General features: G+C 71.5%; 39 protein-coding genes and 1 riboswitch (1 of these 40 running past the window's edge). Of the genes, 16 read left to right on the forward strand and 23 right to left on the reverse strand.

Features of this window, described 5'->3' with window-relative positions; all coding sequences use genetic code 11:
- Positions 1 to 3607 carry the 3' portion of an Ig-like domain-containing protein gene (locus tag Pph01_RS31120; RefSeq protein ID WP_204076742.1) on the forward strand. Its footprint begins 374 nt before the window's first position, so only the last 3607 of its 3981 coding nucleotides appear in the window; its start codon lies off the left edge, out of view; it ends in the stop codon at positions 3605 to 3607.
- 56 nt (positions 3608 to 3663) lie between these two features.
- On the opposite strand, the gene Pph01_RS31125 is transcribed toward Pph01_RS31120, so the two are convergent.
- On the reverse strand, positions 3664 to 6339 hold the full coding sequence (locus Pph01_RS31125) for a LuxR C-terminal-related transcriptional regulator (protein ID WP_204076743.1): 2676 nt from the start codon (positions 6337 to 6339) through the stop codon (positions 3664 to 3666).
- 82 nt (positions 6340 to 6421) lie between these two features.
- Between Pph01_RS31125 and Pph01_RS31130 the strand changes: the two genes are divergently transcribed.
- Positions 6422 to 7501, forward strand: coding sequence for a phosphotransferase (locus Pph01_RS31130; protein WP_204076744.1), 1080 nt, complete (start codon positions 6422 to 6424; stop codon positions 7499 to 7501).
- A gap of 46 nt (positions 7502 to 7547) precedes the next feature.
- On the forward strand, positions 7548 to 8717 hold the full coding sequence (locus Pph01_RS31135; RefSeq protein ID WP_204076745.1) for an amidohydrolase family protein: 1170 nt from the start codon (positions 7548 to 7550) through the stop codon (positions 8715 to 8717).
- Between the two features lie 11 nt (positions 8718 to 8728).
- Here the strand turns inward: Pph01_RS31135 and Pph01_RS31140 are convergent, their stop codons facing one another.
- From Pph01_RS31140 to Pph01_RS31150, 3 genes are all read right to left on the reverse strand, one after another.
- Positions 8729 to 9718: a PP2C family protein-serine/threonine phosphatase gene (locus Pph01_RS31140; RefSeq protein WP_204076746.1), complete on the reverse strand. Its 990-nt coding sequence runs from the start codon at positions 9716 to 9718 to the stop codon at positions 8729 to 8731.
- 295 nt (positions 9719 to 10013) lie between these two features.
- Positions 10014 to 10151 carry a hypothetical protein gene (locus Pph01_RS31145; RefSeq protein ID WP_204076747.1) on the reverse strand — a complete coding sequence of 46 codons (138 nt, stop codon included), beginning with the start codon at positions 10149 to 10151 and terminating at the stop codon, positions 10014 to 10016.
- A 111-nt stretch (positions 10152 to 10262) separates the two neighbouring features.
- On the reverse strand, positions 10263 to 11141 hold the full coding sequence (locus Pph01_RS31150) for a methyltransferase domain-containing protein (RefSeq protein ID WP_204076748.1): 879 nt from the start codon (positions 11139 to 11141) through the stop codon (positions 10263 to 10265).
- A gap of 335 nt (positions 11142 to 11476) precedes the next feature.
- Here Pph01_RS31150 and Pph01_RS31155 point away from each other — a divergent pair, with 335 nt between their 5' ends.
- Positions 11477 to 12667, forward strand: a complete 1191-nt coding sequence (locus Pph01_RS31155; RefSeq protein WP_204076749.1) for an AI-2E family transporter — start codon at positions 11477 to 11479, stop codon at positions 12665 to 12667.
- 48 nt (positions 12668 to 12715) lie between these two features.
- Here the strand turns inward: Pph01_RS31155 and hemC are convergent, their stop codons facing one another.
- Positions 12716 to 13705 (reverse strand): hydroxymethylbilane synthase, encoded by a 990-nt coding sequence (gene hemC, locus Pph01_RS31160; protein ID WP_204076750.1) that lies wholly within the window; start codon positions 13703 to 13705, stop codon positions 12716 to 12718.
- 205 nt (positions 13706 to 13910) lie between these two features.
- Positions 13911 to 15926, reverse strand: coding sequence for a hypothetical protein (locus tag Pph01_RS31165; protein ID WP_204076751.1), 2016 nt, complete (start codon positions 15924 to 15926; stop codon positions 13911 to 13913).
- Positions 15927 to 16215: 289 nt separating this feature from the next.
- A riboswitch (cyclic di-AMP (ydaO/yuaA leader) is annotated at positions 16216 to 16363 on the forward strand.
- Between the two features lie 12 nt (positions 16364 to 16375).
- Here Pph01_RS31165 and Pph01_RS31170 point away from each other — a divergent pair.
- Positions 16376 to 17077, forward strand: a complete 702-nt coding sequence (locus Pph01_RS31170; RefSeq protein WP_204076752.1) for a glycoside hydrolase family 25 protein — start codon at positions 16376 to 16378, stop codon at positions 17075 to 17077.
- Positions 17078 to 17228: 151 nt separating this feature from the next.
- On the opposite strand, the gene Pph01_RS31175 is transcribed toward Pph01_RS31170, so the two are convergent.
- The 11 genes from Pph01_RS31175 to mdcA all read right to left on the reverse strand — a co-directional run bounded on the left by Pph01_RS31175 (position 17229) and on the right by mdcA (position 30628).
- Positions 17229 to 17894: a GntR family transcriptional regulator gene (locus tag Pph01_RS31175; protein WP_204076753.1), complete on the reverse strand. Its 666-nt coding sequence runs from the start codon at positions 17892 to 17894 to the stop codon at positions 17229 to 17231.
- Positions 17895 to 18071: 177 nt separating this feature from the next.
- On the reverse strand, positions 18072 to 19022 hold the full coding sequence (locus Pph01_RS31180; RefSeq protein ID WP_204076754.1) for an alpha/beta hydrolase: 951 nt from the start codon (positions 19020 to 19022) through the stop codon (positions 18072 to 18074).
- A 144-nt stretch (positions 19023 to 19166) separates the two neighbouring features.
- Positions 19167 to 20837 (reverse strand): flavin-containing monooxygenase, encoded by a 1671-nt coding sequence (locus tag Pph01_RS31185; RefSeq protein WP_275412891.1) that lies wholly within the window; start codon positions 20835 to 20837, stop codon positions 19167 to 19169.
- Positions 20838 to 21550: 713 nt separating this feature from the next.
- Positions 21551 to 24145 (reverse strand): beta-N-acetylhexosaminidase, encoded by a 2595-nt coding sequence (locus Pph01_RS31190; protein WP_204076755.1) that lies wholly within the window; start codon positions 24143 to 24145, stop codon positions 21551 to 21553.
- Between the two features lie 397 nt (positions 24146 to 24542).
- The gene (locus tag Pph01_RS31195; RefSeq protein ID WP_204076756.1) at positions 24543 to 25475 is read right to left on the reverse strand and encodes an ACP S-malonyltransferase; all 933 of its coding nucleotides are present in this window, start codon (positions 25473 to 25475) and stop codon (positions 24543 to 24545) included.
- Positions 25472 to 26104 (reverse strand): malonate decarboxylase holo-ACP synthase, encoded by a 633-nt coding sequence (locus Pph01_RS31200; RefSeq protein WP_204076757.1) that lies wholly within the window; start codon positions 26102 to 26104, stop codon positions 25472 to 25474. The genes Pph01_RS31195 and Pph01_RS31200 overlap by 4 nt, the downstream gene beginning before the upstream one ends.
- A complete protein-coding gene (gene mdcE / locus Pph01_RS31205; protein ID WP_204076758.1) occupies positions 26095 to 26901 on the reverse strand; it encodes a biotin-independent malonate decarboxylase subunit gamma in 807 nt (268 codons plus the stop codon). Before mdcE ends, Pph01_RS31200 begins: the two co-directional genes overlap by 10 nt.
- The gene (locus Pph01_RS31210; RefSeq protein WP_204076759.1) at positions 26898 to 27797 is read right to left on the reverse strand and encodes a biotin-independent malonate decarboxylase subunit beta; all 900 of its coding nucleotides are present in this window, start codon (positions 27795 to 27797) and stop codon (positions 26898 to 26900) included. The genes mdcE and Pph01_RS31210 overlap by 4 nt, the downstream gene beginning before the upstream one ends.
- The gene (locus tag Pph01_RS31215) at positions 27794 to 28087 is read right to left on the reverse strand and encodes a malonate decarboxylase subunit delta (protein WP_204076760.1); all 294 of its coding nucleotides are present in this window, start codon (positions 28085 to 28087) and stop codon (positions 27794 to 27796) included. The genes Pph01_RS31210 and Pph01_RS31215 overlap by 4 nt, the downstream gene beginning before the upstream one ends.
- The gene (locus Pph01_RS31220) at positions 28075 to 28995 is read right to left on the reverse strand and encodes a triphosphoribosyl-dephospho-CoA synthase (protein WP_204076761.1); all 921 of its coding nucleotides are present in this window, start codon (positions 28993 to 28995) and stop codon (positions 28075 to 28077) included. The genes Pph01_RS31215 and Pph01_RS31220 overlap by 13 nt, the downstream gene beginning before the upstream one ends.
- Positions 28964 to 30628 (reverse strand): malonate decarboxylase subunit alpha, encoded by a 1665-nt coding sequence (mdcA, locus tag Pph01_RS31225; RefSeq protein ID WP_204076762.1) that lies wholly within the window; start codon positions 30626 to 30628, stop codon positions 28964 to 28966. The genes Pph01_RS31220 and mdcA overlap by 32 nt, the downstream gene beginning before the upstream one ends.
- A gap of 281 nt (positions 30629 to 30909) precedes the next feature.
- Here mdcA and Pph01_RS31230 point away from each other — a divergent pair, with 281 nt between their 5' ends.
- Both Pph01_RS31230 and Pph01_RS31235 read left to right on the forward strand, forming a co-directional pair.
- Positions 30910 to 31791, forward strand: a complete 882-nt coding sequence (locus Pph01_RS31230; RefSeq protein WP_204076763.1) for a GNAT family N-acetyltransferase — start codon at positions 30910 to 30912, stop codon at positions 31789 to 31791.
- Between the two features lie 119 nt (positions 31792 to 31910).
- The gene (locus tag Pph01_RS31235; protein ID WP_239117147.1) at positions 31911 to 33929 is read left to right on the forward strand and encodes a WD40 repeat domain-containing serine/threonine protein kinase; all 2019 of its coding nucleotides are present in this window, start codon (positions 31911 to 31913) and stop codon (positions 33927 to 33929) included.
- Positions 33930 to 33974: 45 nt separating this feature from the next.
- Here Pph01_RS31235 and Pph01_RS31240 read toward each other — a convergent pair whose 3' ends face one another.
- Entirely contained in the window at positions 33975 to 34802 is an 828-nt protein-coding gene (locus tag Pph01_RS31240; RefSeq protein ID WP_204076764.1) for a helix-turn-helix transcriptional regulator, read from the reverse strand.
- Between the two features lie 219 nt (positions 34803 to 35021).
- On the opposite strand from Pph01_RS31240, the gene Pph01_RS31245 reads away from it, so the two are divergent.
- The 3 genes from Pph01_RS31245 (at position 35022) to Pph01_RS31255 (ending at position 37801) form a co-directional block, all read left to right on the forward strand.
- Complete coding sequence (locus tag Pph01_RS31245) at positions 35022 to 36566, forward strand: Na+/H+ antiporter (RefSeq protein WP_204076765.1); 1545 nt, start codon at positions 35022 to 35024, stop codon at positions 36564 to 36566.
- Positions 36567 to 36654: 88 nt separating this feature from the next.
- Positions 36655 to 37074, forward strand: coding sequence for a YchJ family protein (locus Pph01_RS31250; RefSeq protein WP_239117148.1), 420 nt, complete (start codon positions 36655 to 36657; stop codon positions 37072 to 37074).
- A gap of 88 nt (positions 37075 to 37162) precedes the next feature.
- Positions 37163 to 37801: an MBL fold metallo-hydrolase gene (locus Pph01_RS31255; RefSeq protein WP_204076766.1), complete on the forward strand. Its 639-nt coding sequence runs from the start codon at positions 37163 to 37165 to the stop codon at positions 37799 to 37801.
- Positions 37802 to 38021: 220 nt separating this feature from the next.
- Here the strand turns inward: Pph01_RS31255 and Pph01_RS31260 are convergent, their stop codons facing one another.
- Entirely contained in the window at positions 38022 to 38702 is a 681-nt protein-coding gene (locus Pph01_RS31260) for a pyridoxine/pyridoxamine 5'-phosphate oxidase (protein ID WP_204076767.1), read from the reverse strand.
- A 254-nt stretch (positions 38703 to 38956) separates the two neighbouring features.
- On the opposite strand from Pph01_RS31260, the gene Pph01_RS31265 reads away from it, so the two are divergent.
- On the forward strand, positions 38957 to 40231 hold the full coding sequence (locus Pph01_RS31265) for an APC family permease (protein WP_204076768.1): 1275 nt from the start codon (positions 38957 to 38959) through the stop codon (positions 40229 to 40231).
- A gap of 130 nt (positions 40232 to 40361) precedes the next feature.
- Positions 40362 to 40568: an EF-hand domain-containing protein gene (locus Pph01_RS31270; protein WP_204076769.1), complete on the forward strand. Its 207-nt coding sequence runs from the start codon at positions 40362 to 40364 to the stop codon at positions 40566 to 40568.
- Between the two features lie 100 nt (positions 40569 to 40668).
- On the opposite strand, the gene Pph01_RS31275 is transcribed toward Pph01_RS31270, so the two are convergent.
- The gene (locus tag Pph01_RS31275; protein ID WP_204076770.1) at positions 40669 to 42741 is read right to left on the reverse strand and encodes a phosphocholine-specific phospholipase C; all 2073 of its coding nucleotides are present in this window, start codon (positions 42739 to 42741) and stop codon (positions 40669 to 40671) included.
- 261 nt (positions 42742 to 43002) lie between these two features.
- On the opposite strand from Pph01_RS31275, the gene Pph01_RS31280 reads away from it, so the two are divergent.
- Both Pph01_RS31280 and fusA read left to right on the forward strand, forming a co-directional pair.
- The gene (locus Pph01_RS31280) at positions 43003 to 43587 is read left to right on the forward strand and encodes a GNAT family N-acetyltransferase (protein WP_239117149.1); all 585 of its coding nucleotides are present in this window, start codon (positions 43003 to 43005) and stop codon (positions 43585 to 43587) included.
- A 407-nt stretch (positions 43588 to 43994) separates the two neighbouring features.
- Positions 43995 to 46091 (forward strand): elongation factor G, encoded by a 2097-nt coding sequence (fusA, locus tag Pph01_RS31285; RefSeq protein ID WP_239117150.1) that lies wholly within the window; start codon positions 43995 to 43997, stop codon positions 46089 to 46091.
- A gap of 75 nt (positions 46092 to 46166) precedes the next feature.
- On the opposite strand, the gene Pph01_RS31290 is transcribed toward fusA, so the two are convergent.
- Positions 46167 to 46565, reverse strand: coding sequence for a hypothetical protein (locus tag Pph01_RS31290; RefSeq protein WP_204076771.1), 399 nt, complete (start codon positions 46563 to 46565; stop codon positions 46167 to 46169).
- A gap of 246 nt (positions 46566 to 46811) precedes the next feature.
- On the opposite strand from Pph01_RS31290, the gene Pph01_RS31295 reads away from it, so the two are divergent.
- Entirely contained in the window at positions 46812 to 47957 is a 1146-nt protein-coding gene (locus tag Pph01_RS31295) for a serine hydrolase domain-containing protein (protein WP_204076772.1), read from the forward strand.
- Here the strand turns inward: Pph01_RS31295 and Pph01_RS31300 are convergent.
- Positions 47954 to 48808, reverse strand: coding sequence for an alpha/beta fold hydrolase (locus Pph01_RS31300; protein ID WP_204076773.1), 855 nt, complete (start codon positions 48806 to 48808; stop codon positions 47954 to 47956). The two genes, Pph01_RS31295 and Pph01_RS31300, sit on opposite strands and share 4 nt — an antisense overlap.
- Before the next feature lie 277 nt (positions 48809 to 49085).
- Here Pph01_RS31300 and Pph01_RS31305 point away from each other — a divergent pair, with 277 nt between their 5' ends.
- The gene (locus Pph01_RS31305) at positions 49086 to 49289 is read left to right on the forward strand and encodes a cold-shock protein (RefSeq protein ID WP_203882851.1); all 204 of its coding nucleotides are present in this window, start codon (positions 49086 to 49088) and stop codon (positions 49287 to 49289) included.
- Between the two features lie 71 nt (positions 49290 to 49360).
- Here the strand turns inward: Pph01_RS31305 and Pph01_RS31310 are convergent, their stop codons facing one another.
- Positions 49361 to 50299, reverse strand: coding sequence for a potassium-transporting ATPase subunit C (locus tag Pph01_RS31310; RefSeq protein ID WP_239117151.1), 939 nt, complete (start codon positions 50297 to 50299; stop codon positions 49361 to 49363).
- Positions 50300 to 50390: the final 91 nt, after the last annotated feature.

The raw sequence follows: 50390 nt of genomic DNA on the forward strand, positions 1-50390 counted from the left end.
CGACTTCAGCGGGCGGCTGGACCTGACGGACGGCGTGCTGCGGGAGTCCGGCGGCGGCATGTCGCTGAAGGCGTGGGTGTCGGCGGAGAAGGACGAGCTGATCGTCGACGTCTCCGGCGCGAACCCCGACATCGCGCAGACGGCCACGATCAACCTGTGGCAGGGCCGCAAGCCGGCCGCCGCGGTGTCCGGCGCGATCGGCACGCTCGCCGAGACCTGGGTGGACGGAAATCCCTCGATCGGCAGCGGGAAGACGTTCGGCTCGCTGGCCGCCATCACCGCGGGCGGCCGGGACGTGACGGCCACCGTCGCGAGTCCCACGCAGGTGAAGGTCGCCTTCAAGCCGCACGCCGACGGCACGTTCCGCGTCGTCGTGGCGTCCCCCGGGTGGACCGGGGGCGACGCCGCCGAGACCGCGTCCACGGTGATCGGCGAGGACGCGACCGTGCGCGTGGAGAAGCTGATGCGCGCGCAGGACCGCTGGTGGAACCGCTTCTGGTCGCACACCGGCCTGGTCAGGATGGACTCGGCGGACGGCAGGGCCGCGTACATCGAGAACCTGCGCACGCTCTACCTCTACGAGGAAGCGGCCTCCATGAAGGAGGGCATCTACCCCGGCAGCCAGGCCGGCGAGGCGGACATGTTCGCCTGGAACAAGGACACCCAGACCTGGACGCCGTCGGCGTACTGGCTGTGGAACCTGCGCACGCAGATCGCGGCGAACATGAGCTCGGGCAACTACCACCTGAACAAGCCGATCTTCGACATGTACTCCGACGACCTGGCCGACATCGAGGCCTGGACCAAGCTCGCGATGGGCGGCCTGCCCGGCGCCTGTGTGTCGGAGACCATGCGCTTCAACGGCAACGGCATCGAGATCAACGGCAACGGCAGCTGCAGCCAGGCGAGCGCTCCCAACTGGAACGCGCTGAACATCACCAGCGGCCCCGAGGTCGCCATGTACATGTGGCAGCAGTACCAGGCCACCGGCGACCGCAAGATGCTGAAGAAGTACTGGCCGTTCATCAAGTCCACCGCGGTGTTCCTGCTCGCGTACCAGAAGGTGGGCGCGGACGGCCTGCTGCACGCCAACGCGAACGCGCACGAGACCCAGTGGTCGGTCAACGACCCGACCACCGACATCGCCGCCGACCTCGTGCTCTTCCCGATCATCGAGCAGGCCGCGAAGGAGCTCGGCACCGACAAGAAGGCCGACGCCGACCTGGTCCAGCAGGCCAGGAAGGCCCTGACGCAGATCCCGCCGTACCCGCGGACCGACCAGGCCACCCGTACGCAGCTGCTGAACCCGCACTACACCGCGGCCGAGACGGAGGCCGCCGACGCGACCGGCACCGACATGATCGCCATCTCCTACGAGCCCGCCGCGGCGCGCAGGAACGGCGAGAACATCGAGCTCGAGCCGCTCTGGCCGTGGAACACGGTGAGCGACCAGGACGCGAACCTGTTCGCCCTCGAGCAGCGCAGCTACGCCCACCGGCCCAACAAGGGCGGCAACGACTGGACGATGGACGCGATCCACGCGGCGAGGCTGCAGAACGCCGCCGAGGTGCGTGACAACCTGATCTCGATCACCCAGGGGCACCAGGTGTACCCGAACGGGTTCGCCGACCTCGGCAACACCGTCGGCTACCAGCCCTACATCGAGCAGGCTTCCGGCGTCGCGACCGCGGTGAACGAGGCGCTCGCGCAGGACTACGACGGCATCATCCGCTTCGCGCCCGCGTGGCCGTCCGACTGGGACGTCAGCGGCAGCGTCTACATCCGGGACAAGGGCAAGGTCGACGTCCAGGTGCAGGGCGGCCGCCTCGTCACCGCCGCGATCGAGGCCGGGGCCACCGGCACGCTGCGGGTCAAGAACCCGTGGCCGGGGCAGCAGGTCGAGGTCGTCGACGGCAAGCACGGCCGCAAGGTGGTGGCGTCCGGCAGCCAGGACATCCTGAACGTCCCGGTGAAGTCGGGCAAGACCTACCTCGTGCAGCAGGTCTCCGCGCCCACGACCGAGCTTCCGTACGCGGAGGTCACCGGCAGCGCGGCGACCGCGGCGAAGCACCTGGGCAAGGTGCAACTCGGCCTCGACGCGACCGCGCAGTCCGGCACCGCCACGGTCGGCACGGTCCTCGGCGGCGCCAACCGCGGGTACGGCCTGACCCAGGTCGACTACAGCGGCTCGGCCGGCGCCACCACGACGGCCGGGGACGTGAGCGGCCTGACGGCGCGCACCACCGGCGCCGGCGACGACGGCAGCGACATGTACTTCGATGTCGGCGACGACGTGGCCGCGACCGGCGCGTACGACGGCAAGGTGACGGTGTCCTACTTCGACACCGGCACGGGCGACGTCTCCGTGCAGGTGGACGCGGGACCCCAGGACCGCTACCACGTCGCCGGCGTCATCACGCTGACCGGCAGCGGCACCTGGAAGACCGCCGAGGTGCCCTTCACCGGCGCCTACTTCGGCGGGCTGCAGAACGCGGGAGCCGACCTGCGGCTGCACGCCGGCCACCCGATCACCGTGCACAGCGCGGGCGTGACCGTGACCGGGCCCTGGGTGCCGAACAGGCGCGCGTTCCCGCCGGCGCCGGCGATCACCACCCCGCGTGGCGGTGAGACGGTCAAGCTCGCCTCGTCCATCGCGGGCACCACGATCCCGAATGGTGCCGTGACCGTCCGCGAGGGGCAGACCGCGCTGTGCACCGGCACGGCGGACGGCAACGGCGCCTGGAGCTGCGCTCCGAGCGGCGGGCTGACGGCCACCCGGCACACCGTGACCGCGGCGGTCGCCGACACGACCGGGCTCGCCGGTGACTCCTCGGCGGCCGTCGCCTTCGAGGCCTCCGACCTCCCGCCCGGCACGGCCCTGGTCGGCTCGGTCGTCGGACCGACCAACTACGCGTACGGGATGAGCGAGGACGAGCGGCCCTCCGGCGGCTTCGACGGGCCGACGACCGCCTCGGTGATCGACGGTCTCACCGCGCGCACCAGCACGCAGAGCAACATCTACTTCGACATCGACGACTCGATCGCCCACGCCGGGTTCTACTCGGCGACGTTCACCATCTCCTACTACGACCAGGGCTCGGGCTCGTTCGCCGTGCACTACGACAACGGCAGCTCCGACCCGTACAAGTCGACGGCGAGCATCCCGCTGACCGGGACCAACACCTGGAAGACGGCGACGGTCAGCGCCTCCGACGCCTACTTCGGCGGCAAGCAGCACTCCGCCGCGGACTTCCGGCTCCGCAACGGGGGCGGCCAGGTGACGGTGCACAGCGTCGTCGTGAAGATCAGCGGCAACGGCGTGCCCAACGTCACCCACTTCGCCCCGCCGGTGAAGATCACCTCGCCGGAGCCGGGCGCGACCGTCACGGGCCCTGCGGCCGTCTCGGGAACGAGCGAGCCGGACGCGAAGGTGACCGTGACGGCGGAGGGGGCGCCGGTCTGCACGGCCACCGCCTCTGACGACGGCACCTGGACCTGCACAGCGTCCACCGCCCTGGCCGCAGGGCAGCACACGCTCACCGCGACGGCCGAGGACGTGACCCGCACGCCCGCGGCGGCGGCGACCGTGGCGGTCACCGTGCAGTAGCAGTACAAGGCCCGTCCGGCGACCGCGGCCGCGGTCGCCGGACGGCCACAGCGTCTTCAGGCCGATGCCCCCGGAGCCCCGGGGGCATCGGCCCTTGTCGTGTCTCCCCAGCGGGCGACCGGACCGTGGGCCGGCGAAGGGCCGGGGCCGGCCCCGCGGTTCATGACACGGAGGATCGCGCCCAGTTCCTCGCGCCGGTTGACGCCGATCCGCTCGTAGACGTGGACCAGAGTGTTGGCCACGGTCCGGATGGAGAGCGTGAGCCGTTCGGCGATGTCCCGGTTGCTCAGGCCGGACGCCGCCAGATGGGCGATCTCCCGCTGCCTGGCGGTCAGCTCGGGGACGGCCAGGCCGGCCAGTGCGGGAGTGCGGGCGCCGTCGCAACGACCCGCGAGCGCCCACGCCCGGGTCTCCGCGGCGCGCTCGGCCCTGACCACGCCCATGAGGCGATATCCCCGCGCCGCCTGAGCGGACGCCTCCGCCGCGTGCAGCAGCAGTCCCAGGCGCTCGAACGCCTCAGAGACCGCGTCGAGCTCCCGTGGGACGGGTCCGCCGTCGCCCATGGCCCGGGCGTGGCGGGCGAAGACCGGCGCCAGCGCGCCGCCGATCCGGCCGGCCAACCGGTCGAGCCGATCGGAGACGAGCTCGGCCGCCCCCAGCCTGACCAGGTCGTGCAGGGCGAACAACGCGTACGCGGGCAGGTCGCGCGCCGCCTCGGCGGTGCCGTGCGCCGCCGCCACCGCCCCCGTGACGTCGCCGCGTGCGGCCAGCACCCACGGTTCGGCGAGCCGGAAGGCGAACTCCGCCTGATGGCCGACCTTGAGGGCGAGCTCGTTGGAGAGGTCCATGGTCGCCTGGACGGCGGCCACGTCACCCGTCAGCGCGTAGGCGTGCGCCAGCTCCGCCAGGCACGGCCCGGCGTGCAGGGTCCGGCCCCGCAACCCTCCCAGCCCCTGCCTGCACCACCGGATCGCCTCGGCCGGCTGCCCGCGGAGCCTGCAGACCTGCGCCCGCAGGGCGCCCGCGCCGACGACGGCACGGCTCCAACCGCCGTGGTCCTCGCCGATCCGGTATCCGATCTCGGCGTACCGCCAGGCCGCCGCGAGATCCCCGGTCATCACCGCCGCGACGGCGCCCGGGACGACGAGGGCCATCGTGATCGTGGGCAGCGCCTCCGGAAGTCCGCCGATCGTCGCGAGAGTCCTGTCGACGAGCGCCAGGGCCTGCTCGCCCCGGCCCTCGTGGGGCAGGACGTTGGCCTCCATCGCCGCCAGTCCGATGGCCACCGCCGGGCTGGGCGGCCCCATCCGGAGGACCTGCTCGATCGTCCGCCTGGTCTGGGAGAACCTCCCCATGAAGTGCTCGATCGCGGTTCTGATGATCAGGGCGCCCTGGCGCGGCTCCGGTTCGGTCATCGCCGCGGCCGCGGACTCCAGGACCTCGCACGCCTCCTCCCCGCGGCCGTACCCCCACACGAGGTTGAGGGCGTGCACTCGCGCGAAGTCCGCGCGCGTCATGTCGTCCATCGGCTCGGCGGCGAGGCCGAGCAGCACCGCCTCGGTCTCGTCGTACCGGTCCGAGTAGGTGAGCACGCTCGCCAGCAGGACGCCCGCCGGGACCCCGCCCCCGGCCGCCAGCGCGGCGCGGCCGAGGCGGACGGCCAGTTCGAGGTCGCGGCGCGACCTCGCGGTGCGGCAGGCACGCATGAGCGGCGCGGGATCGTCCGCCGTCGCACTGTCCAGCCGCCAGACCGCGACCCGCAGCGCGTCCTCGCCGCTGTCCGATCCGGCCGCCTCGACCGCGTCCGCCAGGCGGCTCAGCACCTCGCGCGTGCGCAGCTCCCCGCATCCGGCCCGGATCACCTCGCCGTAGAGCGGGTGCGCGAGCCGTACGGACAGGTCCTCGGGGGACACCGTGACCAGCTGCCGGTCCTCCAGCCCGCGCACCGTCTCCATCGGGGCGAGCCCGGCAAGCAGCCCGGCCGCGAGGGGCTCGCCGTAGGCGACGAATTCCAGGGCCTCGCGTTCGGCGGGGGTGATCTCACCGATGCGGCCCTCCACCAGTTCGCGCAGCCGCGTCGTCACCGAGATCTCACCCTGCCAGCGCCACACGCCGTGCCGCTCGGCCAGCGCCGAGCTCGATTCACCGGCGAGCACGAGTTCACGCAGGAACAGCACGTTGCCGCCGCCGGCCCGCCACAACCGCCGGACCGTGGGGCCTTCCACCTCGCCGCCGAGCGCACCGGTCAGGACGCGTCCCGCCTCCTCGAGCTCGAGCGGACCGAGCTCGATCCGCTGGAGCAGGTCGTCCTTCCACAGCGCCGTCACGGCGTCGGGCGCGCGCTCACCGCTGCGTACGGTCGCCAGCACCCGGGCCCGCCCGCTGACCACCAGATGCAGCACCAGCGCGGCGGAGGCCGAATCGAGGAGGTGGGCGTCGTCCACCAGCAGCAGGGGCCTTCTCCCGGGGAGGGCGTCGGCCGCCCATCGGATCATGTTGCCCTCGGGCGGGTGCGGCGGCAGGAGATGCGCCATCGCGCCCAGGGGGATGCCGGACGCGGCGGCGGTGGCGAGGACCCGGACGAGATCGCCGGCCTCGCCCACGGCCTCGGCCGCCAGGCGGCTCTTGCCCACGCCCGCCGGCCCGGCGAGGACGGCGCCTCCGGTGCTCAGCGCCGACCGGATAGCGGCGAGCTGGGCCGCCCGGCCATGGAAAGGCCAGAGGGTTCGCACAGCGAGCATGGTAAGCCGGAGCCCGAATCTTGAGTAGGGCCGTACTCATGCGGAACGGGGCTCGTGCCGCGACAGTCGACGCATGACCACGCTCTCGCCGAATGTCGATCTGACCGATCTGGTACGCACCTGTCTCGACGAAAAGGACGCCGAGGTCGAGTCCGTCCACGTCGAGGTCATCGACCGTGTTTCCGGCACGCCCTCCACGGGAGGTCTGCGCCGGGTGTCGGGGACGACGGCCTGCGGTCCGCGCTGGTCGTTCTTCGTGAAGTCCATCCACGCGGCACGGCACTGGCCGGACATCGGAATCGTCCCCGAGGCCTACCGGGCGACGTTCGACGCCGAGTTCCCCTGGCGCGCGGAGGCCGACGTCTACGACTCCGGCCTGCCGCTCCCCGAAGGCCTGCGGCTGCCGCGCCTGTACTTCGTCGACGACCTGGGCGACGACCGGCTCGACCTGTGGATGGAGGACGTCCGGATCGCGCCCGGCGAATGGGATCTGACCCGCTACACGGCGGCGGCCCGAGCGCTGGGCGGACTGGCCGCGCTGCGGCCCGCGGACGGTCCCGGCACCACGCCCGGCTTCCGGACGTACGTGCGGAACAGAGTCGTCCAGGGGGCGCTGCCCGCCTTGCGCGAGCCTTCGCTCTGGCGGCACCCGCTCGTCGCGCCTTACGCCGACGGCCTGCTGCGGATGGACCTCGACATCCTGGGCCACCGGATCCCCGATCTGCTCGACGCGGCCGACCGGCTGCCGCACACCATGGCGCACGGTGACGCGAGCCCGGAGAACCTGCTCGTGCCCGCCGACGCTCCCGGAGAGTTCGTCGCCATCGACTGGGGCTGGCAGACGCCCGTCCCCGTCGGGTTCGACCTCGGGCAACTGCTCGTCGGCCGCGCCCACCAGGGAATGATCGAGCCCGGCGAACTGCCCGCCGTCCATCGGGCGATCCAGACCGGCTACGCGCAGGGCCTCGCGGACGGAGGCATGGCGGACGACCACCTGGCGGCCGGCCACGTCACCACCATGGTGCTCCGCAGCGCCTTCACCGCCATCCCCGTCGAACGGCTGGGCGACCCGGTCACGCCGCAGACGCACGAGCTCTTCCGCAAGAGGGTCGGACTGGCCCGGTTCCTCGCCGACCTCGGCCTCGCGCTGTGACCCGGTGCGGGTCGAGGACCGGCACACCACCCGAGGAGGACGGCCGATGCAGGCCATTCGAGCGGCTCGCCTGTTCGACGGCGACCAGACGGTTCTCACCGGCGATCCCACGGTGATCGTCGACGCGGGCCGCATCGTGTCCGTACGGCACGGCGCCGCCGTACCGGCCGAGGCGGATCTGGTCGATCTCGGCGACGCGACACTGCTGCCCGGGCTGATCGACGCCCATGTGCATCTCGCGTTCGACGCCGGCGCGGACCCGGTCGGCGGCCTCGCCGCCCGCGACGACGCCGAGGTGCTCGAGGGGATGAGGGCCGCGGCCCGCACCGCTCTGGCCGCGGGCGTCACCACCATCCGTGACCTGGGCGACCGCGGTTACCTCGCGCTGGTGTTGCGCGAGGAGTTCGCCCGAGCTCCGGCGGTAGGCCCGCACGTGCTGGCTGCGGGACCGCCCATCACCACGCCGCTCGGTCACTGCTGGTACCTCGGCGGCGAGGCCGAAGGGGTCGAAGGCGTACGGGCGGAGGTCCGCGCCCACGCCGAACGCGGGGTGGACGTCATCAAGATCATGGCGAGCGGCGGCGAACTCACGCCGGGCACGCGTTCCCACCGGTCCCAGTACGGGCTCGACGAGTTGCGGGCGGCGGTCGCCGAGGCCCACCGGCTGGGGCTGCCGATAACCGCGCACGCCCACGCGGGCCAGGCGATCGCCGACGCCGTGGAGGCCGGCGTCGACTCGATCGAGCACTGCACGTTCCTCACCGAGGACGGCGTCGAGCCCCTGCCCGAGGTGATCGAGGCGATCGCCCGCGCGGGCGTCGTGGTGTCCCTGACGCTCGGGACGCGGCCGGGAAGCACGCCGCCACCCCGCATCGCCGCCCGGATGGCCGCGATGATCGACCTGTTCGCGCTGCTCAGGAAGGCCGGGGTCCCCATCGTGTGCGGCACCGACGCCGGGATCGGCCCGCCGAAGCCGCACGACGTCCTGCCGCACGCGGTCGGCGCGCTGGTGAGCATGCTCGGCTGGTCTCCGGCGGAGGCGCTGCGCACGGTCACGTCGCTCGCGGCCGGGGTGTGCCGGCTCGAGCATCGCAAGGGGCGCCTCGCGCCCGGGATGGACGCCGACATCCTCGCGGTGGCCGGAGACCCGTTCGCCGACCCGGCGGCGCTGCTCGACGTGCGGGCGGTCTTCCGGCAGGGGCACCGGGTCCGGTGAACCGCCGGCGGCTATCGGCGCAGGAGCAGCATGGCCGCGTCGTCCTCGAGAGGGCCCCCGACGTGCTGCAGCAGATCGGCACGCAGGCACTCCAGAGCCGCCTGCGGATCCTCGGACCGCAGCAGGCCCGTCCGCTCGCCGAGCGGATAGAACGCGCCGCCGCCGTCCCGGGCCTCGATCACCCCGTCGGTGTAGAAGAGGATCTGGTCGCCGTCGGCGAAGGGGACCTCGTACGGCTTGGGCCTGGTCTGCTCGAACGTGGTCAGCCCGATCGGCACGGCTTCCTCGGGGGGCTCCGCCACGTGGACCGTGCCGTCGCGGCGCAGGACGAGAGGGGCGGGGTGACCCCAGTTGATGAGGGAGACCGTGTCGTGGCGGACCTCGGCGAGTATGGCGGTGACGAACTTCTCCCCGGACAGGTGACGGATGATGCTGGTCTCCATCTGGTCGGCGACGGCGGGTAACTCCTCCTTGTCGTAGGCGGCCTCCCGGAAGGCGCCGAGAACCCACGCCGCCGTCTCGACCGCGTCGAGCCCCTTGCCCTGTACGTCGCCGATCAGCAGCCGGACCCCCTGAGGCGTGGTGGCCACCTCGTACAGGTCGCCGCCGATCTGCGCCTCCGCGGCGGCGGAGGTGTAGGACAGGGCGATGCGCATGTTCCCGGCCTGGCGGGGGACCGGGCGGAGCAGCACGCGCTGGGCGGCCTCGGCGACGAGGCGGACGTTGGCGAGCTCCCGTTCACGCTCGATTCGCAGGCGGCTCGCGAGCATGCTCGCGCCGGTGATTGCGACGATCGTGGTGAGGATGACGTAGTTCTGCGTTCGGCCCAGCATGTGGTTGTAGGCGGCCAGCGGGACCGAGAGCGCGAGCGCGATCCCGCCGACCAGGGCGGTGCGCCGTACGCTTCCGGAGACCGAGGCGAACGTCGGGCCCAGGGTGAGCAGCGACAGGAAGCCGAGAGTGGGACCGTTGAGCAGATCGATGAACGCGACCGCCGCCATGACGGCGAACGGCAGCGACCTGAGTAGTTTCTGCGAATGCGTCTGCAGTGGCGCCAGAGCCCCTTTCCGCGTCGTCCGACCGGACCCCCTGGCGCCACTAAAGCACAGCGAACGGTGACGCAGCAGCCACTTCGGGTCATGACCGCCGCCTCAGTGGCCTGCATTTATATCGTCGGTGCCGCTCGATGCGACTTTGTCGGCATTAGTACCTTTCGACTCCTGGGCGCGGCCGAGGGACGTTCTCGCGGCGGAAGACCGGCATCATGCGCGGGGCCACGCCGGACTGGTCACGGCACTAGATTCTGACCGCCCCGGGCCGGCGGTCCTCGATCACGAACGAGGCGAACGTCGTCGCGGTCGCATCGGCCCGGCTGACCGTCGGGACCATCCGCAGGTAGGTCCGCCACTCATGCGCGTTCAGCTCGCAGGTCACGTAGCTGCGTCGGTCGCCGTCGAAGAACCTGATGTGCTTTGGGAACGGGCTACCCGATGGCGGCGTTCCACCGGCCGCGCCGGAGGTGGATCACCCCGTCCGGTGTGACGCTCACCAGCGCGCCGTACAGCGGCAGTGACCCGTGCTGGAGCGGAGCTCCCACGCGTCCTCGACGATGTCGAGCACCGGGAAGCGGCCGCGGGCGACCGTGTCGCCATCGGCGGTGGCCGCCGTCTCCACGAGGTCGGCCATGCCGGGCGGGTAGTCCGCGCCCGCCCGGGTCCGCATGAACATCGCCCAGTCGCGTTCGACCTGGCCTACCGCGCCGCCGTCGTCGGTCTTGGTCGCGGTGATGATGAGCGAGGTGTTCGAGATGGTCGTCGCGAGGCGGCCTCCGGTGTTGAGCGCGGCCAGCCACGACGCCGGAATCGGGCACACGGACACCGTGGCCACGATCCTGTCGAAGCGGCCCGGCAGGTCACCGGTCGCGTCGACGGTCACGACCCACGGCTTGAGGTCGAGTTCGGCGAGCCGGTCGCCGGCGGCCGCGACGAGATAGGGGTCGACGTCGACGGACGTGACCCTGTCGGCGCCGACTCGGGAGGCGAGGACGGCCGTGCCGTACCCGGTTCCGGTGCCGACATCCAGGACCGTGTCGTTGTCCCCGATGCGGGCGTGCCGGTACATCTGCAGCAGCAGGCCGGGCAGCGTCGACGACGACGTCGGAACCCCGCCCGGGTGGTCGTCCGGCTGCGCGTGGTCGGCGTGCAGGGAGGCGACCCGGGTGACGAGCGTTCGGTCCTGGTAGGCGGCCGACAGCCACGCCTGCGGGGCGGCAGGACCGTGGCGGAGCTCCCACTGGTCGTTGGCCCACGCCCACCAGGCGGGCACGAACAGGTGGCGGGGCGTGCTGGCGATGGCAGCCCGCCACCGCGAACCCCGGTGGGTGACGCGGTCGGCGAGCTGCTGCGCGTGAGGGTGCCAGTCCATCTTCACGAGTCTGAGGCAGCCGCACCCATACCGGGAGCCAAGCCCTCCGCGCGGTGGGCGGGCGGCGGCGGAACCACCCGCGCAACCTCGAACGCGACCTGAACGTCACGACCGCTGGCGTGCCGGCGGCGGTCTACGTCTACGAGACGGACGGCTCGACCAGGCTCCTGGCGGGTGCCTTCGATGTGTCCCTTGTTGGTAGCGCGGTATCGTGCCATTTCGCTTTTCGGGCATCTCCACGTGCGGTCGTGGACGCGAGATGCGGTCACCGCTTTCAGCGATCCCGGAGACTCTGCGATTATCACCGCAGGGGATCAGCAACAGGAGGAGCACGGATGTCTCTCATGCCGAGCGCGGAAGGCGGCGGAGCACTGCGTCGGGTGAGTGTCACGGCAGGTCGGCTGCTCCTGGTGCTCGCGCTCGTCGCGGTGATCCTCTGGCTGCTCTACGTGGTCCGCACGGTGGCCATTTCCGTGGTGTTCGCGGTGTTCATCTCCGCGCTGCTGCTCCCTCCGGCGCGCTGGCTCAGGGCGCGCGGCCTCAACCGCGCACTGTCGACCGCGACCGTGTTCTTCGGCGGCCTCGTGTTCGTGGCCGGTCTGGTCGCGCTGCTCGTGCCGCCCACGGTGAGCGGCCTGTCCGAGCTCAGCACGAGCGTCGACAAGGCCACCGCCAACCTGCAGTCCCTCGCCGCATCCTTCGGCCTGAACGAGGCCAAGCTCGCCGACCTCGTCACGCAGTTCCGCGAGTACATCAGCCATCAGGGCGGGCAGATCGCCTCCGGAGCCCTCGCCGGGGCGCGGACGGTCGGTGAGATCGTCGTCGGTGCGGTGCTGGCTTTCATCCTGGCCATCTACATGGTCCACGGGGCCGACCGGCTGGCCACCTGGATCACCGACCTGGCGCCGCGGCATCGGGCGCCCATCCTCACCACGGGCCGGGTGGTGTTCGACGTCGTCGGCCGTTATGTCCGCGGTGTGGCGATCGTGGGCTTCGTCGACGCGTTCTTCATCGGCAGCGCCCTGTGGATCCTGGGTGTGCCGATCGCGCTGCCGCTGGCCGTGCTCACCTTCGTCGGGGCCTTCCTCCCCGTCATCGGCGCGTTCCTGGCCGGGCTGCTCGCGGCGGTGGTCGCGTTCGTGGCCAAGGGCTGGCTGGTGGCCGTGATCGTGGTCGCGGTCACCATCCTGGTCCAGCAGCTCGAAGGGCACGTGCTGGCCCCCCAGATCTACGGGAGGGCGCTCGAGCTGCCCGGAGCGGTCATCCTCGTGGTCATCGCGGTGGGCGGCGTCGTCGCCGGCATCATCGGCGCGTTCCTCGCCGCGCCCGTCGCGTCCGTCATCGTGGCGCTCATCCGGGCCCGGCAGGGACAGGAGCCGGCCGTCGAAGGTCCACCGCAACCCCCCGCGGCTCCGCCCGGAACACCGGCGGGTCCGGCACAGCCGCCTGCCGGCCCGGATGAATCACCCGCCGGTCCGACGCCGCCGTCTGCGGCTCCGGGCCCGGCGCACCCTGCGACATCCTGACGCGGGGTGCCTGCGGGCACCCGTGCGACGCGGATGCGTCCACCGTGGTCACCTACGTGTGGCCGCGATGAGGCGCCCGGCGCCCTGGTTGAGGAGATCGGCCGCGACCCGCGATCCGAGCGTGGCCGGGTCGGCCGGGTCACCCACGGCGTGTGAGCGGACGAACTGGGAGCCGTCGCGGTCGAACACCATCCCGAACAGCGACATCCGCCCGTCCGGGGTCGTGGTGGCGTACCCGGCGATCGGGGAGTTGCAGTGGCCGCGCAGCAGGTGCAGCATCGACCGCTCCGCCAGGATGTGCCCCGCCGTCGCCGGGTGGTTGAGCTCGTCGAGCATCCGCATGACCGGGGCGTCGGCCGTGCGCGCCTGAACGCCGATGACGCCGGCCCCGACCGGCGGGACGATGCTGACCACACCCTCGCCGCGGGTGTGGAACTCCACGGGCAGGATCTCGGTGATCTGGTCGGCCAGGCCCAGGCGCCGGAGGCCGGCGCGGGCCAGGATGAGCGCCGCGAACGGGCCGTCCTTCTCTCGAAGCCTGTCCAGGCGGCTGTCCACGTTGCCGCGGATCGGCTGCGTGCGCAGGTCGGGCCGGTGGATGCACAGTTGCGCGCGCCGCCGCACCGAGCCGGTGCCGATGAGCGACCCGGCCGGGATGTCGGCCAGGGGGGTGCCGTCGCGGGACACGATGACGTCGTGGACGTCCTCGCGTTCGAGGTGGGCCCCGAACGCCGTGCCTTCGGGCAGCGGGACGTCGCCGGGGACGTCCTTGACACAGTGCACGGCGACGTCGACCTCCCCGCCGACGAGCGACCGGTCGATCTGCTTGGTGAACGCGGCCTTGCCACCGACCTCGGACAGGTCGCCGGACCACAGGTCGCTCGTCACCCGGATGGGCACGACCTCGGTTGTGACGCCGAACTCGCCGATCAGCGCGGCGACCCGCTCCGCCTGGGTCATGGCGAGCACGGACGTGCGCGTGCCGATCCGCAGGGGCGCACCGGCGAAACGCTCGGCGAGCGCGGCGTGGATGTTCATGAGGACATTGCTCCTGATGATGGGCGCTTTGTCGCGTTGCCGATCAGGCGGTGCGAGTGCGGTGACCATCATCGCGGCGGGTGAGCTCGCCTCCCCGGCCGGGGCGTCCGCCCGGCGGGCCGCACCGCGTCGCCGCAGGTCGTTCCGCGTACGGCCGCGACGACGATCCCCGCCCCGCCCAATGCGAGGCGGGGATCCCGTCGTGTCAGCCGGCGTGCCGCGCCGTGCAGGGGCGGCCGCCGCAGACGTCGACCACCACGCCGTACCTGAGGAAGTCCGCCTTCTGCCGGCGTGCCGTCGCGTCGGCACGCGGGTCCTCATGGGAGTCGGTGCCGTACTGCTCGCCCAGCGGAGGCGTGTTGGTCACCGGGGGAGCGGGCGTTCCGCTGTCCCAGACCACGATCGCCGACCCTCCGTACGGCCGGTCCGGGAGGGCCGGGATGCCCCAGTACGGCGTGACGTCGGGATTGCGGCCCGCCGCGATCGCGGGCCGGTGGATGCGGGCGCCGATCGTCCGCGCCTCGACCTCGGCCGTGACCGCCGACACCTGGTGGTCGCCGAACGCCACGTGCATCAGGACGCGGTGCCGCGGTGAGCCGGGGAGGGGGTCGTCGCCGAGATGCTGGGCGTATCCGTTGGTCTCGGCCCGGTCCCACAGGATCTGGATCAGCGCGAAGCAGAGCTGCTGGTCCAGCTTGTCGGGATAGTAGCCGTCCATGACCTGCTGGAACGGCTGGAAGTCCACGCTCCGGTTGAGCAGGGTGCTGTAGTTCATCCCGGAGACGCCGAGCACTCCCCGGCTCACGTCCGGCGACACGGCGACCAGCGCCCCGCCCGCGATGGCGCCCTGGCTGTTGCCGTCATACGCCAGGTCCGCGTGCCGGTCGATCAGCGAGCGTCCCCTGGCGTCCTGGAACGCGGGGTCGTCCGCCAGCCCGTTTTTGGTGATCATCATGCGGCCGAGGAACACGAAGTTCACCAGGCTCTGCTGGAGCCGGTCCGCGACGGTGTCGAAGCGGGAGAAGTCGGCGAACACCCCGCTGACGTTCGCGATGTCCTCGTCGGCCATGCCGATCCATTTGGTGGCGCAGAACAGGAAGTCGTGCTCTCCGGCCATGGCCCTGACATTGGAGGCCCTGACCTCCGTGGCCCTGCCGAGCAGGCCGTGGCCGTACAGGGAGGGGCGCGCCGGTTTGCTGAACGCGGCGCGCGGGATCTCGCACTGGAACTGGGCGCGCAGGTCGTCGCCGAACGGCTCCGGCCTGCCGTACGCGTCGCGGTTCAGCACGGAACCGGGCGGGCCGCCCGCCTGGTCGAGGAAGTTGGGGACGAGGAACTCGCCCGTGACCTCACGCGCGATGTTCGGGTCCTGCTGCGGGGTGAAGTCGGTGACGGTCGTGACCGTGAACTCGGGCGACCGGCCGTGCAACCGGCTGAGCGCCTGATCCCGCATTCGCAGCACAGGCCCGGCGAGACCCTGTTCGCTGGCGACGGTGAAGTCCCAGGCCAGGTAGAGGTTCTTGGTGCTCACGCCCGCGCGGGCGACGTCGTGGAGGGTGCGCCGGAGCGCGGCCTGCCGCCGGGCCAGCGGGTCCTTGGAGGGGAGCGTCCCGCCGGCGAGGCGGGTGAACGTCCCGGGGGCGGCGATCGTGGATCCGGAGGCGTCCCTGAGGTTCCTCAGGACGACGGCGTAGCGATGACCCTCCCGGAAGTTCTTCGCGGGGCGGATGATCAGCGCCTGCCGCGCCGGGTCGGTGGCGTTGGCGTCGAGTTCCGCCCAGTACGGCCACCGCTCACCCGTCCGGGTGTCGACGATGACGATCGGGGCGTCCCGCTTCAGCGACCTCGCGACGTCCGTCACCGGTGCGGCGCCGGTCGCGCCGAGGTCGAGGCCGGGGATGTGCGCGAGCAGCATCGAGCCGGGCGAGAAACCGTCCGAGAGGTTCCACGCGGCCGGGTCGATGCCCTTGCCCGCCGCGTTCTTGGGCGTCATCGCGCTGGACAGGTTCAGCCGGAGACCGGTCGGGGTGTGGGCGCTCGTCGTGAACCAGTCGTTCGGGAAGGGGAGCAGGCAGTCCGTTCCCGCGATCGGATCGCAACCGGAGCCGGGCGGAGGCTGCGACGGGGCGGACCCGGCCGACGCGGGGGACGTGGGAGCCGTGGCGGACGCGGACGGCGCGAGTGTGGCCGAGCCCGCGATCACCGATGTTGTCAGGGTCAAGATGGAGAGTGCTCGTCGTAAGCGCACATGCCCTCCCGGTCCGTGCTACTCCGTTGAAGGTGACACCTGCGCTGTGATCTTTCAGCGGAAATGATCAGATTGCAATGATCTGTCACAAACCGCCGGTCAGCCCTGCGGGCAATTCAGGCACTTTGTCCTATTTACACCCTTATGGTGCTGTGTGTACCTTTGGCCTCCACGGCACACGTATCGATGACCCCCGACGTCGGATTCGTTGCCGGTTCGTTGCCCAGACCGCGTGTCAACGGCGGGACCCCGTCCCGCCCGGAGCGCGCGGCCGCCGAATCCGCACCTCGCGGAACCGGGGACCCACCTCTCTGGGGTGAATCGGAGCGCTGACCCCCAGTCGGCCGTACCGTAGGGCACTTCCTGCCCGAACCCGTCAGCTAACCCGGTAGGCGGCATGGAAGCAAGGAGTCAACCCCTACATGTCCACCCACCGGATCTCCTCGACCACCCGTCCTCTCATCAACCGCCTGCGCGCCGTCGCGGGTGTCGCCGCGGCCGCGTCGGTCGCCCTCGCCGCCGTCGCCGTTCCGGCGCACGCCACTCCGCTCACCTACGGGCAAGACGTCTCCGGCTACGAGTCGGACCACGACTGGAACGCGAGCTCCGCGGAGTTCGGCATCGTCAAGGCCACCGAAGGCCTGGACTTCCTCGACTCCGCGTTCGACCGGCACTGGCAGGAGCTGGCCAAGAAGGGCATCGTGCGCGGCGCGTACCACTACGGCCACCCGGCCAACGACCCCGTCGCCGAGGCCGACCACTTCCTCTCCGTGGTGAACGCGCAGCCCGCCAAGCCCGGCGACCTGCTGGTGCTGGACCTCGAGACGACCGACGGCGAGTCCGTCGACGACGTCAACGCCTGGGCGAGGAAGTGGCTGGAGTACGTGAAGGCCAAGACCGGCGTCACGCCGATGTTCTACAGCGGCTGGGACTTCGCCGACACCTACGGCCACGGCCTGTCCGGTTACCCCCTGTGGGTGGCTTACTACGGCAGGGCCAAGGGTGACGTGACACCGCCGGCCGACTGGAAGACCTGGACCATTCACCAGTACACCGACACCCCCATCGACCAGAACGTCTCCGCCCTGACCCCACAGCAGCTGCGGGCCCTCGGCCGCCCCTGAGCGGCCCGCGGCGTCTCACGGCCGTCGCCCGATCCCCGGTGCCGATCGCAGGGGGTCGGGCGACGGTCGTTTCCGCCGCGCTCGACGCCCTTCCCTCCGGGCGAATCCGTGCACCTCGCGGCAGGCGTCGACCGCCTGCGGGCGGCCCGTGTCAGCGGCTCTCGCCGGGATCGTCGAACAGCATGGTCTCCACCCGCCGCCGGTAGTCGTGGTAGATCTGCCGGTACCGCTCGACGGCGCCGGCGCGGTCGCCCCGTTCGAGCAGCTCGAGGGTCTGGCGGTAGCCGTCCAGCCACACGGTCCACACGTCGCTCTCCGTGGTGAGGGCCAGCACTCGCAGAGTGCGGGCGACCACCAGGTCCACGTGGGTCTGCAGCTCCCTGTTGCCGCTCGCCATGATGACGACCGTGCTGAAGTCCGCCCCCGCGGCGGTGGCGGCCGTCAGGTTGCCCCGGCGCAGGTTGTCGGCGAACTCGTCGAGCTTGACGTGCAGGACCGCGAGGTGCTCGTCGGTGATGTTGTCCACGCCCCACTCGAAACCGGCGCAGGCCAGCACCATCATCACGTCGATCAGCTCGAGCGCGCTCTTCTGCGTCACCTGGGTGACCTGCCGCGTCCGGTTGGGGGAGATGTCGATCAGCCCCTCGGCGGCGAGCTGGGTGATCGCCTCCCGCACCGGGGTGATGCTGACGCCCAGCCGCGCCGCGATCTCCGCGTCCTTGATCAGCGCGCCCGGCTTCAGCAGGCCGGTGATGATCTCCTCGCGCAGTCGGCGGAGGACTGCTTCTTTCCGTGTGAGCGGTAGCGCAAAGGACATGGCGTTGCTCTCGGTCAGGGGGAGCTGACGCGGCCATACTACGATCTCCCGCCCGGGTCCCCCGTGGCGTCAGGCGGCATTCGTGGCCGGTCGCGGTCCGTTCCGGATCCGTGCCGGCACGGCGCGGCCGCCGTGGGCGGACTCCGGCCCGCCCACGGCGCAGACGCGCGCGCTCGCTCAGGCGAGGGCCCGCTTGAGACGGTCGATCCGCGCGGCCCAGATCCGGCGCGAAAGCGCGGCCTCGGGCGCGAACGTCTCCGAGGCGTGGTAGCTGCCCGGGCTCACGTGAAGCTCCGCCGGGACGCCCGCCTGCATGAGCCGCTGCGCGAACGCGATGTCCTCGTCCCGGAACAGGTCGACCGTGCCGACGTCGATGAAGGCCGGGGGCAGGCCCGACAGGTCCACGGCCCGCGCCGGGGCCGCGTACTGGTCGGCCTGCTTGCCGCCGAGGTACCAGGCCCAGGCTTCGATGTTGCCCGCCCGGTCCCAGATCCCGACGTCGGTGATCTCGTGACTGGACGGCGTCTCGTTCCGGTCGTCGATCATCGGGTAGATCGGCATCATGAACGTCAGTGCCGGGCCGCCGCGGTCCCGAGCCAGCAGCGCCGTGCCGATGGTCAGCCCGCCGCCGGCGCTGGCGCCGTAGATCGCCATTCGCCGCGGGTCGACACCCAGCTCGGCGGCGTTCTTCGCCATCCACACGAGGCCGGCGTAGCAGTCCTCGACCGGGGCGGGATGGGGGTGCTCGGGGGAGAGGCGGTACTCGACGGAGACCACGACGGCGCCGACCTGGTCGCAGATCATCGTCGCACTGGGGTCCTCGCCCTCGACGCTGCCGAGGATCATGCCTCCGCCGTGGATGTAGTAGATGCCGGGCAGCGGGCCGGAGGCGCCCACCGGCCGGTAGATCCGGACGGTGACGTCGGGCTCCCCGGCCGGACCGAGGACGGTCCGGTCCTCCTTGGCGACACCGGGGTTGTCGGGCACCTCGAGGGCGCCCAGCATGCCTTCGACGGCGGCTCGGCGCGTGACGATGTCGGGGATGGCGTTGAAGCCGCCGGGCATCAGCTCGAGCAGCGCGTCCAGGGGCACGCGGCTCTCGGGGTCGATCAGATCACGACGGGACATGGGCCCTCCAAAGGGTGGGGGAATCCGATGGGATGCGGCGTCGAACGGTCGCGGTGGACGGACGGGCGTGGGTTCTCGCCTGGTGTGGGTTCTCACCTGGTCGGACGGGGCGTGCCGTCTCACCCGGCGGGTGGATGCGGCGTCTCACCCGGCGGACGGGCTCCGCGGTCCCGGCCCGGCGGAGGAGAGGGAGAAGCCCTCGTAGCCCCGGGCGGCGACCTCGTCGCACTTCTTGCGGTACTCCCCGACGCCGCCGGCGTACGGCATGAACACCCGGGGCTTGCCCGGCACGTTCGCGCCCATGTACCAGGAGTTCGCCTTCGGGTAGAGGGTGAAGCTGCCGATGAGGTTCACGTGGTCCACCCAGGCGTCCTGGGCCTGCGGTTCGGGCTCGATGGTCGCGATGCCGTGACGGTCGAGGTGGCCGATCGCGTCCGCCACCCAGTCGACGTGCTGCTCGATCGAGACGACCATGTTCGACAACACCGACGGGCTGCCGGGTCCGGTGATCATGAACATGTTCGGGAACCCGGCGGAGCTGATCCCGAGGTAGGTGCGGGGGCCGGCGCTCCACGTCTCCTTGAGCGAGACTCCTCCCCGGCCCCTGATGTCCACGTTCGTCAGCGCCCCCGTCATCGCGTCGAACCCGGTCGCGTAGACGATCGCGTCGAACGCGTACTCCCCGGCGGAGGTGCGGACGCCTCCTTCCGTGATCTCCACGATGGGCGTGCGCCGCAGGTTGACCAGGTGCACGTTGTCCCGGTTGTACGTCTCGTAGTAGTCGGTGTCGAGGCAGGGGCGCTTGGTCCCGAAGGGGTATTCGGGGCAGAGGTCCTCGGCGGTCCGCGGGTCCTTGACGATCTGGTGGATCTTGCGGTGGACGAATCGTTTCGCCGTGTCGTTGGCCTCCAGGTCGACGGCGAGATCGGTGTACGCGGTCAGGAGGTTGACCAGGCTGCCGCTCTCCCACGCCGCCTCGAAGGCCGCGTCGCGCTCCTCGTCGGACACCTCGAGCGCGGACTTCGTCGCGGGCACGGTGGGGACGCCGAATCCCGACTCCCTCTGGGCCTTGCGGAAGGCCCGGTAGCCGGCCTTCATGCCGGCGATCTCGTCGGGACGCAGCCTGCGGTTACGGGCCGGGAGGCTGTAGGCCGGGGTGCGCTGGAAGACGGTGAGGTCGGCGGCCTGCCCGGCGATGACGGGGATCGACTGCACACCTGAGGATCCGGTGCCGATGACGCCGACCCGCATGCCGCCGAAGTCCACGTCCTCCTGCGGCCAGTGCGCGGTGTGGAAGGTGGCGCCGCGGAAACGGTCGAGGCCGGGGACCTCGGGCAGCTTCGAGAACGACAGGCAACCGGTCGCCATGACCAGGAAGCGGGCGGTGACGGCGTCCCCGCGGTCGGTGCGGACCAGCCAGGTCGCGTCGCGCTCGTCGTACGCGGCGGCCGTCACGCGCGTTCCGAAGAAGATGTCCCGGCGCAGGTCGAACCGGTCGGCGACATGCCGCGCGTACCGGAGGATCTCCGGCTGTGTGGGATAGCGCTCCTCCCACTCGTACTCCTGCTCGAGCTCCTCCGAGAACGAGAACGAGTACGCGAGGCTCTCCACGTCGACGCGGGCGCCTGGATAGCGGTTCCAGTACCAGGTGCCGCCGACGTCGGCGCCGGCCTCGAACACGACGGCGGACAGGTTCATCTCGCGGAGCCTGTGCAGCAGGTACATGCCCGAGAAGCCGGCGCCGACGACGGCGACGTCCACGGTGCCGGGCACGGCCCGCGGGCCGGACTGCGTTTCTTCGTCAGGTACGGACACTGGTCCTCCTGGGGGCGGTGGACACGATGTACGGGTGTGACGCCGGCCATGGCCGGCGTCCGGCCATGAGGGCGTGCGTCATCATCGGGCGGCGGGGAGGGCGACGTCCTCCCTCGCACGCTCGTCTGGACGGTGAGATGTGCCGGGCCTCGCCCGAGTGGTCACGACGGACCGGGCTTCACGGCCGGCGGGAGACGGAGCGGTGAAGAGGCCTTCCGGCCGGTAGCGCCGGGGCTACAGAGGTGTAGCGGCTTCGACGCACCGCTGGGTGCGGGGCGTGTCGTTGCCGGGGCGCGGGGCGGGTCGTCTCCGAGGACGACGGCGCGGGCCCTGACCGCGGCTCGCGGCATGCGCCCGGCGGTGGCATGGCCCCCGTGCCTCGCGGTCGGTCCGTGTGCCCGGTCCGGGGGCGTCTCGCGCGGCGGCCGCCCGCCACCGGCTGTGGTTCGTCTGAGGAATGCGGTCCCTGCCGTGCGTAGCGCCATCGCGTCACCTCGCGTGATCAGGGGACATCACGCACGTCCATGTGGAAGTGACCTCAAAAGTAAAATGCATCACGCAGCGCGTCAACGGCCTGGGATTCCCGGTTGTGAGGGCGAGGAAAGGCACGAGCCGGGTCTCCCTGAGGCTCCTCGCGGAGCACGGGAGACCCGGCCGTCTCTCACTGCAGGCGGGCGGCCACCCTCACACGCCCGGGCGGCCGCCTCGCCGGACTACAGGTCGGCGCACTGCCCCGCCTTCGGTCCGCCGGCGGTGTTGGATACGCCGTTGTCGCTCGGCGCCGGGGAGTTCCCGGTGCACGAGAGCGGCCCGCCGACGTGGTTGCCCGAGACGACGGGCGCCTTGTTGTTCTGCACGACGAGCGGGCCGTTCACCGTCGAGCCGTCGATGATCACCTGGCCCGTGGTGCCGGTCACCGTCACCGGGCCCGTGACAGTGGCCGGTGCGCAGTCCCCGTTGCCGTTGCCGAGCCAGACCCGCACCCCGCCGGTCAGAGTGGCCGGCCCGGACACCGTGGTGCCGCACAGCAGGACGTCGACCGCACCGGACGCCGTCAGCGGCCCGCGTACCTGGGAACCGGACGCGTACAGCCCGGCGCCGGAACGCACGGTCACGGGTCCGTTGACCGTGGCGCCGTCCAGGCAGGTGACCCCCGACGAGACGGTCAACGGGCCGTTGTGGGTCCCGGTGACCGTCGTCGTGCACGCGGGAACGCCGGTGGCGTTCACGGTGAAGCCGGTGGTCACGGTGGCGGTGCCGCTCGACACGGTCACCTTCGCCTCGTACACGCCGGACCCGGCGTACGTGTGGTCGCCGCTGATCGTGTAGAGGCCGTTGACGGTCTGGTTGGTGCCCTCCCTGCCGCTGAGCGTGCCGGCCGAGTTGGTGCCGTCGCCCCACTCGATCGTGGCGGTCAGGGCGCCGAGCGCCTTGCCGGGAGCGGCCAGGGTCGCCAGCGCCCCGGTGATCGTGTTCCGGTCGCTGAGCGAACGGTCCCCGGCCACCAGGTCGAGGCCCCAGGGCACGTTGGGCGTCGCGTAGAAGTTCTGGTTGCGCGCCTGCCAGCGTCCGCCCTGCACGGCGTCGCGGACCTTGAAGGAGGCCGTCGTGCGGTCGGGGTGGTCGGGGCCCGCCTTCGGGGACCAGCCGATCTCCGCGATGGCCGTGAGTCGGGGGAAGGCCATGAACTCGATCTGCGCGAGGTTCTTGACGGTCTCCGTCCACAGCGGCGCCTCGACGCCGATGATGTTGGCGTCCGTGACCGCGGGCAGCGTGTTGCCGCCCACCGTGCGCGCCGGGATGAGCGTGCTCGGCTCCCAGTTGTAGAAGACGTCGATGTCGCAGGTGCAGGCCCAGGTGGTCCCGAGCGGAGTGCCCGAGTTGTACTTCATGTCCAGGTAGGTCTTGTTGGCCGGGGACATGACGATCTTCATGCCCTTCTGGACCGCGGTGCGCCCCGAGTCGCCGCCCGACCCGTTCGGGGAGGTGCCCCAGTACTGCACGACGCCCTGCGGCATCTCCGGGTCGGTCCCGAAGGGCGCCTCGCCGATCTCGTTCCAGCCCATCGCGATCTTGCCCTGGGCCTTCACGATCTTGGATTCACGGGTGATGAAGTCCTGGTAGGCGGTGGCGGGCAGCAGCGCCGTCGAGACCTCGTCGCCGCCCATGTGGTAGTACGGCCCGGGGGTCAGGGCGGACAGCTGCTCGATGATGTCCGTGGTGATCTGCCAGGTGAGCGGGCTGTCCGGGCACAGGGCGCTGTAGTTCACCGCGTTGCTGAGGTTCCAGACCGGCGGCTTCTTGTTGCTGCAGTTGATGCTCGGGTCGTAGATCGCGCCGCCCTTGTACGCCTGCGCCTCGGCGGAGGCGTACGACATGATGATCGAGTTGTTGTGCCCGGGGCTGTCGATCTCCGGCACGACCGTGATGAACCGCGACGCGGCGTAGTTCACGACGTCGACGTAGTCCGCCTGGGTCCAGAAGCCGCCCGGGTCGGCGTTGGTGGTTCCGTCGGAGGCCCTGCTCGTGCCGCCGGAGTACTGGCTGCCGATGTCGGTGAGCTCGGGGCGGCCGTTGATGGCGATGCGGAAGCCCTGGTCGTCGCTGAGATGCAGGTGCAGCGTGTTCACCTTGTACGCCGCGATCTCGTCGATGTAGGTCTTGACCACGGAGACCGGCTCGAAGTGCCGTCCGATGTCGAGCATCGCGCCGCGGTAGCCGTAGCGGGGATAGTCGGAGATCTGGACGCCCGGGACCGTCCACGCGGCCGGCTGCGGCGTCCTGCTCTCGATCCAGACGGGGAACAACTGCCGGAGCGTCTGCACGCCGTTGAACAGGCCGTGCCCGTTGGCCGCGGTGACCGTGATCCCGCTGTGCGTGACGTCCAGCTTGTAGCCCTCGGCCGCGGGGACGCCCGGGTCGTCGACGACCAGCGAGATGTCGCCGGTCGCAGCGGAGCCCTGCGACACCGGCAGCGCGTAGCCCGTGGAGGGCCGGAGGACGGCGGCCAGTTGGTCGGCCACGCCGACGGCGGAGGGATCGTCGACCACGATGCGGGCACCGGATCCGAGAGTGAAGCTCTCCTCGGCCGAGGTGGCCATCGAAACCGGGAGAGGAACGATCTGGGGTGAGGCCGGCGAGGTCGAGGCCGTGTCGGCGTTTGCCGCACTGGTCGCGATGACGCCGGTGAGCGATGTGGCGAGGAGCGCACCGATGGTCAAAGCGGAGAGCGCGCGGGCTCGGGGCCGTGGACTCGCGCCACGGTTCCTCCCCTGCTCGCGCTTCGCCGGCAGGAACGAGAACTTCACGTCACTCCTTAGATCGGGGGTACCGCATACCTCCAGCGCGGGCCGCGTTCGGGCATTGGTTGGACATGTCCGGCGGATCCGCTCGACGCTGCAGCGTCCGTGCAGCTTCCTGAGTGATGGGGGAGTGTCACGCGGCCAGGAGACCGGCCGTCCCGGCGATCCTTCTGCTCATCTCGACTACCGCCTTGCTTGTGGGGGGTGACTGGTCTATACCGGTTGGCGGTCTTGGGCGGCGGATAGATCCCTTTATGTAGGGATCTCAGGGTGTCAGGGTAAACAGATGGCAAAGTTTTGGTCCATACCGCCGTATATCGGATTCGCAACAACGGCGGCTCTCGGCGCCGCCGGTCTATACCGGGTGACGGCCGCCGGTGGTGCGGGAAGGGTCGGTTCCCGGCTACGGCCTCTGCGCCCGGACGCGCCGGGTGAGCTCCGCCGCGTCGGCGATCCCGGTGCCGGCCAGGGCGACGACGCGGGCACGCGGATTCGACGTCCGGGCGATCCGGGCGAGGACGTCTCCCGGGGGCGTCTGGATGAACAGGGTCGTGCCGAGTTCGCCGAGCACGGCGACGGCGTCGCGCCACCGCACCGTCACGGCGACGCCGCGGGCGAGATCGCCGAGGACGGCGTCGGCGTCGTGGAGGACACGGCCGGTTGAGCCGCTGAGATAGGGGATGGTGAGCCGGCGCCGGGGGACCGCGCCGAGGTGGCCGGCCATCGCTTCGGCGACGCCGTCGAGCAGCGGGCAGTGGGACGGGACGCCGACGTTCAGGCGCTGCACGCGCCGCGCGCCGGCCCGGTCGGCCGCCGCGCTGAGGCGTTCCAGTGCCCGGACACCGCCGGCGACCACGACCTGATGGTCGGTGTTGACGATGGCCAGGTAGGCCGGGTCGTCGGGGGTCGTGATCGATGCGACCACGCGCCGGACCTGTCCCACGCCCAGCCCGAGGACGGCGGCCATGCCGTACCCGGACGGGTAGGCGTCACGCATCAGCTCGCCGCGACGGCGGACGGCGGCGAGGGCTTCGGCGAAGGTGAGCGCCCCGGCGGCGACGGCGGCGGGGAACGCCCCGGCGGAGTGCCCGGCCACGGCGTCGGGGACGGCGCCTTCTCCGGCGAGGGCTCTGGTCGCGGCGACTCCGGCGATGCACAGCGCGACCTGCGCGGTGACGGTCGAGGTCAACGCCCGCGCGTCGTCCTGCCGGGAGGAGCCTGGCAGAACCTGCTCGGCCTCGGCGAGGGTCGCGGCGACGGCCGGGTGGGCGGGCAGATCGCGGAGCATTCCCGGCCGCTGGGCGCCCTGGCCGGGGTAGAGGAACGCGACCGTCATGCGCGGGCCCACGGGTCGTCCACCAGTTGCGGGCCGCGGCCGGTGCGGGCCAGGACGGGACCGCCGGTGCGGGCCCATTCGGCGAGGCTGATCCCCCCGCGCGGGGTCTCCAACTGGCAGTCGACCGCACAGGGGAGAGCGCTGAACGCGGACACCAGCCGCGCGGCCATGGCGGGCTCCACCCTGTGCGGTGCCCGTAACAGCAGGTCCAGGTCGCTTCCGGGGTGGGTGGCCCGATGTCCGCTGGCCAGCTCGAAACCGACGCTGCCGATCGGGCCCCAGGAGACACGGGCGTCCGGTTCGCCGGCAGGTCCCGGTTCGCCGCTCAGTACCAGGGCGACGGCGGAAAGGGTGACGGCCAGCCGGGGGAGACCGGGCCGACGCCAGTTCAGCTCTTCGGGCGTCACGCGGAGGGTCACAGCGCCGGTGGGGACGAGGGCGGCATGACGCTGCCCTCGTGCGGATCCGCGCACACCGACCGGGATCAGGCCGGGCGGTCGCGGCGCCCGGCGTACGACGACCCAGGGGCAGGCGGCGAGTGACGCGCGGGCCCAGGCGGGGAGCGCGGCCCCGAGCGCCGCGGCCCCGGTGAGTCGCAGCAGGTCGTGCGGCCGCGCGGTCACCGCCATTGGGCGGCGAGCGCCTCGCGGACGCGGCGAGAGGCGATCCGGGTCCGCCGCGCGCCGGGCGAGGCGAGCCGGTTGCTCAGATCGCGAGGGCCGCGGCGGGCGCGCTCGACGGCGGCGGCGAGCACGTCCTTCGCCGTTCGCGTGTCGCCTTCCGTGGGGTCGTCGGCGTTCTCCACGTCCAGGAGTTCGTCGCACAGACCGAGCTTCGCCCAGTCGGCGACGTCGTAGGACAGCGGCGGGATCCGCCGGGCCAGCTCGTCGAGCTCGTCGACGGTGCGGAGGGTCACCTTCGCCGCGGCCTCCCTGTGCATGGCGTGGACCACGACACCGGGGTCGTGGAGCGCCAGTATCTGGTTCGCCTGCAGTCCGTGTGCGAGCAGTCCGCCCGACAGCGCGGTCCCGACGATGAGCGCGATCACGGGGTGTCCGGCCATCCGGGCGGAGGCGTAGGCGTCCACGGCGGCGGCCAGCGCGTGGTGGATGCCGAGCAGCTCCTCGACGCGTCCGTATGCCTGGCTGGGCAGGTCGACGACCGCGATGATCGGGCGGCGCCGATCGTCGGGCAGGCGGGCGTCCTCGGTGACGGCCTGGGTCACCGTCTCGGCGAGGGCGAGACCTTCGCGGAGGCCGACCTCGCCCTTCCGCGCCCGGGGGTAGGGGCTGCGCGGGTCCGGCACGACCGCGACCAGGCGGGCGGTGTCGTCGCCCAGCGTGACGTCTCCGGTGATCACCGAGGGGACCACGGGGGTCACGTCGCCGTCGGCGAGGGCGCGGGTCCAGTTCCCGCCGCGGCTCATCGCCGGTCTCCCTCGGCCGGTACGGCGTGCGCCCACACGGTGGCGAGATCGGCCGGGTCCGGCGGATCGGCCGGGTCGACGGCGTCGAGGCGCGCCCGCCATTCGCGGATCCGCCGGGAGCGGTGCTCGCCGGGCACGCCGCGCCCCACGGCCTCGATCACGGCGGACCGCACCGCGGTGACGTCGTCCAGGACCAGGACGTCGGCCAGACCGGTTCCTGTGCGTTGCGCGCCCCCGTCGATGGCCCAGATCAGCGCGTCGTCGGAGGCGTCGAACTCGGCGACGCCGGCCTCGGACTCGATCACCTCGGGGCCGTTGAGCCCGAGGCGGCCCTCCCTGGTCATGATCAATGTGGAGCACAGCCCGGCGGCGATGCTCATTCCGCCGAAACAGCCCATGGTTCCGGCGATGACGCCGACCTCCGGCTGGAGGGCGCGCAACTCCAGCAACGCGGCGCAGACCTCCGCGACCGTTGCCAGGCCGAGGTTGGCCTCCTGGAGGCGCACGCCTCCGGTCTCCAGGAGCAGCACCGCGACGGTCGGGGTGCCTTCGCGGTTGTCCCGGACGGCCAGAGACAGCGAGGCGGCGGCCTTCGCGCCGGAGACCTCGCCGATGCCGCCGCCCTGGAAGGCCTGTTCGACGGCGATCACGACCGCGGGCCGTCCGCCGAGTACTCCCTTGACCACGACGACGCCGTCATCGGACTCCGGGACGACACCCTGGGGTTCCAGCCAGGGCGACTCGATGCGGTCGAAGGGCCCGCACAGCTCGCGCGCGGTGCCGTCGTCGAGCAGCGCGACTGCGCGCGCCCGGGCGTCGAGTTCTATGAAGCTGACGCGGGCGAGCATCGCGTTCCAGTCCGTCTGCCCGTTCCGCGCGGGCACCCGCGACGTCATTCCCTGCCCTCCTCGATGGCTTGACGCAGGCGCAGGGTGACCACGCCGGGGGTGGCTCCGGAGTCGTTGAGCTCGAACGAGCCGGCGACGCGGTGGCGGGCGAAGAACCGCTCCAGCACGGTTCGCCACACCGTGTCGAACCCGTCGACGCTGGTGCGAACGCGCACACGGGCGGTGCCGGTCGCCTCCGGCGTCATCAGGACCTCCAGATCCCCCGAGCCGACCACCCCGACGTGCGTCCGCCGCGCAGCGGGCCGGTCGGCCGGGAACTCGAACTTCAGCGTCTGCACGCGACCACCTCTCGTCCGGTTCCGGCCGAGGGCTCCGGCCACGGCACCATGTCGAGGAAGAGGGCGGCGGCGAGCAGGTCGCCGCTTCCGCCCGGCGACAGCCGATGTGACCGGAGCCTCCGGTCCAAATCCATGAGCGCGGCACGGCCGGAGTCCGTGCCCGCGCCTCCCTCGGCGAGCACGCGCGAGGCGCCGCGCCGGACCATGCGCAAACCCTCGACGCCGCCACGGTGCAGGACGCAGGTGTCGTCCAGGAGGCTCATCACCTCCAGCAGCGCGTCCAACCGGGCCACGTCCCGCTCGGCCCCGGCCGCACCGGCCCGCCGAAGCCGCGGTAGGGCGACGTCCACGACATGGGGGAAGCCGGCCACGGCCTCCCCGCGAGCGCCGCGCACCCCGTGCCGCCGCCGGGCCCGTTCGCCGTTGGAGAGCGCACCAGCCGGCATGCGCCGGTCGGGGAGGGCGGCCAGCCGGGCCGCACGGCGGACGCCTTCCCGCTCGTCGCGGGCGCCGGCGGCGCCCGCGACCAGGAGCCCGAGCGCCCACAGCGCCCCGCGATGCGTGTTCACCCCTCGAGTGGCGCGCAACATGACCCGGTCGCCCGCACGGCCGAGCCGGCCCAGCTCTTCGCGGAGCCCGACGCCGAGGGCCGTACGCTCCGACGCGTCCGCGACGGCCCGGAAGACGGGGCGCAGCGCCTCGGCGGAGGCCAGGAGGAGCGGCAGATCCATGTCGTCGTGCGCGCCTCCGCCACGGTGGTCGACCAGGCCGGGCTTGGGACCCAGCAGGGCCTCCTCGCGCAGTGCCCGCACCGCCGTCTCGGCCAGCAGAGCCGCGGACGGCGCCGCCGGACCTCCGCCGGCGATCATCGGCTCGTCACCAGCTCCGGAACCGGGCGGGCGGGTCATAGAGGCCTCCAGACCAGGCGACGAGGTCCTCGACGCTGCGGGCCGCCAGCAGCGAGCGCTTCGCCGCCCGGACGTCGACTCCCAGGTCCTCGGGTAGCGCGACCAGACCGTCGCGCCGCAGCGCTTCGACGTGCTGTTCCTTCATATGCCGGCCGATCGGGGTGGCGCCCGCGACGGCGGCCAGCGCCTCGCGCCGGTCGGCCAGGCTGGTGGCCTTGTGGAGATAGGCCACCCCCTCTTCGGTCACCACGTGGCTGACGTCGTCGCCGTAGATCATGATCGGCGGGATCGGCATGTGCGCGTCCTCGGCCACCTGGACCGCGTCCAGGGACTCGACGAACGCCGGCGTGCCGCCCGAGCGGAAGGTCTGGGTGATCTGCACGACGAGCTTGCGTCCGCGCAGCGCGGGCGCCTCGCCGGTCAGCAGGCCCAGCCACGCGGGGGAGGCGTGCCGGCGGCCGTGCGGGTCGTGCCCCATGTTGGGCGCTCCGCCGAATCCGGTCAGACGGCCCTCGGTGACCGTCGAGGAGTTCGCGTCGGCGTCGATCTGCAGGGACGACCCGATGAACATGTCCACGGCGTACTGGCCGGCCAGCTGGCACAACACCCGGTTCGACCGCAGCGATCCGTCGGCGCCGGTGAAGAACACGTCCGGCCGGGCGGCGACGTACCGCTCCGTCCCGGGCTCTCCGCCGAAACAGTGCACCGACTCGACCCAGCCGCTCTCGATGGCGGGAATGAGCGTCGGATGCGGGTTGAGCGTCCAGTGCCTGCAGATCTTCCCGCGCAGCCCCAGCTGCTCGCCGTAGGTGGGCAGGATGAGTTCGATCGCCGCGGTGTCGTAGCCGATCCCGTGATTCAGCGTCGTCACCCCGTGCCGCTCGTAGACCCCGCGCAGGGCCATCATGGCCATCAGGATGTCCACCTGGCCGATGTGGCGGGGGTCACGGGTGAACAGCGGCTCCAGCAGGTACGGCCGGGGGCTCTCCACGATCAGGTCCACCCAGTCGCCGGGGATGTCCACCCGCGGCACCCTGTCCACCAGCCGGTTGACCTGGACCAGCACCACACCGCTGCGGAACGCCGCGGCCTCGGCGATGGTGGGGGTGTCCTCCGTGCCGGGGCCGGTGTAGAGGTTCCCCTCGTGGTCGGCCTGTTCGGCGCAGAGCAGCGCGACATCGGGCGTGAGGTCGACGAACATCCGCGCGTACAACTCGACGTAGGTGTGAATCGCCCCCACGTCGACCGTGCCGTCGGCGAGCAACTGCGCCATGCGGACGCTCTGCGGACCGGCGTAGGCAAAATCGAGACGACGGGCCACTCCGCGCTCGAAGACGTCCAGGTGCTCACGCAGGCTGATCGAGGAGATCAGCAGATGCAGGTCGTGCACCACGTCCGGGTCGCAGTCGGCGAGCGCGGCGGCGAGGAAGTCCGCCTGTTTCTGGTTGTCGCCTTCCAGCGCGACCCGGTCGCCCGGCCGCAGCAACGCGTGCAGGGCGTCGCGCATGCGGCCTGGGTCGAGCACCCGGCCTGAGACGAAGGGCCGCGCGGCCTCCAACCGCTCCCGCTTCGCCGTCCGCCGACGGGTCCAGTCACGGGGGGCCGCCCCCGTGGGCCCGCGCGATGCCGTCATCCGTCCGTGATGCTCGAACGGCGTCGCGATTAACTCAAAAGGTGTTAAAACGTCCCTCGCGGTGTGCGGGACGACGTTCTCGAAGGGGTTCCGGGCGCGGCTGGGCGCGGTTCTGGAGGCGTCGAAAACCCTTTGCCGGCCGTGCTCAGCGGCCGATATCTTCCCTGGGCCGTCCACGCTCTGGACCGGCGATGTCGATGAGGAGGTGGGCGGAACATGCGCAGGACTGCTCGGCAGCCGAGGCCTGGTACCGAAATCATCCCCTTCTCCCCGGAGACATCGTGCAGATCCGCATCACCCCGCTGACCGATCCTGACCCCAACCCGAACGGCCGCCGTCTGGCCTGGCTCGCGTCCGACGCCGACGCGATTCCCCTCGGGTCGGCCTTCCTGCGTCTTTTCACCCGGGACGGCGAAAGCCACCGAGCGGAGCTCGACCTGCGCGTCCACCCGGCCGAGCGGCGCAGGGGCGTCGGCTCCCTCCTCCTGGCCGCGGCCGTGGCCGCCGCCCGCGGCGAGGGCAGGCGCTGCGTCATCACCCAGGCGGAGGCCGGATCGCCCGGCGACCGATTCCTCGCGGGCAGAGGCTTCCGCAAGGTCCTCACCCTGAGGTACTCCCGGCTGCCGCTGGCGACCACGGACGTCGCCGCCCTGACCGAGATCGTCGAGCGGCCGCATCCCGGCTACCGGCTGGCCGGCTGGGACGGGGTCGTCCCGGACGACCTCGCCGAGACGTTCACCGCCTCACGCCGCGCCATGGACGACATGCCGATGGACGACACCGACTACGGGACGATGACCTGGGACGTCGAGCGGGTCCGGCTCGCGGCGCACGCCGTCGAAAAGCGAGGCGACCTCCTGCACACCGTCGTCGCCGTCGACGAGTCCGACGGCACGATCGTGGGACTCACCGAACTGGTCGTGCCCGGCGACGGCAGGGGCGACGGGCAGCACTACGGCACCGGTGTGCTGCCCGAGCACCGCGGGCACGGCCTCGGCCGGTGGATGAAGGCAGAGGCGATCAGGCAGGCCCGCATGCGCCACCCGGACCTCGGCGGTCTGCTGGCCGACACCGCCGACGGCAACGCCCCCATGAGGAGGATCAACGACGCGCTCGGTTACACGCCGACGCACACCACGTTCGAGTACCAACTCGATCTCTAGAAAGAGCCGCCTGGATCGTGCCGAGAGCGCTTCCAGGAAAGCCGGTTTCCTGACAAGATCCAACATGGGTGGTCATCGATGGCCGGCCCCTGCTCTTTTCCGAAGATGGGCGAGCGCGGATGGATCCTCTCCAGCCGGGCGATCCGGCACAGGTAGGTTCGTATCGGCTCCTGGGCCGTCTCGGGGCGGGCGGCATGGGGCAGGTCTTCTTCGGTCGCTCTCCGGGAGGACGCCCGGTCGCGGTGAAGCTCATCCGCCCCGAGCACGCCGGCAGCGAGCAGTTCCGCATCCGGTTCGCCCGCGAGGTGGAGGCCGCCCGGACCGTGGGCGGTTTCCACACCGCGCCGGTCGTCGACGCCGACCCGTCCGCCGACCCGCCGTGGATGGTGACGGCCTACATCCCGGGGCCCTCCCTCCAGGAGGCCGTCGTCCAGTACGGCGCCCTGCCTCCGGAGGCGATCCGGTCCCTGGGTGCTGGGCTGGCGGAAGGCCTCGCCGCCATCCACAGGTCCGGGCTCGTGCACAGGGACCTGAAACCCGCCAACGTGATCCTGGCCGGCGACGGGCCGCGAGTGATCGACTTCGGCATCGCCCGCGCCCTGGACGGCGCGGGCGGCGTGACGGTTACCGGCGCCGTCGTCGGCACCTTCGCCTACATGTCCCCCGAGCAGGTGCGGGCGGAGGCGGTCGGCCCGGCCGGCGACGCCTTCTCCCTGGGGTGCGTCCTCGCCTTCGCCGCCACAGGTCACAGCCCCTTCGACGCGGGGTCCATCGCCGCCGTCGTGCACCGCGTCACAAGTGAGCCGCCCGATCTCGAGGGCGTGCCCGCCGACCACGGGCTGCGCGACCTGATCGACGCCTGCCTGGCCAAGGACCCGGCGGGCAGGCCGTCCATGCGCGACATCCTGGCGAGGCTGAGCGAACCCGGCGCCGGAGACCTGCCCCCCACCGTCGTCGACATGATCGCATCGAAGGAGTCGCAGTCCCGCGCCGCCCTCGAGGGATCCGGCGGCCACACGGCGACGGACCACCTGGAGGCGCCGGGACCTGAGCCCGTGCCTCCGCTGCTGAAGCGCCGTGCCTTCCTCATCGGCGGGCTCGCCGCCGCGGCCGCGGCGTCCGTGCCCGTGATCGTCGCCCTCGCGAACTCCGGCGATTCGGGGGCCGCCACCGGCTCGACGCCGAGCAGCCCGGCGAAACCGAAGATCACCGCCCGGCCCGAGTTCGCCACCCAGACCGAGGTCGTCGTGAGCCCGCCCGCCGCGGTCCTCACGTACGAAGGCTCGCCCGGCGACCCCTCCGTCACCCAGATGGATTTCAGCCCCGACGGGAAGATCCTCGCCTGCGGGAACGGCTCGGGCGTCGTCCGGCTGTGGGACGTGGCCTCCCGGCGTTCCCTCGCCGACCTCGAGGGCCACGACGACGCCGTCAGATCCGTGGCGTTCAGCCCGGACGGCAGGACGCTCGCCAGCGGCAGCCTCGACGGGACCATCCGGCTGTGGGACGTGGTCTCCAGGCGCACCGCGACCGTTCTCACCGACCACGCCGACGCTGTCTGGACGGTGGCCTTCAGCCCCGACGGCAAGACTCTGGCGAGTGCGGGATGGGACGACAGCGTGCGGTTGTGGGACGTCGCGACGGGGCGCACCGTCGACGTTCTCTCCACCGACACCAGCGCCTTCGGAACCGCCTTCAGCCCCGACGGCGAGATCATCGCCAGCAGCGACGACGCGACCGTGCGGCTGTGGGACGCCTCGACGGGACGTTCCGTGGCCGTGTTCCCCGACGAGCCGGACACGGTCGACGACATCGCCTTCAGCCCGGACGGCAGGACGCTCGCCGGCGCCAGCGGCGACGAGGTCGTCTTATGGGACGTCGACACCCGCCGCGTCATCGGCACCCTCTACGGCCACACCGACAGCGTCGCCTCCGTGGCGTTCAGCCCGGACGGCAGGACGCTCGCCAGCAGTTCCTTCGACACCTCCGTCCGGCTGTGGGACATGACCTTCAGCCGGCCCACCCAGGTCCTGAACGGCCACACCGACGTCGTCCTGTCGGTGACGTTCAGCCCCGACGGAGGAACCCTGGCCAGCGGGAGCGGCGACCTGACCGTCCGGTTGTGGAACCTGCGGCAGTGATCCCTGTCCCGGTGGGCACGGGGCCCCCGGGACCGTGCCGTCGCGTCAGGCCCCCGCGTGGTCGTCGACGAGCACGCGCAGCCTGGCCAGCGCATGGTCGGACGAACTGCCGGGAGTGGCCTGACCCACGATGAACTTCTGGCCGGGGTCGCTGGGGATGTCGAAGATCTGGAAGTGAATCGTCACGGCGCCGACTTCAGGATGGCGGAAGCGTATGGAGGGATTGGTCTTGGCATGCACCTCGTGGCGGGCCCACATCCGGCGGAATTCCTCGCTGCCGGCCGAGAGTTCGCCGACCAGTTCGACCAGGACCGGGTCGTCGTAGTCCGATCCCGCCACGGCGCGCAGGTGGGCGACCTTGGCACGGGCCTCCTGCTCCCAGTCACGGTAGAACTCGCGTGACGCGGGGTTGAGGAAGGTCATCCGCAGCAGGTTGTCGTTGCCGTCCATCCCCTCGTAGAAGGCGGTGGCCAGCGGATTGATGGCCAGGACGTCACCCCAGCGGTTCACCACGAACGCGAGCGCGTGACCGCACCGCTGAATGAGCCGCGCCACCTCGATGTCGACCCGGTCCGTCTCCGCGGGGAACGGGACTCGGCTCCGGGGCCGTGCGAGCTCGAACATGTGCTCGCTCGCCTCGCGGTCGAGTCGCAGGACGCGTGCGAGGGCGTCGAGCACCTGGTCCGACGGATGACGGTCCCTGCCCTGCTCGAGCCTGACGTAGTAGTCGGTGCTGACGCCGGCCAGCATGGCCACCTCGTCGCGGCGCAGTCCCGGGGTCCTGCGGTGGTCGCCAGTCGGCGCCAGTCCGGCCTGGTCAGGGGTCATGAGTTGCCGCCGAGCGCGGAGGAACTCACCAAGATGGTTCCTCATACCGGACAGGGTAGATACATTCTCATCAAACCGGGGCAAAAGTGCGGTAGGCGCTCGTTCAGATCCGTCTCCGTCAATAGTGAGCGAGTGCTCACTCCGGAAATCGGGTGCGGTCCAGCGGCGGCGATGATCGGTCGGGACCGGTTTGTGTCATTCCTGTACGTTGGTGCCAGGTGCGCCGGGAAGTCTGGTCGGCATAGGGGCTTCCGAGGAGACGTGGTGCAAGGCGTGCAGATCGTGCTGTTCCTGGTCGCGGCGGCCACCGTCGTGGCGACGTTCGCCGAGCGCATCAGCGTCCCCGCGCCGTCGTTGCTGGTCGTCGCGGGGCTGGTCGTCGGGCTCCTCCCCATCGCCGAGCAGATCCACGTCACTCCGGAGCTGGTCAGCCTGGTGGTCCTGCCGCCGCTGCTTTACGCGGCGGGGGAGGAACTGTCCTGGCGGGAGCTGAAACGGGTATGGCGGCCGGTCACCCTGCTCGCGGTCGGGCTCGTCCTGGTCTCCGCCGCCGCTGTGGGATTCGTCACCGCGATGCTGACCCCGCTTCCGCTCGCACTGGGATTCGTGCTCGGGGCGGTGCTGGCGAGCACCGACCCGGTGGCCGTCACCGCACTGGGCCGCAGGCTCGCGCTGCCACCCCGGCTGCAGACCCTCGTTCAGGCGGAAAGCCTGTTCAACGACGCCACCAGCCTCATCCTGTTCCGGATCGCCACCGCCGCCGCGGTGGCCGGGGGCGCGGTCGGCTGGACCGGAATCGCCGTCGACTTCGTCCGGCTGGCCGGTGGCGGGGTGCTGGCCGGGGCGGTGGTCGCCGCCGGCATCTCGTGGGTGCGGCGCCGCACGGAGGACCCGGTCGTGGAAAGCGTGATCGCCCTCGTCGTCCCCTACCTGGCCTACGTGTCGGCCGAGGCCGTCCACGCCTCGGGGGTCACCGCGGTGATCGTGGCCGCCGTGATCCTCGGCATCTGGCAGCACGAGCTGACCAACCCCGGCATCCGGCTCCAGCTGTCCGCCGTGTACGGAACGCTGATCTTCCTGCTGGAGAGCGTCGTCTTCAGCCTCATCGGCCTGCAGTTGCCCGGCCAGATCCGCGAACTGTCCGCGGCGGAGCGGTCGTGGGTGCCCGCCGTCCTCGCCGTGGCGCTCACGCTGGTCGTGGTCCGGGTGGCCTGGATGTTGCCCCTGTCCGCGTTCCAGCAATGGCGCAGGGGAGGACGCCTGCGCCCGTCCTGGCAGGTGCCCGCGGTCGTCTCCTGGGCGGGCGCCCGCGGCGTGGTGCCGCTCGCCGCCACCCTGTCAATCCCCCTGACCACCTCCTCCGGACTGCCTCTGCCTCATCGCAGCCTGCTGATGGTCCTGGCGACCGGCGTCATCGTCGTGTCCCTGGTCGCGCAGGGATTCACCCTCGCTCCGCTGGTCAGGCTCTCGGGCCTGGCGGTCAGCCCCGACCACTCCCAGGCCGAGTACGTCCGGGTGCGGCGGCGGCTCACCGAGATCGCCGCCGGTTACATCGAGCAGATCGAGGACCTCGAGGCCGCCCCGCCGGCGGTGCTGGCGCACGTCCGGCGCTCGCTGCAGGCCCAGATGGATCTCGACCAGGAGTCCGAGGACCTCACCGGCGCCTACGGCCGGATACGCCGCGACGTGCTCGCCGTGCAGAGCGACGCGCTCTCACGCATGTACGCCGACGGCGAGATCGGTCCGGAGACGCACCGCCGGCTGCAGCGCCACCTCGACCGGCAGGACCAGCGCTTCACCGACACTTGAACTCGGATCACGGATTCCACCCGGCGTGATGATCGTGAGGACGGCTCGGCCCGCCTGTGCGTGCCCGTGAACCGGATAGCCTCGCAGGGTGAACGGCACATCTCGTCCCGGCCGCCGGCCGTCCCGCGCCGCCGCGCCCTGCCCCTGCGGACTGCCCGCCACGTATGACGAGTGTTGCGGCCGGTTCCACGCCGGACAGGCCGCGCCGTCGGCGGAGGCGCTCATGCGTTCGCGCTACGCCGCGTTCGCGGTCGAGGACGAGGCCTACCTGCTGCGGACGTGGCACCCCACCACCAGGCCGGCACGCGTCGACTTCGAGCGGGGCATGCGGTGGACCGGGCTGGAGATCGAGGACGTCTCCGGGGGGAGCCCCTTCCACACCACCGGCACCGTCACCTTCCGGGCCGCTTACACCCACCGCGGGCAGCCCGGTGAGCTGCGCGAGCAGAGCCGGTTCACCCGGCATGAGGGCGCCTGGGTCTACCTCGACGCCGTCGTCACGAGCTGACCGGGGGAGCCGTCGGTCCGGCGCCGGGTTCCGGGCTCATATGATCAGGAGCCGTACGCAGGTCACCCTGAGCACGAGGAGAACAGCGATGGCGGCCCGTATCGAGCACCTGGTCACCTCGGGCGTCTTTTCGCTCGACGGAGGCGACTGGGACGTCGACAACAACGTCTGGATCGTCGGCGACGACACCGAGGCGATCGTGATCGACGCCGCCCACGACGCGGACGCCATCGCCGAGGCGCTCGGCGGGCGGACCCTCCGGGCGATCGTGTGCACGCACGCGCACAACGATCACATCGACGCCGCTCCGGCGCTGGCCGACCGGACGGGCGCTCCCATCCTCCTGCACCCCGGCGACCTGCCGTTGTGGAAGCAGACCCACGCGGAGCGGCTGCCCGACGGCGAGCTGGCCGACGGACAGGTGTTGTCGGTGGCGGGCGTCGGCCTCACCGTGCTGCACACCCCCGGCCACGCTCCCGGCGCCGTCTGCCTGCACGCGCCCGACCTCGACGAGCACGGCACCGTCTTCACCGGAGACACCCTGTTCCAGGGGGGACCGGGCGCCACCGGCAGGTCGTTCTCCGACTTCCCCACGATCATCGACTCGATCCGTGACCGCCTCCTGAGCCTTCCGCCGCGGACGCGCGTGCGCACCGGTCATGGCGAGTCGACCACCATCGGCGCCGAGGCTCCCCACCTGGAGGAGTGGATCGCGCGCGGCCACTGAGGCGCCGCGCCGCCAAGGGATGATCACCTACGGGATGACACGCTCCTTCGCCGCCGTCGGGTCCACGCGGCCGGAGGCCCGCCGCTGGGTGCATCGACCTGTTTCGGTTCTCACGGAATGTGAGCGACTTTCCGTGAGAACCGGAAACCGGGGCCGTCCCGGAGAACGTCTCGAAGAGGCTCGTGCGGGGAACGCCTGCGGTTCGTGATGGGTTGGACGCCTACGGCCAGAGCCGGTGACGGACCCAGCCTCCGCCGGTGCGCTCGTACCGCAGCCGGGTGTGACGACGCCGCTCGTCCGCCTGCCAGAACTCGACCTCCGCCGCGGCCAGGGCGTAGAGCGTCCAGTCGGCGGCGACCAGGTCCGGTTCGGCGGCGAGCCGGTCCGAAGCCGCCCGCAGAGCCGTCTCCGCCTCGGCGGGGTCGTCGAGAACCTGCGACTGCCGGCTGCTGAGCGCTTCGGCCCGTGCGCCGGGCGAGCGCGCGAGGAAGTCGGCCGCACTTCGCTCGGCTCCGGTCGGCGTGACGGCTCCGCGGACGCGGATCTGGCGGCCATGCTGCGGCCAGTAGAACGTCAGCGCCGCATGCGGGTTGGCCTCCAGTTCGTGTCCCTTCCTGCTGGACGCGCTGGACGCGAAGTACCAGGTTCCTGACCCGTCGACGTCCTTGCAGATCAGCACGCGCGCGGACGGCCGTCCGTCCGCGTCGGCCGTGGACAGCGTCATCGCGTGCGGCTCGGGCACCCCGCCCTCGATCGCCGAGGTCAGCCACTCGACGAACAACGAGACCGGATCGTCCGGCGCGGTCTCAGGACGGAACTCCGGCAGGCCGAAGGCGAAGACCGGCAGCGAACGCAGCAGGCGCCTGACGTCGCTTCGCTCTGCCGGACTCTCCTGAGACATGAGGTAGTCCCCTTTCTGACCGCCGCGAGGCTGATCGTCGTGATTCCGCCCGTCGCGGCCGTTCGCCGTCGTCGTGGCTCTGTCCACCGTGCCCGTCGTGGCTCTACCGCCGGGCCGGGCCGGCGGGCGCCTCCGCTGATTCTCCGCCCCCGTCCGGGTTTCCTCTCGGCCAGGGGTGACGGGTCCCGTACTCGTAGGGCTGGGTATCGTCGCCGACTGTCGAAGACACGTCGTCCGAACGGAGGGTTGGCCACATGGCCGGGACCCCGACCAATGCTGGGCAGCCGTCGCTGGAACGTCGCCTGGGCCTGACCGATGCCGTGGTGATCGGCCTTGGCGCGATGATCGGCGCCGGGATCTTCGCCGCCCTCGCGCCTGCGGCGCACGTGGCCGGATCCGGGTTGCTGCTCGGCCTCGCGCTCGCGGCCGTGGTGGCCTACTGCAACGCGACCTCCTCCGCCCGGCTGGCCGCCCGCTACCCCGCTTCCGGCGGCACCTACGTCTACGGACGTGAACGGCTCGGCGACTTCTGGGGCTACCTGGCCGGGTGGGCCTTCGTGGTGGGGAAGACCGCCTCCTGTGCCGCCATGGCGCTCACCGTCGGTTCGTACGTGTGGCCGGGCCAGGCCCACGCGATCGCGGTGGCCGCGGTGGTGGCGCTGACCGCGGTCAACTACGCCGGGGTGCGGAAGTCCGCGTGGCTCACCCGCGTGATCGTCGCCGTGGTCCTGGCCGTGCTCGTCTCGGTGGTGGCCGCCTGTCTCACGTCCGGCGAGGCGGACACCGCGCGCCTGGCCATCGGTTCGGACGCCGGCTTCGGCGGCGTGCTGCAGGCGGCGGGCCTGCTGTTCTTCGCCTTCGCCGGATACGCCCGCATCGCCACCCTCGGCGAGGAGGTCCGCGACCCGGCCCGCACCATTCCGCTGGCCGTCCCGCTCGCCCTGGGCATCACCCTGGCCGTCTACGCGGCGGTCGCAGTGGCGGCACTCGCCGTACTGGGCGGAACCGGGCTGAGCGAGACGGCCGCACCGCTCGCCGACGCGGTCCGCGCCGCCGGGCTGCCAGGCCTGGCGCCGGTGGTGCGCTTCGGCGCGGCGGTCGCCGCGCTCGGTTCACTTCTGGCGCTCATCCTCGGGGTCTCACGCACGACCCTGGCCATGGCCCGCGACCGTCACCTGCCGGGCGTACTGGCCGCCGTCCATCCGCGGTTCAAGGTGCCGCATCGCGCCGAACTCGCCGTCGGGTGCGTCGTCGCCATGCTCGCGGCGACGGTGGACGTTCGCGGCGCGATCGGCTTCTCCTCCTTCGGGGTGCTGGTCTACTACGCCGTCGCCAACGCCGCCGCGTGGACCCTCGCCCCGGCCGAGGGCAGGCCGCCCCGGATCGTGCCCCTGCTCGGTGCGGCGGGTTGCCTCGTGCTGGCCTTCGCTCTGCCGGTCTCGTCGGTGGTGGCCGGAGTCGCGGTTCTGGCCGTGGGCGCCGCGGCGTACGGGGTGCGCCGGGCGGTCGCCGCACGCCGGGCGTCGTGATCAGGCACAGGTGTCACCACGACCTGCGACTCGCCGATTCTTGCTCAAACCAGGTGTTGTCCGACGAGAGTCGTACATGTCTGCTTTCATGCTGTCCTGAGATCAACGGCACCATCAGGAGGGGTGACATATGGCCGACGACCAGGCCACGCGGACGTTCGAGGAATTCGACGGCGACGACGACGGATACATCACCGAGGCGGAGTTCAAGCTCGCGATGAACGCCCGTGGTGACGAGGTCAGCGGCGACGACCTCGAGTCGATCTTCGCGCACACCGACGACGACCAGGACGGGCGGATCAACCTGGCGGAGTTCACGGAGGCGTGGAACGCCTGACGGCCGCCCTACGGCGGGCCGGGCGGGGGTTTCCGCCCGCCCGGCGGTCCGTGACGGATGCCCGTGGGTGTCACCCACGGGCATCCGCCGGGACGGACGGTCAGACGGTGCTGGTCTTGGGGTCGCTCATACCGGGCCTGCCGGTCTCCACGTGCCCGGCGATCCGGCGGACGAAGGTGGTGTCCGCGTCGGAGGTGACCTTGAGGTCGTACCAGCTGTAACTGCCGCTCAGCACCGCGGTGTGGACCACGGTGCCGTTGGGCGGCACCTGGTACGTCGCCGGGGAGGCGTTGCCGTACGCGTCGGTGACGGTGACCCGGCAGGACGCGCCGCCGCGATTGGTGAGCGTCAGCGTGACGTTCCCGCCGTCGTAGCCGACCGCGACCTCGGGAGCGGCGGGGTTGGTGCCCTTCGCCGGGATACGGCCGGTGAACGTGCGCAGGAAGCCGTTGGGCCCGAAGACCGACAGGTCGTAGGCTCCCGCGTTCTTCTTGGGCGGAGTCCAGGTGCCGGTCAGGGTCTTGCCCGCCTCGACGGTGTAGGTCCAGGGGCCGCCCAGCCCGTTGGCGGAGGTCACGTAGAACGTCGCGCCCGCCCCGCCCCGACTGGCGAAGTCGACCGCGAAGGTCCCGCCGGCGACGTCGGTCCTGCCGTCGGCCTTCAGGTCGTACGGCAGGGGCCGCGTCTGGCGCAGCCCGGCCTCCTGCCTGGGCAGGACGGGAGTGGCCGGAGGCGTGGGGACGTAGTCGGCGTGCCGCTTGTGGTCCGGGGGAGCGTAGCCGGTGGTGTCGGGAAGCGGCGTCTGGGTGGTGTCCGTCTGCGCGAAGTCGAAGGCGCTCGTGAGGTCGCCACTGATGGCGCGCCGCCAGGGAGAGATGTTCGGCTCGTGCACGCCGAACCGCTTCTCGATGAACTGGATGATCGAGGTGTGGTCGAAGGTCTGGGAGCAGGCCCAGCCGCCCTTGCTCCACGGCGACACGACGAACATCGGAACGCGCTGGCCCAGGCCGTACGGCCCGGCCACATAACTGCCCGCCTTCGTGTAGATCTCCTTGCTGACGTCCGCGGTCGACTGCCCCTGCGCGGCGGAGCTCGGCGCGTAGGGAGGCACGACGTGGTCGAAGAAGCCGTCGTTCTCGTCGTAAGTGATGAACAGGGCGGTCTTGCTCCACACGTCCGGGTTGGCGGTCAGCGCGGCGAGGACTCCGGCGATGTACCAGGCGCCGTAGTTCACCGGCCAGTTCGGGTGCTCGGTGTAGGCCTCGGGCGCGGCGATCCAGGAGACCTGCGGGAGCCTGCCGCCCAGGACGTCGGCCTTGAGGACGTCGAACAGGCCGCCGCCCGCCTTGATGTTGGTGCCCGTCCGGGCCTTGTCGTAGAGCGGGCTGCCCGGCTGGGCGTTGCGGTACTTGGTGAAGTACAGCAGCGAGTTGTCGCCGTAGTTGCCGATGTAGGGGTCGCTGGTCCACCCCCAGGACCCGGCGGCGTTCAGTCCGTCGCCGACGTCCTGGTAGATCTTCCAGGACACCCCGGCCTGCTCGAGCCGCTCGGGGTAGGTCGTCCAGCCGTAGCCGGCCTCGTCGTTGCCGAGCACCGGGCCCCCGCCTGTGCCGTCGTTGCCGGTGTACCCGGTCCACATGTAGTAGCGGTTGGGGTCCGTGGCTCCGATGAACGAGCAGTGGTAGGCGTCGCAGATGGTGAAGGCGTCGGCGAGCGCGTAGTGGAAGGGGATGTCGGCCCGCGTGAGATAGGCCATGGTCGTGGCCGTCTTGGCCGGGATCCACTGGTCGTATCTGCCCTGGTTCCAGGCCTTGTGGCCGCCGTTCCAGTCGTGGTTGAGGTCCTGCAGGAACTGCATGCCCATGTTGGAGGCGGTCGGGTGGAACGGCAGCACGTCCTTCGTGCCGTTGGACTGGTACCAGACCGGCTTGCCGCTGGGCAGCACGACCGGGCGCGGGTCGCCGAAGCCCCGCACGCCGCGGAGCGTGCCGAAGTAGTGGTCGAAGGAGCGGTTCTCCTGCATCAGGACGACGATGTGCTCGACGTCCTGCAGGGTCCCGGTGTTCACGGCGGGGGCGATGGAGGCGGCGCGGGCGATGGTCTGGGGGAGCAGCGAGAAGGCGGCGGTGCCGCCCGCGAGCTGGAGGAAACGTCGACGACCAATTCCGGTCATGGCAGGCCTGTCTCCTGTGAGGGGGTTGAGCGTTGACAGCTGGCCGCACCAATGGTCATCAGGCGATGACGAACACCTCGGGACAAGAACGGAACATCATTCGGAAGCCCGTCTGAACGGCTTCGCCGGCCCGCCGGAGGCCGCCCGGCACCAGCGCGCGGAGCGGGCACGACGTCGATCGTCCCGACCGGGATGATCGACGCCGATCCGCTCCTGCCACACTTGGAGGCCGGACGGCGGGGCGACGGAACGGTGGATACGGTGACCGACGACTTCATGACCGGACAGGGGGACGACTCCCGCGTGACCTTGCGGCCGATGACCGCCCACGACGAGGAGGAGTTCATCGAACTGGTCCGTGCCAGCGCGGAACTGCACCATCCGTGGATGTCCCTGCCCGCCACACCGGAGGAGTTCCAGACCTACCTGGGCCGGTACGACGATCCGCTGACCGCCGAAGGCCTGCTGGTGTGTGTTCGTGACACCGGGGCCATCGCGGGCGTCGTGTTCGTCAACAGCATCATCCGCGGGCGCTTCCAGTCGGCCTCCCTCGGCTACGCGGCCTTCGCCCCGTCCGCCGGCCGGGGATACATGTCCGAAGGCCTCGGCCTCGTGCTGCGCCACGCGTTCGAAGACCTGCGGCTCCACCGGCTGGAGGCCCAGATCCAGCCCGGCAACCACGCCTCCCTGAAGCTCGTGCAACGCCTCGGGTTCCGATACGAGGGGTGCTCGCCCGAGTTGCTGTTCATCGACGGCGCGTGGCGGGATCACGAACGGTGGGTCATCACCACGTCCATGATCGACGGTTTCGCCGGGGACCCACATCCGACTCTGCCCGTCCACTGACGGATCGGCCTGCGAGCCCTTCAGGGGCCGATGCGCCGCGGAGATAAATCGGTTTCCCGGGTCACCCTGGTTTCGGTACATTCGCCACGAATCACGCGTTGCCGATTTCGCAGCGCGCACCTTGGCGACGGAGGGGAGCCGGCCATGCGTCACCGCATCGCTGTCGTCATTCCCCAGTCTCGGTATGAGGTGATTCTGGTGTCTTCGTCAGTGACCGGTGCCGGCCGCGCGGCCGGCACCGGCTCCCACTGACGAACTTCTGACCCCTGTCCGCCCGGCCCCGAGCCGGCCGGGCATGTTTCGATGCGGCCGTGCCGTGCTCACGGGTGGCCGCATGGCCGGAATTCAGGCCGTTTTGTCAGGAATCGCGCCGTCCTGTTCGTATTTCCCCTGAAGGGCCACGGACCGTGCGCACCGACCTGCACCGTCATCTGACCGACCCGCTGACCGGCGTCCGCAATCTGGGCATCCTTGCCCACGTCGACGCGGGCAAGACCACCATCACCGAACGCGTCCTGTACGTGACCGGCGCCACCTACAAGCGCGGCGAGGTCCACGACGGGACGACCGTCACCGACTTCGACCCCCAGGAGCGCGATCGCGGCATCACCATCTTCGCCGCCGCAGTGAGCTGCGGGTGGGACGGCCACCGGATCAATCTGATCGACACCCCGGGTCACGTCGACTTCTCCGACGAGGTGGAGCGCTCGCTGCGGGTGCTCGACGGCGCCGTCGCGGTGTTCGACGCCGTCGCGGGAGTCGAGCCGCAGAGCGAATCGGTGTGGCGGCAGGCCGACAGGTACGGCGTGCCGAGGATCGCGTTCGTCAACAAGCTGGACCGCGCCGGAGCCGACCTCGACACGGCGGTCGAGTCGATCCGCGAGCGACTGGGCGCGGTTCCGCTGGTGGTCCAGCTGCCCATCGGGCGGGAGGAGGGGTTCACCGGTGTGGTGGATCTCCTGCGCATGCGGTCGCTGGTCTGGGCCGACGGCCGGGACACGTTCGCCGAGGGCCCGGTGCCCGACGCCCTGCGGGAGGAGGCGCACCGGCGCCGCCGGCTGCTCGAGGAAATGGTGGCCGAGCTCCATCCGGGCGCGCTGGAGGAGTTCTGCGCGGGACCGGCGATTTCCGCGCGGACTCTCACCGGCGCCCTGCGCGACCTCACCCTCACCGGGGAGGGCCTGGTGGTGCTGTGCGGCTCGGCCTATCGCGACCGCGGGATCGAGCCGCTGCTGGACGCCGTCGTCGACTATCTGCCCTCGCCGCTGGACGTGCCGGCCGTACGCGGTGTCCATGACGGCGCGGTGGTGGAGCGGGTCGCCGACCCGGCGGCGCCGTTCGCCGCGCTGGTCTTCAAGGTGAGTTCGACCGCCACCGGACGGCTGACCTACCTGCGCGTGTATTCGGGGACGGTAGAGAGAGGAGACACGGTGCTGGACGGCGGCGCGCGGCGTGCCGAGCGGATCGGCCGGATCCTGCGGGTGCAGGCCGACCGGCACACGGAGGTGGACCGGGCGGTGGCGGGGGACATCGTCGCCGTGGTCGGGCCGAAGGCCGCCCGCACCGGGGCCACCCTGTGCGCCCCCTCGGCGCCGCTGGTCTTCGAACCGCCGGCCGCGGCCGACCCCGTGGTGTCGGTGGCGGTCGAGGTCCGCAGGAGCACCGACGCCGACCGTTTCGCGTCGGCGCTGGCCCGGCTGGCGGAGGAGGATCCCTCGCTGGCGGTCCGGACCGACGCCGAGACGGGTCAGACGGTGTTGTCGGGGATGGGCGAGCTGCATCTCGAGGTAGCGGTGGAGAAGATCCGCCGCGCCCACGGGCTCGACGTCGCCGTCGGCAGGCCGCGGGCGGCCTACCGGGAGACGGTAGTCCGCGGGGTGTCCGGCCTGCTGTACAGGCACGTCAAGCAGGACGGAGGCGCCGGCCAGTTCGCCCACGTGGTCCTCGACGTGGCGCCGCTGGACAGCGCACCGGACGCAGGCGACGGCGCGGCGGAGTTCGTGTTCCGCTCGGCCGTCGTCGGCGGAAGGGTGCCGAAGGAGTACGTCCGGGCGGTGGAGGCCGGGTGCCGGGACGCCCTGGCCGACGGACCTCTCGGCGGGCACCCGGTGACGGGTCTCCTGGTCACGCTGACCGACGGGGCCACCCATCCCAAGGACTCCTCGGAGATGGCGTTCCGGACGGCCGGCCGGCTCGCGCTGCGGGAGGCCCTGCGGGCCGCCACGATGGCGCTGCTCGAACCGGTGGCCGAGGTCACGGTCACCGTGCCCGACGACGCCGTCGGCGGGGTGCTTGGCGACCTGTCGGCGCGGCGCGGCCACGTCTCGGGCTCGACCGTGCGGGCGGGCACGGTAGTGATCACCGCGACCGTGCCGCTCGCCGAACTGTTCGGTTACGCGACCCGGCTGCGCAGCCGGACCCACGGCAGGGGAACCTTCACCAGCCGGCCCGCCGGGTACGCCATGGTGCCCGGCGCGGTGTCCGACGGGACGGCGCGGAGGTAGAGGCGGAGGTAGAGCACGACGGTGGTCCCGCCCGTTCGCGGGCGGGACCACTCGACCGTCAGTGACGATCCACGATCACGCGAGGGCCGCGTCGCCGGCGGCCCGGGCGCGGCGTTCCCGCCACAGGGCCGCGCCGGTGACCACCGCGCCCACGCCCTCCCAGAGGCCCACGCCGATGAAGCTGCCCGGCGCCACGTCCGTCAGCACGAGCGTGGTGAAGACCGTGAAGGTGACCAGACGGAAGGGGACGGTCCACAGGAAGAAGGCACGGAAGTCCACGGCAGCCGCGAGGACGTAGTAGACGCCCATGTTCACCGACGCCATCGACGAGGCGGTCATGAAGACCCGCGTGTAGTCGCCCGACGCGCGCTGCCCCGGGTCGACGGCCACGAAGTCGAGCATGGCCAGTTGCACGTCGGGCGCCACCAGCCCGACCAGGCCGAGCACGAAGGCCATGGCGCCGAACACCGCCATGGTCCACCCCGAAAGGGATCGCGGGAGTCGCACCGACATCCTCCAGTGATCGATGGAGCACCAGTTGTGATCCCAGCATGATCGCCGGTCGTGCCTCTCATCGCCAGGAGATCGCCGGAATCCGGCGTCGCGGAAATCGGGCGGGACCGGCCAGGCGGAAAAGTTCGGCCACGGACCCGCGGGGGACGGCCTCCGCTAGCGTGTCGGGGAGTCCCACCGTCGACCGTGTACGCGAGAGGTGAAGCGATGAGCGGCCTGCACGACGTCCTGCGACGGCATGTCGATGAAGGATCGGCGCCGGGAGTGGTGGGCCTGGTGGCCCGCGGGGACCGAGTCGAGGTGGCGGCCGTCGGTCACGCCGACGCGGACGGCGGCTCCCCGATGGTCAGGGACTCGATCTTCCGCGTCGCCTCGATCACCAAGCCGATCATCGCCGCGGCGGTCATGATGCTGGTCGAGGACGGCCGGATCGCGCTGGACGACCCGGTCGGGCATTGGCTGCCGGAACTGGCCGCCCCTTCCGTCGTCCGCACGCCCAAGAGCACCGTCGACGACGTGGTCCCGGCGGTCAGGCCGATCACCGTGAGAGACCTGCTCACCTTCCGCGCCGGGTACGGCTTCCCGTCGGACTTCTCTCTCCCGGCGGTCGGGCTGCTGTTCAGCGAGCTGAAGCAAGGACCGCCGCAGCCGCAGCACGTCGCGGCCCCGGACGAGTGGATGGCGGCGCTGTCCCGCATTCCCCTGCTGTACCAGCCGGGTGACGCGTGGCTGTACAACACCTGTTCCGACATCCAGGGCGTGCTGATCGCCCGGGTCTCGGGACGGCCGTTGCCCGAGTTCCTGGCCGAGCGCCTGTTCGAGCCGCTCGGCATGGTCGACACCGGGTTCGAGGTGCCGGCAGCCAAGCTCGGCCGGTTCACCGGCTATTACCGGACCGATCCGGCGGGCGGTCTCGAACTGGTCGACGCCCCCGACGGACAGTGGAGCCGCCCGCCGCTGTTCCCCTCCGGCGCGGGCGGGCTGGTCTCGACCGCCGACGACTGGTACTCCTTCGCCCGGATGCTGCTCGCGGAGGGCTCCGCCGGCGGCCGGTCGTTGTTGTCACCCGCCTCGGTCCGGCAGATGACCGCCGACCACCTCACCGCGTCCCAGCGTGATGCCTCCGTGCTCTTCCTGGAAGGCCAGGGCTGGGGATTCGGCGGGTCGGTCGACATCGAGGAGATCGATCCCTGGAACACGCCAGGCCGTTACGGCTGGGTCGGCGGCACCGGGACGGCGGCGCACGTCATCCCGTCCACCGGCCAGGTCACCGTCCTGCTCAGCCAGCGGGAGGCGGCGGGACCGACCCCGCCCGCCCTGATGCGGGACTTCTGGCGGTACGCCGCCGGCTAGCGACCATCGGCGCGCTCCCGGAGCCAGTCCAGGGCCGCCGAGCCGGAGGTGAGCACCGAGATGTGCCCGTCGTCCGGACACAGGCGCAGCTCCGCCGCCGGGCAGTTCCGGGCCAGCCACTCCCCGTGGGAACTGGGCACGACCCGATCCTCGCCGCCGTGCAGAAGGAGGACCGGAGGGGTGATCCGCGCGGGGTCGAACCCCCAGGGGGCGACGTAGGCGAGGTCGTCGTCGATCAGCCCGCCGGGGCCGCCGTCCAGGGCCGGGCCCACCACATCGCCCAGCCAGGACCACGGGCCGGACAGTACGGCGTGATCCGCCGGGGTGAAGCTCTCCGGGTCCCACTCGGGGCCTGAAGCCTCGTACCGCTCCTTCGCCGCACGGCCCTCGGCGGCGGCGCGCAGGGACGCCGCGCCGGAGGCCCGCATTCCCGCGAACCAGTCGAGCCCCCGGGCACCGAACGGAGCGAGCCCGGCCACGCTGACCACGCCCAGGACGCGTTCCGGCAGCAGCGCGCCGCAGGCCAGGGCATGCGGGCCGCCACCCGAGTGGCCCATGACCGCGAACCGGTCGAGGCCGAGCGCATCGGCGACGGCGGAGACGCAGGCGGCCGCCGATGCCAGGTCCCGGCCGGGGAGGCGGCTCGACCCGCCGTATCCGGGCCGGTCGTAGGACACCCAGCGGATGCCGAGCCGGGCCGCGGCCGGGAACAGCGGCTCGGGAGGCGCGCCGATGTTCGGCGTGCCGTGGTGCCAGAAGACGGCGAGGGAGCCGTCCGCGTCGTCCGGGCCCGTGTCGTACACGTGCAGCGTGCGCCCGTCACCCAGTTCGAGATCCGTCTCCGTCGTCACCCGGCGAGCCTATTCCGAGGGGCTGGCCTGCGGCCGATGCCGGAGAGGAGGAGTCACGGTGAGTGATGGGACGGGTCCACTTTCACGACAGCCCCGAAGCCTGCTAGGCTTTGGATAGCTTGCATTGTGGTACCCATAGAACTCTATGTGCACCTACGGGGCGTGACCCGCAGGTGCACATCTGTTTGGCCGGTCATCTCCGGATGGGCTCATTGCGGCGACGTGGAATCCGTAAGGTGCGGATTCCGGCTCTGCCCCTCATCGAAGGAGATCAGATATGGCTACCGGAACCGTGAAGTGGTTCAACTCGGAAAAGGGCTTCGGCTTCATCGAGCAGGACGGCGGCGGCCCTGACGTCTTCGCCCACTACTCGAACATCGCCTCGTCGGGCTACCGCGAGCTCCAGGAAGGCCAGAAGGTGTCGTTCGACGTCACCCAGGGCCAGAAGGGCCCGCAGGCGGAGAACATCGTCCCCGCCTGACGAAGCCTCACAGGAAGGCCCGCGCCGCCGAGGCGCGGGCCTTTCGGCTTTCAACACGTCCGACGCACCGCTCAGCGGGACCTGCGGAGCGGATGCGTCCGGTCGAGCTCGATGTTGAGCCGCAGGACGTTGACGCGGGGCTCACCGATGAAGCCGAGCACCCGGCCCTCCTCGTTGGCCGTGATCGCCTTCAGCACCTCGCCTTCCGGGACGCCGCGCGCTCTGGCGACGCGCGGGGCCTGCAGCCGTGCGTACGCGGGGGAGATGTGTGGATCGAGGCCGCTGCCGCTCGCCGTCACCGCGTCCGCCGGCACGACGGGCGTGGCCGGGGCGCCGCCGCGGATCGGCACGATCTCACCCGTCCGGTAGTCGCCGCCGTGCCGGGCGCATTCGACCGGACGGCCGGCGTACGACGTGAGAAAGGGCCTGGCCACGACGCCGCACTGCTCGTTCACGCTGACGACGCGCGTCGGCCTCGACACGTGCCCGGTCCGGTCGCGGGGTCCGATGAGCGACAGGACCGCGCCCACGCCTCCCGGGGTGCAGAACGGCCGGGAACCGTCCACGCCCTCCAGCGCGCCCACCGCCCTGCTGCGGGCGCACACCTGCGTGAGCAGGCTGTCCCGGGCCTTGTGGCCGGCGATCTCCGCCGCCTTCCTGGCCGGGTTCTCCGGCAGCGTGTCGACGATGTCCTCCGGCCCCAGGTTGCCCGCGCCGGTCGCGGTGGGGTCGTAGCCGGCTCCGGCGTTCGACGGACGGCTCTGGAAATACTGCCTGAGCGGGTCGCCGCTTCTGTCGGTGAACGACTGGCCGATGATCTCGCTGCCGACCGTGCGGCCGCCGCTCGTGACCATCGAGCCCTGTGCCCGGTCGTGGAGGCCGGGGAGGAGCGCGACCCCCCAGAGGGCGATCGGATAGATCACTCCGGTCAGCACCGTGATGACGAGCAGCGCGCGGACCGCCGCCAGATGCCGCGCCAGCCAGCCGGGCGCGCGGGTCATGAGCGCCATCGGCGTCCGCCTTCGGCGTGATCCGGCGGGCTGAGGATCTCGCGAAGCCTCCTCATGACATCCCCGGAAGGAACTGAACCGGCAGGTCGAC

The organism is Planotetraspora phitsanulokensis, assembly GCF_016863295.1.
GTDB classification, from domain to species: Bacteria; Actinomycetota; Actinomycetes; order Streptosporangiales; family Streptosporangiaceae; genus Planotetraspora; species Planotetraspora phitsanulokensis.

Coding starts and splice junctions, on each gene's coding strand:
- Pph01_RS31240 (WP_204076764.1), bottom strand. CDS start 34,802: ATGAGGAACCATCTTGGTGAGTTCCTCCGCGCTCGGCGGCAACTCATG.
- Pph01_RS31275 (WP_204076770.1), bottom strand. CDS start 42,741: ATGACCGGAATTGGTCGTCGACGTTTCCTCCAGCTCGCGGGCGGCACC.
- Pph01_RS31150 (WP_204076748.1), bottom strand. CDS start 11,141: ATGGACTGGCACCCTCACGCGCAGCAGCTCGCCGACCGCGTCACCCAC.
- Pph01_RS31270 (WP_204076769.1), top strand. CDS start 40,362: ATGGCCGACGACCAGGCCACGCGGACGTTCGAGGAATTCGACGGCGAC.
- Pph01_RS31155 (WP_204076749.1), top strand. CDS start 11,477: ATGTCTCTCATGCCGAGCGCGGAAGGCGGCGGAGCACTGCGTCGGGTG.
- Pph01_RS31295 (WP_204076772.1), top strand. CDS start 46,812: ATGAGCGGCCTGCACGACGTCCTGCGACGGCATGTCGATGAAGGATCG.
- Pph01_RS31255 (WP_204076766.1), top strand. CDS start 37,163: ATGGCGGCCCGTATCGAGCACCTGGTCACCTCGGGCGTCTTTTCGCTC.
- Pph01_RS31195 (WP_204076756.1), bottom strand. CDS start 25,475: ATGACGGTCGCGTTCCTCTACCCCGGCCAGGGCGCCCAGCGGCCGGGA.
- hemC (WP_204076750.1), bottom strand. CDS start 13,705: ATGAACATCCACGCCGCGCTCGCCGAGCGTTTCGCCGGTGCGCCCCTG.
- Pph01_RS31170 (WP_204076752.1), top strand. CDS start 16,376: ATGTCCACCCACCGGATCTCCTCGACCACCCGTCCTCTCATCAACCGC.
- mdcE (WP_204076758.1), bottom strand. CDS start 26,901: ATGAGCCGCGGCGGGAACTGGACCCGCGCCCTCGCCGACGGCGACGTG.
- Pph01_RS31175 (WP_204076753.1), bottom strand. CDS start 17,894: ATGTCCTTTGCGCTACCGCTCACACGGAAAGAAGCAGTCCTCCGCCGA.
- Pph01_RS31210 (WP_204076759.1), bottom strand. CDS start 27,797: ATGACGTCGCGGGTGCCCGCGCGGAACGGGCAGACGGACTGGAACGCG.
- Pph01_RS31290 (WP_204076771.1), bottom strand. CDS start 46,565: ATGGCGGTGTTCGGCGCCATGGCCTTCGTGCTCGGCCTGGTCGGGCTG.
- Pph01_RS31135 (WP_204076745.1), top strand. CDS start 7,548: ATGCAGGCCATTCGAGCGGCTCGCCTGTTCGACGGCGACCAGACGGTT.
- Pph01_RS31260 (WP_204076767.1), bottom strand. CDS start 38,702: ATGTCTCAGGAGAGTCCGGCAGAGCGAAGCGACGTCAGGCGCCTGCTG.
- Pph01_RS31265 (WP_204076768.1), top strand. CDS start 38,957: ATGGCCGGGACCCCGACCAATGCTGGGCAGCCGTCGCTGGAACGTCGC.
- Pph01_RS31220 (WP_204076761.1), bottom strand. CDS start 28,995: ATGACCCGCCCGCCCGGTTCCGGAGCTGGTGACGAGCCGATGATCGCC.
- Pph01_RS31140 (WP_204076746.1), bottom strand. CDS start 9,718: ATGGCGGCGGTCGCGTTCATCGATCTGCTCAACGGTCCCACTCTCGGC.
- Pph01_RS31310 (WP_239117151.1), bottom strand. CDS start 50,299: ATGGCGCTCATGACCCGCGCGCCCGGCTGGCTGGCGCGGCATCTGGCG.
- mdcA (WP_204076762.1), bottom strand. CDS start 30,628: ATGACGGCATCGCGCGGGCCCACGGGGGCGGCCCCCCGTGACTGGACC.
- Pph01_RS31305 (WP_203882851.1), top strand. CDS start 49,086: ATGGCTACCGGAACCGTGAAGTGGTTCAACTCGGAAAAGGGCTTCGGC.
- Pph01_RS31180 (WP_204076754.1), bottom strand. CDS start 19,022: ATGTCCCGTCGTGATCTGATCGACCCCGAGAGCCGCGTGCCCCTGGAC.
- Pph01_RS31235 (WP_239117147.1), top strand. CDS start 31,911: ATGGATCCTCTCCAGCCGGGCGATCCGGCACAGGTAGGTTCGTATCGG.
- Pph01_RS31200 (WP_204076757.1), bottom strand. CDS start 26,104: ATGGCGGTGACCGCGCGGCCGCACGACCTGCTGCGACTCACCGGGGCC.
- Pph01_RS31130 (WP_204076744.1), top strand. CDS start 6,422: ATGACCACGCTCTCGCCGAATGTCGATCTGACCGATCTGGTACGCACC.